At 49.2% G+C, this 57,142-nt stretch carries 54 protein-coding genes (1 of these 54 running past the window's edge); 35 read left to right on the top strand and 19 right to left on the bottom strand.

All coding sequences use genetic code 11. From position 1 onward, the window contains the following. Positions 1-232, top strand: the 3' portion of a protein-coding gene (locus ACZ5ZV_RS02670) for an ABC1 kinase family protein (RefSeq protein ID WP_464119898.1). The gene continues 1,370 nt to the left of window position 1, outside the view; 232 of the gene's 1,602 nt are visible here — the last part of the coding sequence; its start codon lies beyond the left edge, outside the window; the stop codon is at positions 230-232. A 12-nt stretch (positions 233-244) separates the two neighbouring features. Beyond that, positions 245-1,015: a LysR family transcriptional regulator gene (locus ACZ5ZV_RS02665; protein WP_464119897.1), complete on the top strand. Its 771-nt coding sequence runs from the start codon at positions 245-247 to the stop codon at positions 1,013-1,015. A 61-nt stretch (positions 1,016-1,076) separates the two neighbouring features. On the opposite strand, the gene ACZ5ZV_RS02660 is transcribed toward ACZ5ZV_RS02665, so the two are convergent. Together ACZ5ZV_RS02660 and ACZ5ZV_RS02655 are read right to left on the bottom strand one after the other, a co-directional pair. Beyond that, a complete protein-coding gene (locus tag ACZ5ZV_RS02660) occupies positions 1,077-1,922 on the bottom strand; it encodes an IS3 family transposase (RefSeq protein WP_464117088.1) in 846 nt (281 codons plus the stop codon). Further along, complete coding sequence (locus ACZ5ZV_RS02655; protein WP_464117089.1) at positions 1,919-2,323, bottom strand: transposase; 405 nt, start codon at positions 2,321-2,323, stop codon at positions 1,919-1,921. Before ACZ5ZV_RS02655 ends, ACZ5ZV_RS02660 begins: the two co-directional genes overlap by 4 nt. Positions 2,324-2,553: 230 nt before the next feature. Between ACZ5ZV_RS02655 and ACZ5ZV_RS02650 the strand changes: the two genes are divergently transcribed. The 10 genes from ACZ5ZV_RS02650 to ACZ5ZV_RS02605 are packed head-to-tail and all read left to right on the top strand — an operon-like array spanning position 2,554 to position 12,760. Then, a complete protein-coding gene (locus ACZ5ZV_RS02650) occupies positions 2,554-3,234 on the top strand; it encodes a MotA/TolQ/ExbB proton channel family protein (RefSeq protein WP_464119896.1) in 681 nt (226 codons plus the stop codon). Next, complete coding sequence (locus ACZ5ZV_RS02645; RefSeq protein ID WP_464119895.1) at positions 3,231-3,680, top strand: ExbD/TolR family protein; 450 nt, start codon at positions 3,231-3,233, stop codon at positions 3,678-3,680. Before ACZ5ZV_RS02650 ends, ACZ5ZV_RS02645 begins: the two co-directional genes overlap by 4 nt. A gap of 5 nt (positions 3,681-3,685) precedes the next feature. Then, the gene (locus tag ACZ5ZV_RS02640; protein WP_464119894.1) at positions 3,686-4,183 is read left to right on the top strand and encodes an ExbD/TolR family protein; all 498 of its coding nucleotides are present in this window, start codon (positions 3,686-3,688) and stop codon (positions 4,181-4,183) included. Next, the gene (locus ACZ5ZV_RS02635) at positions 4,180-7,140 is read left to right on the top strand and encodes a tetratricopeptide repeat protein (RefSeq protein ID WP_464119893.1); all 2,961 of its coding nucleotides are present in this window, start codon (positions 4,180-4,182) and stop codon (positions 7,138-7,140) included. The genes ACZ5ZV_RS02640 and ACZ5ZV_RS02635 overlap by 4 nt, the downstream gene beginning before the upstream one ends. Then, positions 7,137-7,418, top strand: coding sequence for a hypothetical protein (locus ACZ5ZV_RS02630; RefSeq protein ID WP_262554450.1), 282 nt, complete (start codon positions 7,137-7,139; stop codon positions 7,416-7,418). The genes ACZ5ZV_RS02635 and ACZ5ZV_RS02630 overlap by 4 nt, the downstream gene beginning before the upstream one ends. 8 nt (positions 7,419-7,426) lie before the next feature. Then, positions 7,427-8,659 carry a TonB family protein gene (locus ACZ5ZV_RS02625; RefSeq protein WP_464119892.1) on the top strand — a complete coding sequence of 411 codons (1,233 nt, stop codon included), beginning with the start codon at positions 7,427-7,429 and terminating at the stop codon, positions 8,657-8,659. A gap of 12 nt (positions 8,660-8,671) precedes the next feature. After that, positions 8,672-9,688, top strand: a complete 1,017-nt coding sequence (locus tag ACZ5ZV_RS02620; protein ID WP_464119891.1) for a hypothetical protein — start codon at positions 8,672-8,674, stop codon at positions 9,686-9,688. Beyond that, positions 9,688-10,431 (top strand): outer membrane beta-barrel domain-containing protein, encoded by a 744-nt coding sequence (locus tag ACZ5ZV_RS02615; protein ID WP_464119890.1) that lies wholly within the window; start codon positions 9,688-9,690, stop codon positions 10,429-10,431. Before ACZ5ZV_RS02620 ends, ACZ5ZV_RS02615 begins: the two co-directional genes overlap by 1 nt. Continuing rightward, positions 10,428-11,495 (top strand): tetratricopeptide repeat protein, encoded by a 1,068-nt coding sequence (locus tag ACZ5ZV_RS02610; protein ID WP_464119889.1) that lies wholly within the window; start codon positions 10,428-10,430, stop codon positions 11,493-11,495. The genes ACZ5ZV_RS02615 and ACZ5ZV_RS02610 overlap by 4 nt, the downstream gene beginning before the upstream one ends. After that, positions 11,492-12,760, top strand: a complete 1,269-nt coding sequence (locus ACZ5ZV_RS02605; protein ID WP_464119888.1) for a hypothetical protein — start codon at positions 11,492-11,494, stop codon at positions 12,758-12,760. The genes ACZ5ZV_RS02610 and ACZ5ZV_RS02605 overlap by 4 nt, the downstream gene beginning before the upstream one ends. Here the strand turns inward: ACZ5ZV_RS02605 and ACZ5ZV_RS02600 are convergent. From ACZ5ZV_RS02600 to ACZ5ZV_RS02590, 3 genes are all read right to left on the bottom strand, one after another. Next, positions 12,744-13,895 (bottom strand): hypothetical protein, encoded by a 1,152-nt coding sequence (locus ACZ5ZV_RS02600; protein ID WP_464119887.1) that lies wholly within the window; start codon positions 13,893-13,895, stop codon positions 12,744-12,746. The genes ACZ5ZV_RS02605 and ACZ5ZV_RS02600 overlap by 17 nt on opposite strands. Before the next feature lie 155 nt (positions 13,896-14,050). Further along, positions 14,051-14,884: a flagellin N-terminal helical domain-containing protein gene (locus ACZ5ZV_RS02595; protein WP_464119886.1), complete on the bottom strand. Its 834-nt coding sequence runs from the start codon at positions 14,882-14,884 to the stop codon at positions 14,051-14,053. Between the two features lie 494 nt (positions 14,885-15,378). Then, on the bottom strand, positions 15,379-16,227 hold the full coding sequence (locus ACZ5ZV_RS02590; RefSeq protein WP_262554465.1) for a flagellin N-terminal helical domain-containing protein: 849 nt from the start codon (positions 16,225-16,227) through the stop codon (positions 15,379-15,381). A gap of 406 nt (positions 16,228-16,633) precedes the next feature. On the opposite strand from ACZ5ZV_RS02590, the gene ACZ5ZV_RS02585 reads away from it, so the two are divergent. Then, on the top strand, positions 16,634-17,950 hold the full coding sequence (locus ACZ5ZV_RS02585) for an HD domain-containing protein (protein ID WP_464119885.1): 1,317 nt from the start codon (positions 16,634-16,636) through the stop codon (positions 17,948-17,950). 15 nt (positions 17,951-17,965) lie between these two features. On the opposite strand, the gene ACZ5ZV_RS02580 is transcribed toward ACZ5ZV_RS02585, so the two are convergent. The 4 genes from ACZ5ZV_RS02580 to ACZ5ZV_RS02565 form a co-directional block, all read right to left on the bottom strand. Further along, complete coding sequence (locus ACZ5ZV_RS02580) at positions 17,966-18,340, bottom strand: hypothetical protein (protein ID WP_464119884.1); 375 nt, start codon at positions 18,338-18,340, stop codon at positions 17,966-17,968. Between the two features lie 7 nt (positions 18,341-18,347). Then, on the bottom strand, positions 18,348-19,100 hold the full coding sequence (locus tag ACZ5ZV_RS02575) for an SDR family oxidoreductase (RefSeq protein WP_464119883.1): 753 nt from the start codon (positions 19,098-19,100) through the stop codon (positions 18,348-18,350). Between the two features lie 72 nt (positions 19,101-19,172). Then, positions 19,173-20,354: an acetyl-CoA C-acetyltransferase gene (locus tag ACZ5ZV_RS02570; RefSeq protein ID WP_464119882.1), complete on the bottom strand. Its 1,182-nt coding sequence runs from the start codon at positions 20,352-20,354 to the stop codon at positions 19,173-19,175. A gap of 18 nt (positions 20,355-20,372) precedes the next feature. Beyond that, positions 20,373-20,921: a hypothetical protein gene (locus ACZ5ZV_RS02565; protein ID WP_464119881.1), complete on the bottom strand. Its 549-nt coding sequence runs from the start codon at positions 20,919-20,921 to the stop codon at positions 20,373-20,375. 341 nt (positions 20,922-21,262) lie between these two features. Between ACZ5ZV_RS02565 and ACZ5ZV_RS02560 the strand changes: the two genes are divergently transcribed. After that, positions 21,263-23,425: a hypothetical protein gene (locus tag ACZ5ZV_RS02560; RefSeq protein WP_464119880.1), complete on the top strand. Its 2,163-nt coding sequence runs from the start codon at positions 21,263-21,265 to the stop codon at positions 23,423-23,425. An 81-nt stretch (positions 23,426-23,506) separates the two neighbouring features. On the opposite strand, the gene ACZ5ZV_RS02555 is transcribed toward ACZ5ZV_RS02560, so the two are convergent. From ACZ5ZV_RS02555 to ACZ5ZV_RS02545, 3 genes are all read right to left on the bottom strand, one after another. After that, entirely contained in the window at positions 23,507-24,103 is a 597-nt protein-coding gene (locus tag ACZ5ZV_RS02555; protein ID WP_464119879.1) for a hypothetical protein, read from the bottom strand. A gap of 102 nt (positions 24,104-24,205) precedes the next feature. Next, on the bottom strand, positions 24,206-25,210 hold the full coding sequence (locus ACZ5ZV_RS02550; RefSeq protein ID WP_464119878.1) for a M23 family metallopeptidase: 1,005 nt from the start codon (positions 25,208-25,210) through the stop codon (positions 24,206-24,208). A gap of 23 nt (positions 25,211-25,233) precedes the next feature. After that, positions 25,234-25,959 carry a Stp1/IreP family PP2C-type Ser/Thr phosphatase gene (locus ACZ5ZV_RS02545; protein ID WP_464119877.1) on the bottom strand — a complete coding sequence of 242 codons (726 nt, stop codon included), beginning with the start codon at positions 25,957-25,959 and terminating at the stop codon, positions 25,234-25,236. A 134-nt stretch (positions 25,960-26,093) separates the two neighbouring features. On the opposite strand from ACZ5ZV_RS02545, the gene ACZ5ZV_RS02540 reads away from it, so the two are divergent. The 9 genes from ACZ5ZV_RS02540 to ACZ5ZV_RS02500 all read left to right on the top strand — a co-directional run bounded on the left by ACZ5ZV_RS02540 (position 26,094) and on the right by ACZ5ZV_RS02500 (position 36,474). Next, positions 26,094-27,044 (top strand): TonB family protein, encoded by a 951-nt coding sequence (locus ACZ5ZV_RS02540; RefSeq protein ID WP_464119876.1) that lies wholly within the window; start codon positions 26,094-26,096, stop codon positions 27,042-27,044. A gap of 84 nt (positions 27,045-27,128) precedes the next feature. After that, complete coding sequence (locus ACZ5ZV_RS02535; RefSeq protein WP_464119875.1) at positions 27,129-28,322, top strand: Bcr/CflA family multidrug efflux MFS transporter; 1,194 nt, start codon at positions 27,129-27,131, stop codon at positions 28,320-28,322. A 161-nt stretch (positions 28,323-28,483) separates the two neighbouring features. Beyond that, positions 28,484-30,097 carry a putative zinc-binding metallopeptidase gene (locus ACZ5ZV_RS02530; protein WP_464119874.1) on the top strand — a complete coding sequence of 538 codons (1,614 nt, stop codon included), beginning with the start codon at positions 28,484-28,486 and terminating at the stop codon, positions 30,095-30,097. Positions 30,098-30,222: 125 nt separating this feature from the next. After that, positions 30,223-30,390: a hypothetical protein gene (locus tag ACZ5ZV_RS02525; RefSeq protein ID WP_464119873.1), complete on the top strand. Its 168-nt coding sequence runs from the start codon at positions 30,223-30,225 to the stop codon at positions 30,388-30,390. Positions 30,391-30,643: 253 nt separating this feature from the next. Beyond that, positions 30,644-33,460, top strand: a complete 2,817-nt coding sequence (locus ACZ5ZV_RS02520) for a pyruvate dehydrogenase (RefSeq protein ID WP_464119872.1) — start codon at positions 30,644-30,646, stop codon at positions 33,458-33,460. 83 nt (positions 33,461-33,543) lie between these two features. After that, positions 33,544-34,314, top strand: coding sequence for a hypothetical protein (locus ACZ5ZV_RS02515; protein ID WP_464119871.1), 771 nt, complete (start codon positions 33,544-33,546; stop codon positions 34,312-34,314). 69 nt (positions 34,315-34,383) lie between these two features. Beyond that, positions 34,384-35,403, top strand: a complete 1,020-nt coding sequence (locus ACZ5ZV_RS02510) for a hypothetical protein (protein ID WP_464119870.1) — start codon at positions 34,384-34,386, stop codon at positions 35,401-35,403. A gap of 114 nt (positions 35,404-35,517) precedes the next feature. Beyond that, positions 35,518-35,937 (top strand): hypothetical protein, encoded by a 420-nt coding sequence (locus tag ACZ5ZV_RS02505; protein WP_464119869.1) that lies wholly within the window; start codon positions 35,518-35,520, stop codon positions 35,935-35,937. Positions 35,938-35,982: 45 nt separating this feature from the next. Beyond that, positions 35,983-36,474 (top strand): methylated-DNA--[protein]-cysteine S-methyltransferase, encoded by a 492-nt coding sequence (locus ACZ5ZV_RS02500; protein ID WP_464119868.1) that lies wholly within the window; start codon positions 35,983-35,985, stop codon positions 36,472-36,474. On the opposite strand, the gene ACZ5ZV_RS02495 is transcribed toward ACZ5ZV_RS02500, so the two are convergent. Continuing rightward, entirely contained in the window at positions 36,471-37,448 is a 978-nt protein-coding gene (locus ACZ5ZV_RS02495) for a hypothetical protein (protein ID WP_464119867.1), read from the bottom strand. The genes ACZ5ZV_RS02500 and ACZ5ZV_RS02495 overlap by 4 nt on opposite strands. 16 nt (positions 37,449-37,464) lie before the next feature. Here ACZ5ZV_RS02495 and ACZ5ZV_RS02490 point away from each other — a divergent pair, with 16 nt between their 5' ends. The 5 genes from ACZ5ZV_RS02490 to ACZ5ZV_RS02470 all read left to right on the top strand — a co-directional run bounded on the left by ACZ5ZV_RS02490 (position 37,465) and on the right by ACZ5ZV_RS02470 (position 44,209). Then, positions 37,465-38,115 (top strand): hypothetical protein, encoded by a 651-nt coding sequence (locus tag ACZ5ZV_RS02490; RefSeq protein WP_464119866.1) that lies wholly within the window; start codon positions 37,465-37,467, stop codon positions 38,113-38,115. A gap of 135 nt (positions 38,116-38,250) precedes the next feature. Beyond that, positions 38,251-38,907 (top strand): recA protein, encoded by a 657-nt coding sequence (locus ACZ5ZV_RS02485; RefSeq protein ID WP_464119865.1) that lies wholly within the window; start codon positions 38,251-38,253, stop codon positions 38,905-38,907. Beyond that, a complete protein-coding gene (locus ACZ5ZV_RS02480; RefSeq protein ID WP_464119864.1) occupies positions 38,855-40,177 on the top strand; it encodes a hypothetical protein in 1,323 nt (440 codons plus the stop codon). Before ACZ5ZV_RS02485 ends, ACZ5ZV_RS02480 begins: the two co-directional genes overlap by 53 nt. Next, positions 40,161-43,355 carry a DNA polymerase III subunit alpha gene (locus ACZ5ZV_RS02475; protein ID WP_464119863.1) on the top strand — a complete coding sequence of 1,065 codons (3,195 nt, stop codon included), beginning with the start codon at positions 40,161-40,163 and terminating at the stop codon, positions 43,353-43,355. Before ACZ5ZV_RS02480 ends, ACZ5ZV_RS02475 begins: the two co-directional genes overlap by 17 nt. Before the next feature lie 50 nt (positions 43,356-43,405). After that, positions 43,406-44,209, top strand: coding sequence for a hypothetical protein (locus ACZ5ZV_RS02470; protein ID WP_464119862.1), 804 nt, complete (start codon positions 43,406-43,408; stop codon positions 44,207-44,209). Positions 44,210-44,263: 54 nt separating this feature from the next. Here the strand turns inward: ACZ5ZV_RS02470 and ACZ5ZV_RS02465 are convergent, their stop codons facing one another. Further along, a complete protein-coding gene (locus tag ACZ5ZV_RS02465) occupies positions 44,264-45,316 on the bottom strand; it encodes a hypothetical protein (RefSeq protein WP_464119861.1) in 1,053 nt (350 codons plus the stop codon). 254 nt (positions 45,317-45,570) lie between these two features. Here ACZ5ZV_RS02465 and ACZ5ZV_RS02460 point away from each other — a divergent pair, with 254 nt between their 5' ends. Next, on the top strand, positions 45,571-46,629 hold the full coding sequence (locus ACZ5ZV_RS02460) for an OmpA family protein (protein ID WP_464119860.1): 1,059 nt from the start codon (positions 45,571-45,573) through the stop codon (positions 46,627-46,629). An 80-nt stretch (positions 46,630-46,709) separates the two neighbouring features. Here the strand turns inward: ACZ5ZV_RS02460 and ACZ5ZV_RS02455 are convergent, their stop codons facing one another. Next, a complete protein-coding gene (locus ACZ5ZV_RS02455) occupies positions 46,710-47,366 on the bottom strand; it encodes an O-methyltransferase (RefSeq protein ID WP_464119859.1) in 657 nt (218 codons plus the stop codon). Positions 47,367-47,481: 115 nt separating this feature from the next. On the opposite strand from ACZ5ZV_RS02455, the gene ACZ5ZV_RS02450 reads away from it, so the two are divergent. The 6 genes from ACZ5ZV_RS02450 to ACZ5ZV_RS02425 all read left to right on the top strand — a co-directional run bounded on the left by ACZ5ZV_RS02450 (position 47,482) and on the right by ACZ5ZV_RS02425 (position 53,007). Next, the gene (locus ACZ5ZV_RS02450; protein WP_464119858.1) at positions 47,482-48,006 is read left to right on the top strand and encodes an OmpA family protein; all 525 of its coding nucleotides are present in this window, start codon (positions 47,482-47,484) and stop codon (positions 48,004-48,006) included. A gap of 26 nt (positions 48,007-48,032) precedes the next feature. Beyond that, positions 48,033-48,695 (top strand): HAD family hydrolase, encoded by a 663-nt coding sequence (locus tag ACZ5ZV_RS02445; protein ID WP_464119857.1) that lies wholly within the window; start codon positions 48,033-48,035, stop codon positions 48,693-48,695. Between the two features lie 105 nt (positions 48,696-48,800). Further along, positions 48,801-49,793, top strand: coding sequence for an ABC transporter ATP-binding protein (locus ACZ5ZV_RS02440; protein ID WP_464119856.1), 993 nt, complete (start codon positions 48,801-48,803; stop codon positions 49,791-49,793). Then, positions 49,793-50,761: an ABC transporter ATP-binding protein gene (locus ACZ5ZV_RS02435; protein WP_464119855.1), complete on the top strand. Its 969-nt coding sequence runs from the start codon at positions 49,793-49,795 to the stop codon at positions 50,759-50,761. The genes ACZ5ZV_RS02440 and ACZ5ZV_RS02435 overlap by 1 nt, the downstream gene beginning before the upstream one ends. A gap of 50 nt (positions 50,762-50,811) precedes the next feature. Then, positions 50,812-51,663, top strand: a complete 852-nt coding sequence (locus tag ACZ5ZV_RS02430) for a PilZ domain-containing protein (protein ID WP_464119854.1) — start codon at positions 50,812-50,814, stop codon at positions 51,661-51,663. A gap of 213 nt (positions 51,664-51,876) precedes the next feature. Continuing rightward, on the top strand, positions 51,877-53,007 hold the full coding sequence (locus ACZ5ZV_RS02425) for a hypothetical protein (protein ID WP_464119853.1): 1,131 nt from the start codon (positions 51,877-51,879) through the stop codon (positions 53,005-53,007). 8 nt (positions 53,008-53,015) lie between these two features. Here ACZ5ZV_RS02425 and ACZ5ZV_RS02420 read toward each other — a convergent pair whose 3' ends face one another. The 4 genes from ACZ5ZV_RS02420 to trxB form a co-directional block, all read right to left on the bottom strand. Then, positions 53,016-54,758 carry a S8 family peptidase gene (locus tag ACZ5ZV_RS02420; protein WP_464119852.1) on the bottom strand — a complete coding sequence of 581 codons (1,743 nt, stop codon included), beginning with the start codon at positions 54,756-54,758 and terminating at the stop codon, positions 53,016-53,018. Beyond that, a complete protein-coding gene (locus ACZ5ZV_RS02415; protein ID WP_464119851.1) occupies positions 54,745-55,485 on the bottom strand; it encodes a hypothetical protein in 741 nt (246 codons plus the stop codon). Before ACZ5ZV_RS02415 ends, ACZ5ZV_RS02420 begins: the two co-directional genes overlap by 14 nt. A 177-nt stretch (positions 55,486-55,662) precedes the next feature. After that, positions 55,663-56,160 carry a response regulator gene (locus tag ACZ5ZV_RS02410; RefSeq protein ID WP_262554540.1) on the bottom strand — a complete coding sequence of 166 codons (498 nt, stop codon included), beginning with the start codon at positions 56,158-56,160 and terminating at the stop codon, positions 55,663-55,665. A 7-nt stretch (positions 56,161-56,167) separates the two neighbouring features. Continuing rightward, positions 56,168-57,112: a thioredoxin-disulfide reductase gene (gene trxB / locus ACZ5ZV_RS02405; RefSeq protein WP_464119850.1), complete on the bottom strand. Its 945-nt coding sequence runs from the start codon at positions 57,110-57,112 to the stop codon at positions 56,168-56,170. Between the last annotated feature and the right edge of the window lie 30 nt (positions 57,113-57,142).

The following is a 57,142-nucleotide window of genomic DNA, read 5'->3' as shown; positions in this document are numbered from 1 at the left end:
CTTCCGTCTGCATGTGGGTGAAATCAAAGAACTGAAAAGATCGGTGGAAAGCTCCTCGAATCTGCTGTTTTTGGCGGTGATCATTGCTGCATTGATTCTCAGTTCCTCGTTTATCTTTGTTCACCCTACCGGAAGTAACGTCATGGGCATGCCAACAATGAGCTTCATCGGCTATGTGATGGCGGCTTTACTGGGCATGCTGGCCTTTTTAAATTATATCAGAAAACCTTAATGCGGAGACTTGATGCAACAGTTGTATTATGAGCTGAGCGTACTGGCAAAAGCTGTGAACTTCAAAAATCTATCCGCAGCGGCCCTGCATGTGGGCATGAGCCAACCTCAGCTTTCCCGTATTATCGCAAAAATCGAGGACGAGCTGAAAATCGTTCTGCTGGATCGTTCGGCCAAAAGAAAATCCGGATGGACCAGCGTGGCCTTTCAGCTTTCAGAGATCTTTGAAAAGTCCATCCGTCGTTTGGAAACTGAATTGCAGGGTATTAGCAACAACCAGATGGTGGCAGAACTTCACATCGGGACCCTGGAGGGTCTTTCCGACTTTGCCCTGAACGCTTCTCGACTGTGTTTTGAAGAAGTGGGCGTTAAAAAGATCACCTTGGATATCTTCGATCTGAACGAACTGGAAGCCAATTTCCTTTCCGGAAATCTGGATCTGATCTTCACCTCCAAACAACCCGGTCGGCAGAAGTTTAAATATCTGATGGAGCTGGGATTCCAAAGACTGGAGTCGATTGAGACCTCCAGAAAGTTCAACGTGCTGAGCACCTTTGAATATGGAAGAGCCAACAAAAAGGAACTGGAACAGTTCCCTCACCTGTTTGTTTCAAATTCTTTGGCAATTCGTCGTTCCTGGTTTGAACTGAACGGCGGCACAGGGCACCTGCCCACCGAAGCCAAGCGTGGCCGCGCCAAAGACGCTGAGCCCGTTATGATGATCGGCTCAGAGCTGTTAAGCCCCATGCTATGGGAAAACATCACAGCCGCAATTGAAGAATAAAATTAAAGGCCGGGCAACTGATCTGTACCCCAAAAAGTGGACAGATAAATAAAAGGGTCCTCTAAGTGAAACCTCGGCATTCTGCCGGGGTTTTTCCTTTTAAGCCCCATTGGGGACGTTCGTTATTGTAGTAGTTAATATAACGGTCTATCTCTGCTACCAATTCCTCAAACGTATGGCAACTTTGAAGATCCACTTCATCTTTTAAATGACCAAAAAAACTTTCTATAGGCGCATTGTCCAGGCAGTTGCCTTTTCTGGACATGGACTGGGTGACACCCCACTTAGACAAAAGATCTCGATACGTCTTGGATGTATAGTGACACCCTTGGTCCGAATGCATGATCAAACTCTCTGGCTTTCGGCTGAATAGGTCTTCCAGGCCTCGAATCGCAACGTGTAGTCCAGCTCCAGGAGAAACCGTATAGTGGACGATATCTTTCACTGCCAAGTCTTTTACGGCTGACAGATAAGCCCTGTTTCCTTTGCCATAGTCTAAGTAGGTAATGTCTGTTGAATAAACTGTGTCTTTCTTTTCAACATTAAATTGCCTGCTTAGGATGTTCGGACTTACCCGGTGTTCCTCACCTGATGCCCAGCCTTGCTTGTACTTATTCTTACGTCGGATAGTCGCCTGAAGGCCGTACTTCTTCATTAACCGTCTAATTTTCTTCAGGTTCATGTTGATCCAGAAGTGGCGTTGCAAAAGCATCTTTATTGTCCTAGCGCCGGCTTTACCCCTTCTATACGCAAAAATGATTTGCACCCATTCCGCGTCTGTTGTGATGACCTGGGGAGATGCTCTTTGGGCAAACCAGTAGTAATAGCCACTGGTACTGACTTGAGCCTGAGCGCACAGCCTGCTGAGACATAGATCAGGCCGATGATTGACCGCCTTGCTAATCAACGCGAACTTTTCTTGTTTGCGTATTTTGCCTCCAAGGCGCGGAGCTTTTTTAGGAAGTCGTTCTCCGCGCGAAGATAAGCGATTTCATCTTCTGCTGATTTAAGCTTTTTTCCCTTGGGTCGACCTGTAGACTTAGAACCTCGGCGGTCTTTCTTTAATCCACCTTCTTGGGTAGACATCTTTTCCCAACGCTGAAGGCACTTCTTGGCATAATCCACACCAAATAAGGATAGGTTAATACCAGCATCTTTAAAAATTTGACTAGGAGTTTGTCCCTCTTCCCGAAGCCTTAAGGCCCTAACCTTAAATTCGGGGGTATAGGCAACATTGGACTGCGTTACCTTTAGAACATTCGGATTCTTCTCAAGATCTCGGCGATCTCTTTCGGACAGTGAGCCCATGATCTGCTTCCTTTTTATACGAAAATACCCCAAAAATGGGACAGGGTCTTTTATTTTCCTGTCCGAAATTTGGGGTACAGATCAAACCGGCCTTTTTCAATAGTGACGCCCTAAAACGTCACCTCCGTTAAATTAATGCACAGTCTGATCCTTTAAAGCCTCGTAATGAGACGCTGGGCTCTGGCACCCCCCTTGCTCTTAAGGGTTCGGATTCTTTTAACGGAGGACTTATGGAATTCCTATTGTCACTTGGTCGTGGTTTTACTTCTTCAGACGCTTTCTGGATGTGGGCTATCTTGGCTGCTCAAGTCGTGTCTGTAGCGATTATCGCTGAGCGCTCTATCGCTCTTTTCGTCAATCGCAAGATCAATCAAAAAGAGCTTTCTAAAGCGATCGCTGAAGATATTAAAAGCGGTAACTTGGACAAGGCTCTTCGTCGTTCCCTGCAATTGAGCGCCAAAGAGCCATTGGGTGTTGTTGCCTCTGCGGGTATTCAGGCCGCTATTGATATGGGTGGCAAAGAAGAAATCCAACTTAAGATGGATGAAATTCTTCTTGAGGAAAACACTCGTATTGAAAAGCGCATTGGCTTCTTGGCGATGTTTGCCAACGTGGCAACCCTGATCGGTCTATTGGGTACCATCACCGGTTTGATCCACTCTTTCGCGGGTATTGCCAACGCCAACCCGGTTGAAAAAGCGGCGATTCTTTCCAACGGTATCTCTTTGGCGATGAATACAACAGCTTACGGCCTGTTGGTTGCGGTTCCTGCTTTGATCATGTACGCGGTTCTGCAAAACCGTGCTTCCCGTTTGACGGAAGATCTGAACAAAGCCGCGTTGAACTTGTTCATCCAGTTGGGTTTCCACTACGCACCGGTATCTGACAAGAAAGAAAGATCTCTTGTATGAGCCACAAGAAAGAGTTGAACTTTGAAATCAATATCCTTCCTATTCTGGATATCCTTTCCGTCCTGATTTGTTTTCTGTTGTTGACGGCGGTGTTTGTTCAGATCGGGACTTTGGATACAAAGCAGGCCATTGGAGACAACTCCACAGCCGGCGCCAAAAATCCCCCTTCGTTGTGGGTGACGATGGCTGCTGACGGTGGCGTTCAACTCTCTTTGCGAGATGTTCCTAAAGCCAAAGTCCTTGAATCCCGCATTGGCAAATCCACCAAGGGCGTGAACTGGGAAGCTTTGGAAGGAAAACTCAAAGCGCTTCGCGATCAGTATCCAGATCTTAAAACAAGTGTTGTGCGTCCAGAAGCGAACACATCCTACGGTGATGTGATCCGCGTGATGGATCAACTTAAACAAAGTGCCTTTGAAGGCGTGGGCTTGTCCCCGCTGGGGTAGGAACTATGAAAAAGACATCCTTTTTGGAAACTTCCACAGCCAAACGCTCTCCAATGAAAGAAGCTCTTGCATTGGGTGGTGGCGGCAAAAAACAAAGCCCGCTTCGTCGTGATCTGGCTTTGGCGTTGCCGCTGACTTCACTGATCGATGCGTTTTCGATCATCGTGATTTATCTGCTGATTGGAACTCAAAATGGTGGCATGGAAACACAAATCCCATCCCGCATCAGTCTTCCAACCGCCAATCACAGTCAGGGTGTCGAAAAGGTGGCTCCGATTCTGCGCATCGAGAAGGGCAATTACTTCCTGGACGACAAACGAATTGCTGCGCGTGACCTGACAGACAAGCTGGCAGAAATCAAAAAGAACTCCGAGGAAAAAGACCTCGAGTTGATGATCCAGGCGGATACAGAAATGAAATACGCCGAGCTGGATCCTTTGATCAAAGCAGGCTCTCTGGCCGGTATCGAAAAACTTAAATTTGCTGTGGTGCCTGGAAAATGAAAAATCTAAGACGAATCACCATTCTCAGTGTTGTTTGCCTCGGAGTATTGAATGTTCGTCTTGCCCATGCTGACAAGATGAACTCGGGAACTCAGGACCTGGTTATCCAGAAGATGGAACGGGTCCTGTCTGCCATCGGCAAGGAAGATCCATCTTGGGTTCCCACCCAACAACGTTTGGCCGATCTTTTGGCTGAACGTGCCCGTGACCGCTTTATGACCGAAGTGGAGGCAAACTGCGACGGTTGCAAAGGCTCCAAAGCCGACCGTCAAAAAGCCATTGCCATTTACGAAGAGCTTCTTCGTCAGGTTCGTCTCAACGAACACGGTCCGATCCTGTTCCAATTGGCGCACTTGTATGAAATGGCCGGTCAAAATGACAATGCCATTCGCCTGTTTGAACAAATCATCAAAGAAGCCAAGGCCAAAAAGATCAATCCTTCCATCGTGTCCCGTTCTCACGCGGCCTTGGGTGATCTTCTTTTCCAAAAGAACAAATTCGCTGAAGCTCGAAAAAACTACGTGATTGCGCTTAAAGACGACAAATTGGAAAATCGTGCACTGGTCACCTACAATATGGCTTGGTGTGATTTCAACGAGGAAAAGCTTTCCTCGGCCATCGCGATCATGGAAAACCTGCTTAGAAACAAACACCTCATCACTCGCGACACCGAAGAGGGATCTAAGTATGATCCTGTCTTCCACGCCGATATCATGAGAGATCTGGCGACGTTCTACTCCCGTAAAGCCATCAATGACAAAGAAATCAATGAATTCGAGTCTCTGGCTCCTGCTCAAAACCGTAAAGAGCTGATGTTCCACTTTGCCTCTGAAGCCGACCGCCTGGGACAAAAGCAGGCGGCGCACAAAATTTTAAATCGTTACTTGGAACAACCGGATCTAACCAAAGAAGAACGCCTGGAGGCTTTCGTTCGCCTGGCGCAGGTCAACTACGACCGTGGACAGACCACTCAATCGACTCAAGACTTCGCCAAAGCTGCCGCAGCTTTCAAAAACACCGGCTGTGAAGAATCCAAATGCGAAGAACTGCAGAAAACCATGAAGCGTTATGTAACAGAACTTCACCGCTCCAAGAAATTGAAGCCGGATCAGGATCTTCTGAACGCTTACTTGATCTATAACAAGACCTTCCCTTCGGATATCGAGATGGCGAACCGTGGTTCCCAGATCGCCATGGATATGGCGAAATATCCATTGGCTATCCAGATTTATCGCAGCATCAGCGAAAGCCGTTCTTTCTCTGAAAAAGAGCGTGAAACAGCTTTGGCCAATGAAGTTTCCGCGGCAGAAAAGTCCCAGGACCTTAAACTGCGTCGTGAGGCCTATCTGCACTTCTTGAAATACTCTGATGACGATGCCAAATCTTTCGAAGTCCGCTATCAGCTGGCATATCTGAGCTATCAGGAAAAAAATCTGAAAGAAGCCGCCTTGGCATTCAACAAACTGGCGTTGGATAAAAAAGGCAATACCGATCTTCGTAAGAAGGCTGCGGATCTCTCCTTGGATGCCGCTGCTCAACTGAAAGATGAGGAAGTTCTGCAAGAGTGGGCCTGGGAATACTCTGAAAAGTTCCCTGCTCACAAAGTTGAATTTGCAACTCTGGCTCGCAAAGCCCTGATGAATCAGGTGGCTGCTGTTGCCAACAACCCCAAATCTTCCACTTCAGAACATTCAAAACTTCTTAAAAAAGTTCTGACGACAGACGTCTCTGGAGCGAAGGCCGACGAAAAGATCCTGTTTTATAACAACATCAGTGTTTTGGCTAAAAAGACTGGTGAAGACTCCACCTACGTTCAGGCGACCCTGGCACAGATTGCGATGCCTGAAGTTCCGGCTTCTCGCAAAGATGAATTGCGCGAACAATTGGCTGCTCACTATGAAAAGCATCTGGATTTCAAGAATGCTTACCGTATGGCATCCCAGGTTCAAAACTCCAAGATGTCCGAAAAAGAACGCGAGTTCCGCCTGGGCACCCTGGCGGATCTGGCTGATTTGAATCCGGAAAGGCACTACAAATCCGCCTTGAAGGCAGGCCTTAAAGGTGAGCGCGCTTTGGTGATGAGATCCCGTTTGGTTCTGTTGTCCTCCAACCCGGTCAAAGAACTTAAAGTGCAAGCCAAAGAGCTGAAGGCAAAACCAGATCTTCTGAATGAAACAGCCTTGCTGGTTTATGCGCGCACCCTGGACAAAAAGGGTTTGAAATCCGTGTTTGAGATGAAAGAGCTTCGTCGTAAATCAGCGGCTCAGTTCTTCCAGAAGCAGGACTTCTACAATAAAGTGGGCCAATTCCATCCAACGATTGCCCGTCACCAGTTGAACGCAAAGAATGATCGTACCGTGCAAAAATCCATTCAGGAACGCATGGGCCTGACAGCGAAAGCGGACAAACTTCTAAGCGAATCTGTGGCCCTGAAAGACATCACAGCCCAGCTGATCATGTTGAATATAGTGGCCTCTGAAAATGAGCGCCTGGTTCGTGATTTGGCGGCTTTACCAATGCCTAAAGGTCTGAGCCCGGCAGAGCAAAAGCAGTATGTTGATATCCTTAAAGGCCGTTCCAAGCCTTATCTGGTAAAGGCTAAAACAGCTCGTCAGAAAATGGATGAGCTGTGGGCAAGTTCTCCAGCTTTGGCGCAACTGGCGAATGAATACAAGATGGCTCGTCCGGAAATTCAGAAGCTTCTGCTGCGTGAAATGCAAATTCTGGAAGAACTGCCAGGCCGTGGTCGCATGAAAACCGCTGTAGCCGACGCTTTGGACAGTTCTTCATTCACGAGAAAAGATCTGGTTTCTGCACGTAAATCCGTGTCTGAAAACCCGTCCAATGTGCGTGACCTTGAAAACCTGAAATACCTAGAGACAAAAATGGGCCACCCTCTGATGCCGTCTTACCTGGAAGCCCGTTTAAATCAAATTCAGAGAGGAAAAAGCCTATGAAACAGGTGATTTTTCTGGCCCCCCTTTTGCTATCTCTACTAGCGGTACCAGCTTCTGCGTCTCAAAAGGCGACAGGAGCGAATAAGGTGAAAAAAGAGCAAAGCCATAGGCCCAAACTCGGCACCTCGTTCAAATTTGATGGCAGTGCCCTCAGAGGTAAGTACCAGAGTTCGTTGAACACCAAAGCAACCGTTGAGAATGACAAGCTTCTGGAGGATCTGCTGGGTGGTCGAAACCGGTTCGATGACAAAATCGACCAAGACGAGAAAAGAAACTAGGATTGAATATGAGTACTGCAAAGCTGTTAATTCTTGAAAATAGGTTGGGACAAAAGGTCCGCACCTTTGCCGTGGACTCTGAATCGCTGAATATCGTGTACTTGAAAGACAGTCGTCGTATCGAAGCGGTTTCCAACCTTCAAACTCTTGAATCCAACGAGATCGAATACCGTCTTTTGCAAACCATTGATCTTTCCCAGATGAACGAACAAGGCGTTGCCTTGGAAGGCCTGGGGCATCTGCGTCTGGCAGCCAATGGAGTGCCTGCAAACAGTCCGACCTATCAGCTTTCCGAAGACCAGGACGACGAGCAGCTGAAAGTGGTTCTGAAAAAGACCACCTTGGCGCATATCGCAGCCGTTCTGAGTCTGATGATGGGAACCTGGATCTGGGCTTCTTATTTCTCTAAAAAAGAAGAGCCTACTTTAGTGACGATCGTTCTTCCCAAAGAAGAGCCCGCTCAAAAAGTTCAGGAGCCTCGCGCCCACGTGAAGGTCTCTCAAACCAAAATCAAACAGACCAACAAAGTCTATAGACCCAAAGCCCAAGCCAAGCTGAAGACAAAACCCTACAAGGTGAACACAGCCAAAGCCAAAGACGTCAGCCGTATTGGTGCGTTGGCCGCTTTGGGTGGCACACCGAAAGGCACTCGTGGCTACGAGGGACTGGATAACAACTCTATGAAGGCCATCCGTTCTGCCGGCGTGGGCAGCGGCGGTGGCGGCGTCGGTTCCGCAGGCCGTGGTGGCATCAAAGGTTACCTTCCAGGTAACGGCCTGATCGCAGGTTCTGCCGGTGAAGGCAGCGGTCGTGCGCAAAGCGCGGGTGGCTACGGCACGAAAGGTGTTGGTGGTGGTCGCGCCGGTTACGGCAAGATCTCTTTGGTGGGTGGCACTTCGGCTGTCAGCTTGCCATTGGATGAAGAAGCCACTGTCGAAGGCGGTCTGGATCGTGACCAGATCATCGCGGTTATCAATAAAAACAAGGGTCAGATCATCTACTGTTATGAAAAGGGTCTTCAGGCACAGCCATCCATCGGTGGACGCGTGGCCGTGGACTTCGTGATCGGTCCGGCGGGAAGAATCACCACGGCGAAAGTGGCTCAGTCTTCCCTGGGATCTCGTATGGTTGAAAACTGCATGCTGCAGAGAATGAAATCATGGCAGTTCCCTCGCCCTGTTGGAAATGTAAATGTTGACGTTCTTTACCCATTTGAACTTATGCGCGTGAGCAGCCGCTAAGAGAGGTACAAAATGAACTTTCTGAAAACCACTATTCTGACCGTTCCAGTGACTTTGATCCTTGCCGGTTGCGGTGATTGGAAGAAGGATCCTGTACCAAATTCGACTCTTGAAACTTTGAGAAAACACTCTCAGGATGTGATCACTCACGGTCCCGACAAGCCTCGCGAAATCACCAACACTGTTGTGGTTGAAAAGCCCAAAGTCGTGGTGAAAGAAGAATCCACTGTTGACGAAAAGTTCATCGTGATCACTCCGGATGCACAAATGACCTTCAACGAAGGTCAGGAATCTTCTTTCAAAGTTTACGCACGTGTTCTTATTCCGGGCGTTCAGATCAAGCTGACAGCTCAAGGTCTGCCTGAAGGTGCGACACTGGAAGCTTCTGAAAAGGAAAAAGATCTTTATATTCTGAAATACAACCCGGCTCTTTACACTGTGGCATCCACGGCCAACATGAAAGCTGTGAATGTTAAATTCGTCGCTGAGGTTGTTTCAGCCACAAGCCAGAATGCTGACAAGCTCAAAGGCCTTGTGCGTGAAAAAGAAACGACTTTGTTCGTGTTCAAAAACCAGGAAGCTCCGTCTGAATTGAAAGTGGATGGACTGGGTTCTGAAGTGATGCAGGGCCTTGAAACTGTCTTTACCGTCACGGTGAAAGTACCAGGCATCGACGGCCGCAGCCAGCAGAAGCCACGTCTAGTTGTGAGCTATGATGGTGTCAGCTACACAGCCGGGAACGATTTCCTGGAGTTGGATGGCTCTCGTCACGTTATTGCTGATTCGAAACAAAAAGATCCTGAATACCTTGGGGACTCTCGCTGGAAGTTCAAGTTGGTCTTCGACACAAAGAAGATCGCTGTGCAACCGCAACTGGCGAAAGATGGGACATTCATGGTGAATGCTAATGGGGTGCGTGTTCGCCTTAGCTTTAAAGTTTATGGTCCAAATGGACTGTCAACTCCAGAATCCCTGACTCAGTTGAAAATTCGTTTTGCGCCTGAGCAGGCTTCCCAAGGAGCCCAATAATGAAAACAACACTTAAGCTTCTTTCTCTTTCCGTCATTGCCGCCGCCTTTATGGCGTCTCCAGCGATGGCGGCTGGTAAGGCCTCTGCGAAGAAGGCCACTTTGGCTGATGACATTGATTCCCTGGGTGGAAATCAGGAATTGATGGAAATGGCTCAAAACATCAAGTCCCAGACACGCACGCGCATCGTGCAGGACCGTATCGTTGAAAGACGCAACCGGGTTGAATTCGGCGTTTCTTACGGCAGCGTTTTCGGTGGTGACTCTTACGTAAAAACCCAGTCTTTGGGTCTGGCAGCTGATTATCATATCACTCCCCGCTGGTCTTTGGGCGTTCGCTACTATGATTACGGCAACAAACTGACCGACGAGGGTCAGCGTATCTTCGATCAAGCCAAAAAGAACTACGAAGCCGGCGGCCGCGCCTATGCGGTGGATATCGATTATCCGGAAAACGCTGCCATGGCCGTTGTGAACTGGTACCCGATTTACGGTAAAACCAGCTTCCTGGACATGGGTGTGACTCAGTTTGACCTTTACTTGTTGGCAGGTGGTGGTCAGATGACTCTTTCCAGCGGCACAACCAGCTTGATGACAGCTGGTGCTGGTGTGGGTGCCTGGATCACGAAACACATCTCAGCCCGCGCAGAGATGAGATATCAAACTTATAAAGATCAGCCTGTCACAGGCTCCAGAACTCTGGACACTGTTGTGGGCTCTTTGGGAATCGGATTCATTTTATGATCTCCCGTAGCTTGTTTTTTAAGAACATTCTTATCGCTTCTTTGCTAGGCACAGCGTCCGTCGCTGGCGCTGCAGAGACGCTTGTTCTAAAGAACTGGGGTCAGTCTTTTGAAAAAGCCCTCTCCGCCAAGGACAATGCCACAGCCTTAAAGCTTTTGGATTTCAAGACTCTGGAAAAAGAGATTCTGCCGAAGTGTGTGGATTGCTCAGGCAAAGAATCCATGAAAAAAGCCCGTTTGGCTTTTGCCAAGGGTCAGTTTGACGAGTCCTTGAAGCTTTACAACCAAATCCCCAAAGGCAGCGACTACTGGTTTGAAGCCGTCGAAGAAAAAGGCTGGGCATACTTCCGTAAAAATGATTCCGAAAAAGCTCTGGCACAAACCAAAACTCTGATCAGCCCGCAGTTTGGTGAGGTTGTTAATTCAGAGGCTTACTTCCTGCGTTCTCTGACTCAATTAAGAATCTGTGATTACAAAGGTGTCTTTGAAACTCACGAAGCCTTTAAGGAAAGACAAAGAAACCGTATCCTGGAAGTTCAAAAGCTGGCTGAAACCGGCATGAACGAATCCTTTGCCAAGGTTTTGTCCAAGACCGTGAACTTCCCACTGAAAGCCTCAGAAGTTGCGGAATCACTGCTGACACTGCCGGTTCTTTACTATAAGGATCTGGATCTTCAGAAGGAAATGCTGCGTTTCAAGGTTTCTGAAAAAGCATTGGAAATCCTGAAGGACCGCAACACTCAGCCCACTTTGCAGTCTCAAGTTGCCAAGATCCAGCAGGAAAGCTTTGCGAAACTTAAAAACCGCATGAAGCAGCTGGCAAAGACTGAGTCTGAAGCCAACTTCCGTATCGTTCAGAAGTTGAATTTGATCGAGGTTGAAGCCATTCAAAGAATTCATACCGACATGAAACTGGCCCAAGAGCTTTACTCAAAAGGTGACTTCCAAAAAACAGGTGAAGATCAACTGGTCTTCATGGATGACGGTCGTCCTTGGATTGATGAACTTGATAAGTACGACGTGGCAGCCAAAACCTGCCCGCAGAACATCAGGAGGAAAATGTGAAACAAGTCATTGCCCTTTGCATTTATGCTTCTGCTTTGATGCTGGTTGCGGCCTGCAGTCCGGAATCCAGCGGTATTATGGCGCAACAACCCGAAGTTCCACCGACTCCTGTGGAAATCCCTCAGTATGAACACGTTGAGGAACAGAAATTCACATGGATCACTGAGGATGGCGGTCAAAGCCAGTTGGACTTCAACCCGCAAGTGGACATCCTGTTCGTGACGGACAATTCTGAAAGTATGAAGTCGGCCCAGGAAAACCTGTTACGCAACTTGGATCGTTTTACCAACGGCATTAACAAGAATGCGATGATCGACTACCACATTGGTGTGATCACAACTTGGGACAGTTCTGAACGTTTCGCAAAAACAAAAAAGGACTCCTTCCAGATCGGCGAACTGCGCTACATCAAGGATTCCAAAGGTCAGTCCTACAACAAGCGTTATGTAACGAAGAAAGAAAAGAGCATTTTGTCCTCTTCTTTGAACGTGGGTGTTGCGCCTTACTCTCAGGGCGGTCCTGAAGACGAAGAATTCTTTGCTCCCCTGACGGCCGCTTTGGAAAAGTCGGGTCGTGGTGGTGTCAATGAAGGCTTCTTCCGCCCCGAAGCACAGCTGGTAGTGGTTTTCCTGACGGACGCTGATGAAATCAAAAACTCTCGTATCACAACGGAGCAAATGACTCGCACACTTTTGGATTTCAAAGGTGGCAAGGCGAACAAGCTGTCCGTTTATGGCGTTCTTGTGAAGGCCAATGACGCTGACGAATACAAGGACTGGGCTTTGCGTATTCATCCGAAATACAACCCTCAGTGCTTTGACATGACTCAGAAGACACCAAAAAACAACGGCACCTGCAAAGGTTTTGGTCCTGAAAAGCTGGAAGAACTGATTGTTCTGGCCAACGAGGAAAAAGGATCTCCAGAAACCATTAAGTCAAAATACATTGTCGGCATCGTGAACAAGAACTTCGGTGACGATCTGGCGCGTATCGGTTCTGATATCACCAAAAAAACTTTGGCGAAAGAGATCTTCCTGAGCCAGCGTCCACGTGTTGACAATGGCGTATTACAGGTTCGAGTTCGTTACGGCACGCCGGCAGAACTTAATGCGGGCCGTGGCCAGATCATCCCGAACAAAGTTGCGGGCGGTTGGGCTTATGATCCGGAAAACAACTCGGTCCGCCTGGGTGGCGACATCGAGTACAAGTATCAGGAAAATGCCCGCTTTGCGGTGGATTTGATTCCTCTTACTCTTGCGCAGTAATTCTGTTGATCAAGTCCGCCACCTCGGCGGACTCGTTGATCGTTCTTTGGCTGATTGCCACGTTTCGTCCGAAATATCCAAAAGCTCTGATCTGGTGAGTGTTCCACACTTCAGGGCTCATGTTGCCAAGATTGTATTTGGCGTTGGCATAGATTTCATGACTCCACAGTTGATCGACTTTAAGTTCCGGACGTTTATTCAAAACCCATTGAATAGCCGGTTGAGCCACGTGACAACTGACGCAGTCCATGTTTTCCGGGTTGAAATTCTTGGGATTTTCCACGCGGAAAGCAGCCCGCACCTCTTTACGAATCAACTCCTCTGTCCCCGGCTCATCCAGGCGGATGGATTCTCCAGCCAGGTTGCTGAAAGTATCCGGCCCTTTCGGTGAAGGAGCAATGCCCCCGCCCGCAAAGTGATCTTGAGGAACCGCCAGATTTATAAAGGACTGCGCCTTGCGATCTCCCAATCGAGGCACTGACAACATTTGCAACTTGCCACCCTCCGTGGGTTCGAAGCCCGCAAAGGCCCACATGTCAGCATTCCCCCGCAGCACCATGGCTGTCACACGCGTAAAGTTTTCGGCGCCAGCGTACTTCAGAATAATTTTATTAAATTCAGCAAAAGCCGGGGCCGCATCCCCTTGCTGTTTCCACGCCGGGTGCACCTGCAATGGCAGATAGGTCGTATTCACTGAGTGTTTCTTTTTCCACGCCGCCAGCTCTTTCAAAAGACCGTCAAACTCCCAGTCCTGCAGAACATAGAAACTGTGCAATGCTGCATCCACAGACTGGATTTCATCACGACGGGATAATTCTATCGGCTGCCACACAAGGCGAATCTGACGCTGGCAAGACTGAGGCGTTGGCAGAGGGAAGCAAGGATCAATACGAACACCCACCACACGCAAAGTGGTGTTGACCTCTTCACGGCTGCGATCGATAGCCAAGACCGGAATCTGATTTACAAAGGATAGGGGCAATAAAGCTCCACCGCGGGCGGGGCTTTCCAGCTTCAGCAAAGAATCTTCGCCCACTTTGTTCGGCAAAGGCATCAAATAAGAAACGTCATTCAAATCCCAGGCTGCCTGAGCCTGAAGCACCATACTGCAAAGAAAAGCCGCAATGAATTTCATAGACTTTGTTCGTGCCTTGCGGAAGGCCCCAATTCAACAATATTCGCATTACTCTGGGCGGCATTTGTCTAAATGAAAGTCCGTTGAAAACATGGGAACAGAAAATAAAAAAGGCGGCTCTTTTTTAAAGGAGCCGCCTTTTGCTTTTTAACTTATTAGCCCAAGAGCTTCAAAGCCAATTGTTGTGACTGGTTGGCCTGACCCAAAACGGAAACCCCGGCTTGCAACAAGATGTTATTTCTTGTCATCTCAGAGGTCTCTGCCGCCACGTCAGTGTCTCTGATTCGGGAGTTCGCCGCCGACAAGTTTTCATCAGCGATCAACAAGTTGTTGGATGTTGATTGCAGACGATTCTGTAAGGCACCGAAGTTCGCGCGAATCGCGTTCACCGATGTCAGGGCCTGATCGATGGTATCCAAGCTCAGCTGAGCTCCTTCCTTCGTCGCCACACTTTCTGCCGTCAATCCCAGGGCATCGATAGTGGCATTGGCCGCACCGGCATTAAAGCTGATGCGATCACGGAACGGGTCGTTGTTTACGCCGACCTGAATATCAATCATTCCACCAGTACCGTTGAGCAGCTCGTAACCGTTGAAAACCGTGGATTCCGTAATACGCTGGATCTCGGATTTCAGCTGTTGATACTCAACGTCCAAAAACTTTCTTTCAGTTTCACCAATAGTGTCAGAGGAAGCCTGTACACCCAACTCTCTCAAACGAATGAGCATATTGGAGACTTCATTCAAGCTGCCTTCCGCGACCTGCACAAGAGAAATACCGTCGTTGGCATTTCGGTTGGCCTGTCTTAAACCTCTGATTTGTCCTTTGAGGTTTTCGCTGATCGCAAGACCTGCAGCATCATCAGCAGCTTGATTGATTCTCATTCCAGAAGCCAATCTTGCCATTGATCTGTTTGCGTTGATGTTAGTCATGTACAGATTTTTTTGTGCATTCAACGCTGCCACATTGGTACCGATTCTTAATCCCATTCTATCCTCCGTGCTTCATAGTTCTTCCTCCGTGAAAATGTGCCATCCGTTGGCATAAGGCGCGATCCGTGCACCTGTAAAATTAATATTCGGAACTTGCGATACAGTTCCCTGCTTACTTTTCGGAAATAAATTACAACGGCTCGAGTCCAGTTTTTTTCTTTTCTTTTTTATTTTTGCTGAGGGAAAATTTTCTGAAAAATCGGTCACTGCAGAAGAGAAAAAGCAGCATCTAAAATTGACGGACAAGGTCACTCGCAACGGAGTCCTTTATCAAAAAAATCGGTCACACATTCAGAAACTGGATGCAGAATCCTGTTTCTTAAATCCACTCCCCGTCAGTCAAGATGTGACTGAAAAATGAGGCCGCCGTGAAAGACGGCCTCGGTCGCAGGAAACAGATCAAATTGTCAGCTCGTTTTACAGAGCTCGGGTCGTTACACTTGAGGGTGATCTTGATCAGTCAAGATCGGGAACCTAGGTCACTCCAAGGATTAACCCTGGAATGACTTGTTCAAGAGTCCAAGTGCTACGTTAGCTTGGGAATTTGCTTGTGCTAGGACGGAAGTACCGGCTTGCAACAAGATGTTGTTCTTGGTCATTTCAGATGTCTCTTCAGCCACATCCACGTCTCTGATACGAGAGTTCGCAGCTGACATGTTCTCTACAGACACTTGAATGTTTGAAACTGTAGATTGAAGACGATTCTGAATCGCACCAAAGTCTGCACGCATTGCGGAGACACTGACGATCGCCTGGTCAATCGCTGCCAAAGCGTTCTGAGCAGAAGCTTTGTCGGCAACAGAGGTCAGGTTCACACCCAAAGCGGCAGAGTTTGCGTCAGCTTTGGAAGCATCGAAAGAGATACGGTCGATTTCAGGATTATTTCTGGTACCAACTTGGAAGTCCAGGATGGAACCTACACCCGCCAACAACTGAGTTCCGTTGAACTCTGTGCCTTCGGAGATACGGTCGATCTCTGACACTAATTGATCGTATTCCACGTTCAGGAACTGTCTTTCTACAGGACCGATAGTATCGGAGGCTGCCTGTACGGACAATTCTCTTAGACGGATCAAGATCGAAGAGATCTCGTTCATGGAACCCTCGGCCACTTGAACCAGAGAGATACCGTCTTGAGCGTTTCGGGATGCTTGTTTCAGACCGCGAATCTGAGCTTTCAAATTCTCAGAGATCGCTAGGCCGGCGGCATCATCACCAGCTCTGTTGATGCGGAAACCGGAAGCGAGCTTTTCCATGCTCTTATCCAGACCGATCTTCGTCCCCCAGAGAACTCTCTGAGCATTCAACGAAGCACTGTTCGTATTAATTCTGAGACCCATGTTTCCTCCTCCTTGAAGATTTCCGAGCTTCGATCCTTGAAACTCGGTGCACCTACCGTGGTGCCCTTGGGCGATTCATTTCTTACCTTACTCATCGGAGTCCCCAGAAATTCCTAAAGTGATACGTCTCAATTTTTTACATTTCTGGCCCTAGGGCTTGTATCAGCCCGTGGCTGCAGATTCGCCCGTGGGAAATCTAACTATTGATTTTCAATGAACTTTTTTCATTTGATGTTGCCGCACCCAGCGCCATAAGAACCCTGTATCTAGCCCTAGGTCCTGTATCAAATAGGCATATATAGGCCTTGGGGCGAAGGTCCTTTATCTTTAATTGAAGCTGTTTGACATAGCCTGAGGAGACCCGCTAATTGAGTCTCATAGCAGTGCTGCCCCCAGAGGAGAAAAGATGGAAATTCGCGATCCTGTTCATGGCTCTATATACTACTCTGAACCTGAAGTGGCCGTGTTGGATACCGCCGAATATCAACGCCTGCGCGCGATCAAGCAGCTGGGTTATGCGGAATTCAGTTTTCCTGGTGCCACCCACAACCGCTACATTCACTCTGTCGGCGTGGGCCATCTGGCTGGCGAAACCTTCGATGCGATCTTCCGGGTTTATCCCTTTTCAAAACCTTCTGTGAAAACTCGCTTCCGCCAGGTGCTGCGCCTGGGGGCTTTGTTACATGACGTGGGACACGGCCCTTTGAGCCACACCACTGAACAGGTCATGCCACATCTGTCTGAGTTGAAGATTCAACTTTATAAAGAACAGGAACAGTACGGGGAAGAAGCCCACACGGTGATGAACCACAACCGCCGTGCCAATCACGAAGACTACACGATCAAATACGTTACGGACTCCGCAATCTCTGAAACCCTGCGCACCCAGTTCCCTGACATTCAGCCGATCCACGTGGCGTGCCTGATCGACAAGGCCCTGCACTGCCCGGATGATTTCTTCATCGACAACGGCGTCGATTTCCGTCCGATCCTAAGTCAGCTGGTTTCCAGTGAACTGGATGTGGACCGCATGGACTACCTGGAACGCGACAGTTATTTCTGCGGCACCAATTACGGCAAAATTGATCTGTCCTGGTTGATTCAGAACATGACCTTCCATCGCAAAGAAAACAAAATGTATCTGGGCCTGAACCGCCGTGCCCTTTATTCTTTCGATGACTTCCTGATTTCCCGTCATCACATGCACTTGATGGTTTATTGCCATCACAAAAGCATCATCTACGAGGAAATGCTGAACCGCTATCTGACGTCACCTGACTGTACGTTCGTTTTGCCAGGAGATATCAACGAGTACACCAAGTACAACGACTATCGCCTACACGAACATCTGTCTGGCGCCAACAACCCTTGGGCACAACGAATCGCCCAAAGAAAGCCGTTCAAGGTTTTGATCGAGCAACACAACACCGCTGAATCAGAAAGCCCGGAAGCCATCAAGAAGGCACTGGAAGCTGACGGTATTGAGGTCATCCGCACCAGTTCCAAGGCGCGTCTGTCCAAGTACCACACGGCCTCCCCGGAAGAGCGTGCGCTGCAGATTTACGTTGTGGATCAATATGACCGCTGGGCCCAGCCCTCCCCGATCAATCAGACCACCGAGATCTTCCAACGCTATGAAGGCGCTCGTATCATCGACCGCATCTATGTGGCACCGGAAAATCTAAGACAGGCAGAATTGATTCTGAAAGGTCTGAAACTCTAGGCGGAAAGATTCCGCCTAGCTTCGGAAAGCAAAGAACATTTTCAAAAGGACAATCGTGACAAAGGCCAGACCTAGCAACTTGGGGAAGGCCTTTTTCCATTTAGAGGGAAAATTGCGGATGACCTTCACGACCTCAAAGGGACCCACCTCTTGAACAGGGATGTGCTTTAACCCCTCAGGCACATCACCCAGGTAAACCAGATAGTTCACATCCTGACGACGGCAGTGATATAGGTACGCAGGACCGCGCTTGTAGATCGCCTGGACCTCGGAAATATCGAGCTCCAAAGGCGCCTTGTTCCAGCAGTCTTTCAAAGTGTAGTGGGGAATAAAATCCCACCACTGAAACATCACCGATGCCGGACGAATGATAAGCTTACCCTGCTGCATACCTCACCTAACTTAAAGAAATAACCTGACCGTTCACCGCAGCTCCGAACTGACTGACCAGATAAGTCACGGTGTTGGTGACCTTGTCAGGCTCAGTGATTCTAAGATGCGGTTCCTTCACCTTTAACGCCTCCACTGCTTCTTTGATGGATTTGGCTTCCGGGTGTTGGGCCAGAATATACTCTTCGGTCAGTCCCAATTTCAAGACATTCACGGTGATATTATGCTCTGCCACCTGTTTTGCCAAAGACTGCGCAAAGGGCACCAACGCCCCGCGAGCTCCGGCCAGAATAGGATCCGGATAAATTTCATTAAGCAGGTACAAAATTCTGCCGCGCTTGCGATTCTTCAAAAAATTCAGAACAGCATGAGTCAGCATCACAGAAGATTTAAAGTTGTGTTGAATCTCTTCATCCAGATAGTCAATACTGTCGCCAATTTTGTAGCGATTCTGTTTGTTGTACGTTTGTGCATCAATAAACAGATCCACGCTGCCAAAAGACTGCGCCGCTGTTCCCACCGCATCCTTGATATCGTCAGCGGTTTTCATAGCCGATTTCACCCCCAAAGCTCTGCCAAACTTTGGGTTGATTTCGCGCGCATCATTGATTTGATTGCAAAAACGCTGACTGGCCGTATTGTCGAAATCCAACAAAACACAGTCTGACCCCATTTGAGTCAGCCCCATCACCAGGCTTTGCACGGTTGTTGTAAAAGGACCGACGATCAATGCTGTACGTTCTCGAAGATTAAATTCCATGAAGAGAGTCTTTCACTAAAAGGGCGAATTAACAAAAACCCCGGCAACAGTCGTTCCGGGGTTGGCAAAGTTTTAGATTTTTTCGATGATGATCGCAATACCCTGACCGCCGCCAATACATGCAGAGCCCAGAGCGTACTTCCCACCGCGACGATGAAGCTCATAAACCAGATGATTCATGATACGAGTTCCTGAAGCCCCCAATGGATGACCCACAGCAATCGCACCGCCGTTCACGTTGGTTTTAGCCGGATCGAGTTTTAGTTCTTTTTCGACCGCAAGATATTGAGCAGCGAAAGCTTCATTCACTTCCACCAAATCCATTTGTTCCAACTTCAGGTTCGCTTTTTCCAAAGCCTTGCGAGCCGCCCCCGCAGGTCCAATACCCATGATCGTCGGATCACAACCTACAGAAGCATAACTGATAATGCGAGCCATCGGCTTCAGCCCCAGTTCTTTGGCCTTGGATTCGCTCATCAGAAGCGAACAGGCCGCACCGTCCACAATACCTGAGGCCGTCGCTGCCGTAACCTGACCGTCCTTTTTAAAGACCGGCTTCAAAGTCGCCAGCTTTTCAAGCGTTGAGTCCGGCTTTGGATGTTCGTCTTTTTCGACAACCACCGCGCCCTTGCGACCTTCGACAGTCACCGGACAGATTTCCTGCTTCATGAAGCCTTTTTCAACCGCTGCATTGAATCTTTGCTGGGATTGAATCGCATAAGCATCAGATTGCTCACGCGAGATGCCATACTTCACGGCCAGATTCTCTGCTGTGATTGCCATCGGCATTTTTGCATAAGCATCCGTCAACGCCGAGGTCATCAGATCTTCCAGCTCAAAGTTCCCCATGCGCATACCATCAAAGCGGACCTTGCGAGCAACATACGGAATCTGTGACATCTGCTCGACGCCACCGGCAAGAACGACAGAAGCTTCCCCACACTGGATCATTTGCACGGCATTGACCCAGGCCTGAAAACCGCTGCCACAAAGGCGATTGACAGCAAAGGCACCCACCGCCACTGGCACACCGGTCTTCAAACCGATATGACGAGGCAGGTAGGCGGCATCAGCACCTGACTGCACGACGTTTCCGAAGATCACATGATCGACTTTTTCAGGTGAAAGACCGGCTTGTTCCAGGGTTGCTTTGGCGGCAGCCACACCCAGATCCGTTGCTGAAACATCCTTTAGAGATCCGCCAAAGGCTCCAAAGGGAGTTCTTTTCCCAGAGATAAAAACAATATTTTCCATGAATTAAGGGTAGGACGCTTACCAGGACCAGGCAAGGCCAATCATCGACAAGCCCTGCTCTTTATTGGCTTTATGACTGACAATCAGATCTTTATTATCCAGGACTTTGTCTTTGAACTGAATATCTGTTTCAGAGGCCTTCGCATCGTAGTTGATAGCCGCCTTCAACCAGCCTGAGTATTCCATCTTCGCCAAAGCCTGAAAGGCTTCCACACGGAACGAAAATTTATGAACCACACCGTGCGGAGTTGTGGCCGGAACAACAACATCTGTCTTCAGCTTTTCCTGGGTTTCTTCCACGGCTCGGCCCAGAGCGCTGTTTTTCATAAATTCAGAATTAAACCATAGATTGAATCCGCGGTCGGCAATACGACTCATGACAGATCCGGTGCTTTCATCTTTTTTGATATCCAGGGGAATGATCTTGGCCACATCTTCTTTGGTGATCTTTGGTGTGACTTTATCCTCGGGAATCACCAGCGGCTTGGTGGTACGCAAGTCCACCTTGGCCCAGCAGGCTCCGGAGAAGGTCATCATAAAGAGAAGGCAGGAAACCAAAAGTCTCATACTTACCTCTTATACAAAGAGCGTTCCATGCAAAGTGACCCCAGTCCCTTTAAAATGGAGATAATAAGCAAATAACAGAGGATTCCCTGGAAAAACGTCAGGAGCCGTCCAGTGGCACTTCACTTGGCAATATATTGTCACCTCGACCATAGACTTGTTTCAAAGTGATGCAGCCTGCGCATTGAATTTGCATCGTTGCCACCTGAACTCGTGTGACTGCTTGGGAAGTTTAGAAGGAACTATGTGATTCTAAGTATTTAGACTCATAGGAGCCTGCGAAATGTCTCAGGATGGCACGCGAAAAAAGGTAAAGTGGCTAAAAGTTAAACACTGGAGACTTTATGAAATTCAAGAACGTTCAAAGAGGCGCACTGGCATTGGCGCTGACCGCGAGCTTCATTGTGCCCCCTCAGCAAGTGTGGGCCAGTTCAAGCGCAAGCATCTTTTCACTGAACCTGTTTGGTGACGATGATGACACTGGAGTGACGCCAACCAGCCCGACGATTCCAAAAACGAACACGGGATCTTCGACTTCCACACCTCCGAACCGTCCCAACACGTCGAACAATACACGTGTGACTTCTACAGGTTCGGCTCAGGGAAAAATGAATGCAGCCAAAGTTCCTGAAGCATACAGCTGTCCTTTGTTTGACAACCGCCCACATGCGGAACTGATCTCTGCCATTGATTCTTTGAACAAAGAAGTTCTGACGTCTCCGGAATGTACTGGCAGCCCTTCTGCCAAATCCATCGAAGACAACGGTAACGCCATCAAACAAAGCATCGCGGCTTTGCAACAGATCATGCAAACCCAGGATCCTGCTCAGGTGAACGTTAACAGTGTCGAACAAACTATGACAGCTGCTTTGACTGCCGTGGGAAATCTGGGTGACATCGTCAATAACAACAACTTCCTGAACTCCAAGTGCGGTCGTCAGACCATGTCCACGGGTAAAGTTCTTTTGGCTTTGAATGACGTGATCAACGGCCTGGCGCCTTATGCCTTGTTCGCCGTATCCATGAATGCCGCCCTGGCTCCGGCACTGCCGTTCGTTATCGGTGGTGTGGTTGCAACAAGTGGTATTTCTGCCGTTGCCAAAATGATCGATCAGAACACTTTGGATATGAGTAAAGCTGAACACCGCAAAGCGGTTCTTCAGAACACTTGTCAATTCACGAAGGTGGCCAAAAAGGTTCGTTTCATGCAGTTGGCTCAAAGTGGAAAAATCGAAAAGATCACCCAAGAGCTTGAAAAGAGCGTGGATCTTTATAACGCGAAATTCTCAAAACCTTCAGCTGAGCTTACAAATCTTCTGAACTATAAAAATTCTTCTGAGAAATACTTCGCAGCCGTAAACAATCAGCTGGCAAATGACCGTGCGGATGTTGAAACTGTCGAGGCTCAACTTAAAACAAACAACGACGATTTGATGGTTTGTACACTGGCAAACGAGCTGGTGAACTGGGCTTCCGACGGCAAGACCTTCCCGGCTTCTGCCTTCGTAAATCTGGATAAGGCCACAGTACAAAGTGATCGTACCCAGAAGCTTCAGGCTTTGACGCTGAAGACAGTGCATGCGAACTCGATGAAACGTGTTGCTGAATACGCAGCAAAGTCTGTTGAAGACGAAAGTGCCTTGAAACTTTGCGCTCAGAACGGCCGCTCCTGGATTCAGGCGATGCGCCAGGCTGTGAACGCCACTTCCGGTGTTGTGTCCCAAAGCAAAGTGGAGCTTGAAAGTTATCTTTCTAAGAGCGCGGACTACCGTCAATGGAAAGCTCAGTACACTTTGATCGAAACAGAAAAATTGACGATCAAACGTGTTGAAAAAGCGATGCAGGAGCTGGCTCAGGACAACTCCATCATCGACCGTTCTGAATTGGCCCAACGAATGGTCAATCTGAAAGCCGGTCTGTTTGGTTCTCGCAGCTCTTGGGGCTTCGGCAAGCCACCAGTTCTTGCTTGGATCAACCATACAAAGACTATGCATGACCAGGCTGTTGCCGCCTTCACAACCAACATGAGAGCGCTTCGTCAGGGTTCTTTCAGCATGACAGACTCTGGCCAGGGTAAAGGCATCAAAATTGTTATGGGCACAGTCTTCGATGACCCTGTCATGATGAAGAAAAGCAAAGAGATCAGCCAAGCCATGAGCAACTTCAATCTGAGACAGCTTCCAGTGGGTTCTCGTGAGAACGAACTGGTCTGTCAGCAACTTGAGTCAGCTTGGTTGGATTGGTCTGCTTCCATCGACCATATCGGTGCGATCCAGTTCTTCTGCGATATGATCGATCCGGTTTTGGATGTTAAGATGGATTCTGCTGTTGTGATTGCTTGCCGCGGTAACAAACAATTGGGCGGCCAAGGCTACCTGAAATCTGTCGTGGATCAGGCCAGAACGACTCTTGCGACCAAAGGTTTCCAGGCTGACGCCAACCTGGTTAGCAAAAAATTGAAGGAACTTCAGTGCCCAATGCCTGCAGTTTCTGTGATGAACCAATAATAAAGTTCCAGTACAAATGCCAAGACAAAGGGCTCCTCAACGGGAGCCCTTTTCTTTTTCGTATCTTCCCGCCAAATCCCATCAGGGAAAAATCGAAACCTTTTCCGTGTTCAACTGCGCCACATCCAGAATGTCCTGGCGACTTAAGCCCGCCTGCGAAGTGCGAATCACAATCTGCATTCCCGCGCGAACATAGTCCTGTAAATCAGTTTTCGACACAGCGGAATTCACATTCAAAATAAACGACTTCGCCGCAGCCATGGCCAACAAATCCAGCTTGCTCAGGCCCGCGCTGCCGGACAAAACCACAATCTGGACGCCGGCATTGAGCAAAGCCACCAGATTATCACGCGACAGGCGACTGCCATCCACGTACAAAACATAAGTTCCGGTTGCAGCCATATCCAACAAATCCTGATAAGAGTAACTGGTTTTGCTGACCGAAATTCCGATGTTCACATTGGGATTAGCCAGCATGGCCTGAAGGTCCGCCTTCCCCACAATACTGACCTGATTCTGGCAGTAAGTAATGCGTGAGACTTTGGCGATTTCAGCCACATCGCTCGCACTCATATTCGTGCCACTGTTTTGCGAAAGACATTCTGAAAATTGAGGAGGCAGAGCCGCCCCGGCTGATGCCACCAAAAGAAGAGAGGACAGAAACACCGTGAATTTCATAAACACCTCACCACTTCAGTTTAGTGCTTAAGAAAATTTTAGGCCCATAAATTTCAATGATATTTGCCAAACTTAAGAAGCGACCGGTCGCCCCGCCGGAGTCTATTCGTCGAGGATGTAGTTCAGAGGATCAACAGCCGTACCGTTGATGCGAACTTCGTAGTGCAGGTGAGGTCCAGTGGAGCGTCCGGTATTACCCACCGCCCCGACAACATCCCACTTGTTCACCCGCTGACCGGCCTGCACATAAATCTGTGACAAGTGTCCAAAGCGAGTCGTCACACCGTAACCATAGTCAATTGTGATCAGCTTTCCGTAGGACTCATCATAGCTGGCAAAAACCACAACACCATCTGCAGGAGCATACACCGGCGATCCCGGAGCTGCCGCAATATCAAGTCCCGCATGAAGGGCTGTTTTCCCGGTGAACGGAGAAATACGATAACCGAACCGTGAGGTGATCCAGCCCTTGGCCGGCTTCATATTCGGCGTGGAGTTCAACAAACTCTGCCTTTCGGACAAACTTTCCCAAAGATCGATAACACTTTGTTCTTTCAGCTGGGTTTCCTTCACAGCCTTATCGATACGCACGACCAAAGAGGCATAGTCCTTGTCGGCATTTTCATTGGCCAGCTCCCCGGCCTGATCATTCAAAGGCTTTTTATTGGCAAAAATCTGATCCTGCTCAACCAGCACATCGGCGTCTTCACGCTGTTCCATCGGTTCGTATTCTTCCACGGGCTGACCGGCAGAGGGCTTTGCGCCCATGGTCAACTTGGTGATACGGTCATCCGCTTCGACGTTGGTAATCAATTTCAGTTTGGTCGTGAAGGTCTTTACACGCTCCAGCGAATTTTCCAGGGCACTGACTTTACTTTCAACCACCTGGAACTGCTTGATGAGCTGGGCGTTTTCCGCTTTCAGGCGTTTATTTTCCATGGCCTGCAGAAGCAAACCGAAATAATCCACCAAACCCGCAGCGAAGATAATGATCACAATGGCAGAAATAAAGGAGATGGCTTTAAGCCAGGCAGCCGAGAGCACAAGCTTACGGGTTTTTCCCGTCTGATTGCTCACAATAAACAGCGTGACTTTCTTTTTATCCAAAACCTTAGCTCCTTAAAACAGACTTACTCGTGGAAATGCACCAGCATGACTGTGACGTTGTCATCTCCACCATTGGCCAAGGCTTGTTCTACACAGGCTTTAACAGCTTTGTCAGGTGTATTTTGATTCAAAATCTCAGAAATTCTTTTATCGTCCACCAGACCGGACAGACCATCGGAGCACATCAGGAAAATTTCCCCCGGGAAGATCTCTCGTTCAATGATATCCGGATAGACTTCGCGCTCATACCCCACGCTGCGTGTGATGACATTTCGCCCCACAAACTGACGAACCTGTTCCTCACTCATGACGCCGGCACGCAGTTGTTCATTGATAAGTGAATGATCTTCGGTGATCTGCCACAGATGGGGCCGCTTGAAAAGATAACAGCGTGAATCGCCCACATTTCCCACATACAGGTGTTTGCCGCGAATGTACGCCATCACCATTGTGGTTCCCATGCCCGCCAGTTCGGGGCGTTCATTGGCCGCTTTATCGAAGATGCGTTTGGAGGATTCTTCGTACGCCTGCAGGATCACTTCGCGTGGAGATTTTTTATGAGCATCAGGTTGAAGCATGATCTCCTCAACCGTCTCAACCGCCATGCTTGATGCCACTTCACCGCCGGAGTGTCCACCCATTCCATCCGCCACGATAAAGAGTCCCAGCTCTCGATTGATGAGGCAGGAATCCTGATTCGAATCACGACGAAGACCTTTATCTGTCAGATACCACGAGTCAAATTTCATAGTTGTATCATTTTCACCCACACCTGACAGAAGAGTCAAAGTCTGGCCCTAGACTTGGGTCGCAATCTTTGAGCCCGACTCACCATCAACTCAATATCAAGTGTCATAATACCGATAGAAAGGGGTGAGGTCTTATGAAGAAGTCACCGTCTTTCAGAAAGTATATTGTGCTCTCCCTGGCTCTCCACGCGATCGTGGGGGCGGGTTTCTACATCGCAGGACTTTTCAAACATGAAGCCCCTCTGAAAGAGACAGTCAGCATCGACTTTCTGACTCCAGACCAGCTTCAACAATTTGCCAAGGCCGAGCAGTTAGCTCAAAAGAAAGCCTTGCAGGTATCTGCGAACCAAGTCGTAGAACAGAGTGAGACTTCCGCCAATGAGGAAGAGGTCGACACGCGTTTTTTGAGCGCCAAAAACCAGAAGGTCGCAAAGCAAACCATTGCGGCAGAGCGCGGTCAGTTTCAGAATGTAAAAAAGGCCGAGCCCACCAAAAGTGGACCGAAGGGTGATGGTCGCCAGAAAACGGCCGCCAAGTCCGAAGAAGCCAAAAAGCAGATCGCCAAAGATCTTTTCAAAGGTTTTGATGCCAACGAAGCCATGGAAAGACAGAAGCTTGCTGAACAAAAAACTGGACTGGGCGAAGGACGTGGAACCGGCGAACAAAACACCGGTACTGGTTCTGAGACCAGTCAATCCAACGATTATGTGAAGGACGTCGACAGAGGTTTGGAGACCCTTTTGAACACCCGCGAGTTTAAGTACTACTCGTACTACAACCGCATTCGCAAGCAGCTGTCCCAGCACTGGGAAGGGCGCGTGCGCGAAAAGCTCAGTAAAATGTTCAAGGAAGGTCGATCCCCCGCTGCGACAAATCAGGATCGCATCACCAAGCTGATGATCGTTCTGAATGACAAGGGCACCTTGGTGCGCGTGCAGGTTCTAAGTGATTCCGGCGTGCGTGACCTGGATGATGCCGCGATTGAGGCCTTCCGTGCAGCAGCGCCATTCCCGAATCCTCCCAAAGGAATCATTGAAGGCGATGGTACTGTGAAGATCCGCTGGGATTTTGTTCTGGAAACCTAAGCGCTTTTCCTGAGGCCTCCTCACTAAGAGGCCTCGTCTGACTTCCTCCGTGCAAATCACAGCTCTTCCTGTTATGAAGAGCCCATGCACTCCTCCACTGCCAAGTACAATGTTCCCTTTGCCGCTCTGATTTTACTTCTGGCCAGCCTGACTGCCTTCGGTCCGCTATCGATTGATATGTACTTGCCCGCCTTCCCTGCGATTGCAGAAAATCTGGGTGTGCCTCTATCGTCCGTGCAGCTTTCCCTGGCTTCTTTCTTTGTGGGACTGGCCACCGGTCAAATCTTCTATGGTCCGCTGACGGATCGCTATGGGCGCAAGAAACCTTTATATGTCGGGCTGAGCATTTATGCCCTGGCATCGGTTGTGTGTGCGTTCACCAAAAACGTTGAAATGCTGATTCTGTTCCGCTTTCTTCAGGCCCTGGGATCTTGCTCGGGCGTGGTGATTTCGCGCGCGATCGTGCGGGATTTGTTTTCTCATCAGGAAACCGCGAAAGTGTTTTCCCTGCTGATGCTGGTGATGGGTGCGGCTCCAATTCTGGCGCCGGTTCTGGGTGGACAGATCAGTGAGCTCTTCGGCTGGCGCATGATCTTCGCCCTTCTGGCGGTTCTGAGCACTTTGTGCATCATTCTAATCGCCACCTTCCTGCCCGAGACACATCATGCTGATCAACGGGTGCATATTAAAGATTCATGGAAAGTGTATGGCAGCATCCTGAAAGACCGTAATTTTATGGGTTACGCTTTGGCGGGCGGCGCCGCCCAGGCCGGAATGTTTGCCTATATCACCGGGTCTTCGTTTGTCTTTATCAATCACTTCGGCATTCCGGCAAAAAGCTTCGGCTGGGTGTTTGGGTCCAATGCCGTGGGTTTGATTCTGTGTTCGCAGATCAACACCCGTCTGCTCAAACGCCTGAGCTATGATGCCATTCTGGAAAAGATCTTTATGGTCCTGGCTGTGCTCGGAGTTTTTCTGGCAACCGCCGGCATCCTTAACTGGGGCTTCTGGGGCATCATGATTCCTCTGTTCTTATTTATCGCAAGTCTGGGAATGACCTTTCCCAACTCCACAGCAGGTGCCATGGCCACGCAAAAGAAAAGTGCGGGAAGTGCCTCGGCCCTGTTGGGAACTTTGCAGTATGGAATTGCCGCTCTTTCCTCGGCCGCCGTCAGCCGTTTACATAATGGCACAACCATGCCGATGTGTGTGCTGATGGGTTGTTTTGGTGTGCTGGCCTTGATTCTTCATCGCGTGATCATCAAAAGAGCTCTTTAAAAAAACATCCCTTAAAAATTATCGAACACAGGAAAAACGTCAGAGATCGTCACCTCAAGACGACTTTGACAATGTCTTCCATCCCAAGTACCGCCTATTACTTAATAAAGGGCACGATAGCTGCTTTATAAAAGCAGTGACCTCTATTAAGGAGTCTCAGAATGAGAACGCTGTCGCTGCCGGGATTGCTAAATAAAATCAGACTTTGTTCACTTTGGGGCGGGGCTTTTTTGAGCCTGCTATCGTCAGCACCGGCACTTGCTGCTTCTGAGCACTTTGCCGGCGGGGCCCATGAAGTGCAAAACGCTCCATGCCGTTATCCGGTTTTGACGAAGGCCTCGGACCTGGAAAAGTACTTTCAAAACAAAGAACGCCAGTCCGAAAAAAGTAATTTCGAAGTATTGGGCTTTAAATTTGTTAATGACAGCTCTTTTTACGTAAAACACTTTAAAGACCTGATCGAGCCTTCCGAGAACACCGCCTACGATGAGCAAGATCCCCGCATCGAAATCGCGAGAAAAAAATGCCAGTCAGTTCGGTGTGCCCTGGCAACGATCATGGGAAAGCCGGAGTCTCTAAAAGCTCTTTATCTTTTGGATAAATACCGCCTGAATGTCGCGCCCATGAAATACTTTGGGGCCGGCTATTTCAAAGACAGGGATCTCGATATTATTCTTGAGGCCATGGCGCTGGTGCCCCCGCACTTGCTGCCCCTTTCAGATATCAAACAGCTGACTCATTCCGGTCCCAAGACCAAACAGGAAGAACGTGTCTATGCGGATTCTTCCATGCAGTTTTACGATTTTTGGGATACGGAATCCGCGGACATGAAGAAGTATCTGCTGTTTCATGAAATTGCCCACAACTGGTCCGACGTGGTAGCCACAGATCTGGATGAATCCCCAGAATGGATGAAAATCACCGGTTGGGAAAAGATCACGTCCTTTATGACGGTGGACTGGAAGCATCCTCATCGTGGGGACTTTAATTACAAGCAATGGGTTTCCCAGTACGCCAGCATCAACTCGTGGGAGGACTTCGCTGAAGCTGTTTCAGCTTATCGCTTCAACCCTGAAAAGCTGTTGAAAGCCAGTCCCGCCCGCTATCAATTCATAAAGAATAAAATCTTCGGCAACATTGACTTCCGCACTGGCAAGAATTGCCAGCTGGACAGTCAGTCGCAAGCTATCGCCCAGTTGGAACAGCAGGCCCTGCAGGCATTGGATCGCAAGATCAATATTTACAACGAAATCACGACTGAGATCGAAACGATTTCTTTACGCGGCGGCATCGCCAAGTCCTGCGGAATCGAGCTTAAGAATACCATCCTGAACAAAGCCGGGGCTGTTTCTCAATTCAATGCCTGCTTCAAAGAAATGATGACAAAGAATCTTGCGGATTCCTTCAATTGGATGACATTGGATCGCCAAGCAGGTTCAACCCGCGTTCAATTTAAAAAGGCCAAACGGGATTTCATCAGTCAATGGCTGGAAACCACGTTTGTAACACAGAAAATGAAATCCATCCGCTGGTCCCCCACAAAGGAGTTGAACTGCTCTTCCTTTGCCAAGAACTACAAAGCCGTGTTTGCACTGGATTTGGAAGCCCCGAATTTGGCAAACAAGGACGTCCATGCCGTGAAACAAGAGCTGGCACCCGCAATTGGCTATTGGATTTGTGCGGATTCAAAAAACAAACGTGCCAGAACTTCGACAATCGACAGAAACAGTTTCGATTTTTTGAAGAAGTGGCTGTATTCCCGTTTGAATCTTTAAATTCCCGAGGCAACTTGCCCCCACCCTGGAGGCGGTCTGCCCCTGCGACCGGCTGATTGTCGCTTTTATTCCAGCCAAGCAGACACGACACTTGCACCGTTGGAGTTTCTAAAAAAGGAGACCCCATGAAACACCATCCAGCAAAGCCACCCATCACCAAGCCCACACAGAAACCAAGTCCTCCAATTCACAAACCCAGTGGCCATCAAGGCACCGCCAGACCGGATACGGGCCGCGTGAAAAGAACCCCCGAGGGAACCATAGAGGAAAGCCCCGAAGAGCAAGCCCCCTAGGCTTAGAAGTCGGTTATAGTTTCTAAATTTCCCTATAAAAACAGTGCTCTATGTGATTTGAGCGGTGCGTCCCAGAGAGAGCCTTTTTCCCTCTGAAAACAGGCTTAAAATGTGGTCCTCTAAGCAACTCTTCCAAAGCCCCCTGTAAATAGAGCCAGAACTCTTGCTGCGGGGCTTAAACCCATGGACTCCTACAGTGTAGAGTGCTAGGTTGCAGACGCTATAAAAGACTGAAAAAACTTAGGAGAACCACGTGGATAACTCTACTCTAAAAAACACAAAACCTGAGGTTCTGGACTCCATCGCAAGACGCGCCCACTACCTGGCAACCCAGATGATCTGGCAAGCCAATCATCGCACTGACAAAGAAAAAGGCGATCCAAAAATCGGTGGTCACCCAGCAGGTTCCGCAAGCTCCCTGCACATCATGGGTGCGTTGCACTTGCTGGTGAAATCTGGTTTCGACCACATTGCCAACAAGCCTCACGCTTCACCAACTGATCACGCTTACAACTATCTTTTGGACAATCTTCTGAAAAGCGATCTTTCCAAACTTTCTTTGGAAGAAGCCAATCAGGCAATGCACGGCTTGCGTAAGTTCTCCAATGGCGACGAATACGTCTTCCAATCTTACCACTCTGCTTACGATCCGGATCAGCACAACTTCTTCCCTTCGGGCTCCGTGGGTATTCCTCCTGTTGAAGCCGGTTACATGGCCCTGGCTTACCGCTATGCTCATGAACACGGTTATGAAGTTCCTAAAGACGCTCACTTCTGGGCTGTTTGCGGTGACTCTGAATTCCGTGAAGGTTCCATGTATGAAGCGGTTCCTGACTTCGCTGAGCGCGAGATCGGCAACCTGACTTGGATTCTGGATTACAACCGCCAATCTTTGGATGGTCACCGTCTGGTGAACAACGCCATCCTGGGCGGTACGGATGCAGACCGTGTTGAAAGAACTATGGCAGCCAACGGCTGGGAAGTGATCCAGGTTCGTCACGGTGCCAAGCGTGAAGCTTTGTTCGCGAAAAAAGACGGTGAAACGTTCAAGACCTTCCTTGAAAAAGAACTGACGGACTATGATCTTCAGGCTTTGTTGCTGGTTCATGATCCGAAACTTTTGAAAGAAAGCCTGATCAAGGACTTCCCGACTTTGAAAAAGTTCCTGACTCCTATTGCAGATCAGGACATCTACGAAGCACTTCGCGACTTCGGCGGACACGACATGATGTCTCTTGCCAAAGCGATGATGAAGTCCAAGGAATCCAAACGCAAACCAACCATCATCATTGCCCACACGCTGAAAGGCTGGGGATTGAAAGCGGCTGCGCAACAAGGTAACCACTCTTCTCTTCCACACGAAGACGAAGTGGAAGAACTGCGCGCAAAACAGGGCATCACAGGTGACACTCTCTATGCACGCTTTGACGAAAAGTCTGCTGAAGGCAAGTTCCTGGCGGCTCGTGGTGAGAAAATCTACGCAGACATCAAGGCTCAAAACGCCCTGAAAGCAAAAAATCAGGAATTCTTCCTGAAAAAGCTGACTGAGTTCGGCGAGATCCCGTCTTCTTTGGAAATCAACACGAAGATGACAAGTTATCCGCACACCCAGTGGATGTTGGGGCAGTTGACTGCTAAACTGACTCGTATTTCCAATACCTCTTTGAATGAGTCTGAACTTAAAGCGGGGCAAAAAGCTCTGACCGACAATGAAAAACCGTTCAAACTGCCGGGTGAACTGTTCATCTCCATGGCTCCGGACGTGGGAACTTCCACGAACTTGAATCCAGCGATGGATGGTAAGATCTTTGGTGCCCAGGAAGTTCAGGATATCGAAGCTGAATTGGGTGTTAAAGACGACAAGCTTCCTGACCTGGTCCCTGGTGAAGATGTTACGGACCGCTTCCTGCGCTTTGAAATCGCAGAAGGCAACGTGATGTCTTGCGTGGGTGCATTCGGTAAAATGCGCGACATCGTGGGCGTGCCAATCATCCCACTGATGACTGTGTATGACTTCTTCCTGAAACGTGCTTTGGATCAATATTTCTATAACTTGTACTGGAAGTCCTCTTTCATCTGCGTGGGAACTCCATCGGGTGTGACTCTGTCGCCTGAAGGTGCTCAGCACGGCTGGAAGTCCGACATTCAGATTCCAAATCAGATCACGTGGGAGCCATACTTCTGCCAGGAACTTGACTGGATCATGGTGGATGCAATTCGCAGACACGTGATGAATGACAATGCCGGCAGATCCGGTGTGGTGTTGCGTCTTGTGACTCGTGGCGCGGAACAAAAAGATTTCGTGAAGTATCTTTCCAAACAAGCTCGTTTCAAAGTGGGCTTGGAAGGCAAGCTGGCTCGTGCGGAATTCCCGATTGCAGGCGCAGCCAACGAAGAAGAAGTTTCCGCAATGAGCGAAGCAGAAATGTTCGCTGTTGTTCGTGAAGAGGTTCTTAAAGGTGCTTACTTCCTGATTGATTACCGTGGTTACGCGGGCTATGAACCGGGCGACAACGTGATCAACATCTTTGCTATGGGTGCCCTGGTGGCAGAAGCCATCAAAGCTTCTGAGGCCCTTCTGGCTCGTGGTATTTATGCGAACGTGATCGTGGTGACTTCATCTGATCTTTTGACAGGCATCCAGGCTCACGAAAATGATTACCACTACCTGCGCAACGAACTGGGCATCAATGCAGATCTTTACCTGAAAAAGGCGGAAGAAATCTCTACTGGTGATTTGATCACTGTGGCTGGTCGCCGCGTTCCTGTTGTCAGCGTTCACGATGGTGAAGCAGGTCTGTTGGATAACTTGGGCTCTATCATTGGTGTTCGTCAGGAATGTCTTGCGGTTCGCAAACACTCCAAGTGCGGTCGCCCGTCTGAGATCTACAAGTACCACCATTTGGACGACGCTTCTATCGTTGAAGCCTGCGGAAAAGTCCTTTCTGAAACCGCTCTTGAAAAAGTCATGGTTTCAGAACAAGCTTTGGGCGAGGCCAATCAGGCTTCCACCAAGGCTGCTCACTGGACTGATTTGTGGCCATCTGCAACCCACAGCCAAAAGCACTAACGCGCTTTCGCGCAGGAGTGCGGCGGGCACTACGCGCTTGGCGCAGGAAGTGCAGCGGGTGAGCCCCGCGGAACTGGACTTAGATGAACTACTCTGACTTAGCTCAGCAAGAACTCCCCTTTGATGGGGAGTTCTTTTTAGCTCGCGAGAAGAAGTTTGAAGAACTGATCTTCTTCGTTCATTTCTTCGAAGGCAGCAAAAAGCATCTTCTTCGTCATATCAAGCTCGTGAACTCCTGGGGCTTTGATGCCTTTGTCTTTCAACTTCAGGGTGACCATAAAGACCTTCGCTCTTTAAAGCTTCCGATCAGCGCCAAGGGCAGATTTGGTCTTAAACATATCTATGCCGATCAGATCGAATCCCTGTTGAATCTGATCCCGGGCAAAAAGATCATCTTCTCTTTTTCCAACCCCTCGGCATCGGCCATTGAAGCCATGGCCCGCAGAAGTTGCAGCGATACTGTGGCTTTGGTCTGTGACAGTGGCCCCTCAGGAAGATTCCTGCCATCCGCCTACAACCTGTACACACACGAATACAAAATTCGACCCTTGCCACTAAGACTGGCGCTGACTCCGGTCCTGGGCCTGAGCTGGAGTCCGTTCCTGCACAAGGACCTTCACAAGGATCTGGCCAAGTTCCCGGCAGGATTCCGTATTTTGTCGATTCGCGGATGGAAAGACCTGTTGATCCCACCAGAGCATATTGATGCCGTCTTTGAGCCCCACACACAGCTTGATTGGAGCAAGCTGTCCTTACCAGAGGCCGGTCATCTGACAGGGCTTCGTGACTTTAAGACCGACTATGCCCCAACACTGGAGAAGTTCCTGAAACGCGTGGCCCATCCTTGCTCTTGAACAAGACAAAGGAATTTAACTAGGCGTTCGCATGTTCTGTTTTCTATTCTGGTCCCTCATGGAGGGACTATGGCAAATGGAATCCGTCTTCAGATTGTTTTAGTTGCTGGCCTTCTTCTGGGCCTCTCATCCACCGCTTCAGCCTTCGGCTGGGGTCGCAGCTCCGGCTACCTCTACGAAAAGCTGTTCAACAACATGGGGGAGCGCTATCTTTCCCTGCTGGAGGACAAAGCCACTGACAATCCTGCCAATCTGACTCCCGAGAAACGTTCCATTTGTTTAAAACGCTATAGTGGAATTCTTAGCGACGGCGTTCTGGATATCCGTATCGCCCTGGGATACTTCGATTGGACCACCGGAAGCAACGTCGGCTATTCCGGAAGAAGTTACGGTCTGAGCCCCTCCATGGACATCGGTGCCTTTGAGGCCCTGAAAGAACTTCTGACTTCGCGCTGTAGTGGCAATGCCCGATTCTGCGGATTCCAACAAAGCTCCGAAAGCTCTTCTGTCTTTGGGCGCGAGGTGATAATCCAAGGGCGCCGAATCAAGGCTCGTGTGGAAATCCGCTTTTCCTCGCAGTCCGAGCTTCTTTCTGACAATCTTGGGAAGTATCGGGAACAGCAACGCCAAAGAACCCAATATATGGAAAACTACTTCAGTAAGGCCCTGAAGGAAGCCGATGCTGTTTTCTATTTCGGACATTCCCGCAATGGCGGCGGACCTGATTTTGCGCCTCCGGTCTTTATTGGCAGCTCCAACAAACTTGACTATGCCGGTTACTACAAAGCCCAACGCCCCGGATTTAAGAAGATGCTCAATGCGCTGTCGTCAGGTCCCAAACAAACAGCCGTCCTGGGTTTGATGTCGTGCGCCTCCCGCGATCACTTCCTGTCACGCACACGTTCCATCGCACCCAATACGGGTATTATCACCTCGATGGATGTCCTGAACGTTGATGAAGTTTATACAGCGATGATTGGTGGAGTCGATGCCCTGTTGCGCGGACAGTGCCAGCACAGCTTCTATCAATCCATACGCATGACAAACAACAATCAAAAGTTCATCACCATGGATGGAATGTTTGAATAAACTTTGATTCCTCCAGTTCTTTGTCCTGCCTGCATTTACAAATCTGCAAACCTCCGGTTCCAGGCATTCAGAGACATCTGAATGCCGTATACTGAATCTATCCAAGGAGGAGATATGAGTCGGCTGGAACACCTGCCCCATCCAAGTCGTTTGCCATCCTTAAATCACCACACGCTGGCCTTTTTCGCCAATCCCGAAGACGTCCGCAGAGCCGCGTCTGCCCTGATTAACATCGGCTTCAGCGAGGCTGATATTAATATCTTCGAAGGTGATGAAGGGGTTGAAGCGATTGATATAGATGCCACCCATTCTGATCTGGTCAGCAAATACTTCCGCAAGTTTGTGAAGTTTTCTGACGCAGCCGAGTGGCACTTCTTGGCAGAAGCGGATGATGAGCTTCGACGGGGGCATGTCCTTTTCTGCGTGGTCACCATGAACGAAGAGGAACGGGATAAAGTCGTCCCGATATTAAAGCGCTTTCATGCCTATGACATCCGCTATTGCAGCGGACTTTACGTCGAGGAGGTTGTCTAAGGGCTTCTTCTGCGATAGATCTGTCAGTTCACAGATGAGGTGAACATGGCTGACTTGGAGTTTCATATTTATAAAGTTCCTTCTGAATTTGGCGAATGGCTGGCCGCCTTTGAACAGGATGAATTGATTTTCCTGGGTAGCTATAATGCCGGAAAAAAACGGGTCGAAGGTGATCTGGCTGAGTTCTTTAAAACTCATTATGCTTTTAAGGTCGGCTCCTTCATCCCCGCGAAGTGGAGCCAAGGGAACTTCTGGAAGAAAAAGCACAGAATCAAACTTCAGGGTACGGACTTTCAAATGAAAGTGTGGCTGGAGCTCTTGAAGATTCCCGCGGGCAAGACAATCACTTATTCCGAACTGGCGAAAAAACTCCGCCGTCCCTCTGCCGTCCGGGCTGTGGCCTCTGCGGTGGGGAAGAATCCCATCAGCTATTGGATTCCCTGCCACCGCGTGGTGGGTAAGAATGGCAACATTCTGAAATATCACTGGGGTCCGGAGGTAAAAGAATATCTGCTGAAAGTGGAAGGCGCTCTTTAGAACTGTAGATCCAGAATCATAGTCATCCCGGGGATGCCACGATAGTTGTCTTCAGCACTAAAACCCAGCCCCGGGATCAGCTGGTAGGACAGGATGTTCTTGTAAATGGTCTGACTCCAAGAAGTGGAAAAGCTAAAGCCGGTCATGCGATAACTGGGTTTGTTTTCTGAGATGACAAAGAAGTTGTAGGAGATATTGGCGGTTTTGTTAAACCACTGTCCCAAAGCCACACCGTTCGTGACCGTATAAAGATGTGTTCGGTCTTCATAGTCCCCTTCGTTGATGAACGTCAGGGTGAAAATCTTTGTTAACAGGAAGTTAAAGTTAAATGCCTGGAAGACCCCGGTTCCCTTGTCCGCATCAGCGTAAAACTGCAACTTCGGATTGACCCGATAGTTTTCACCGCGCTCAGCGACACTTTCAAAGGTCAAAGAATTTGAAATTTTGAAAGACCCGGCAAAACTCACGTGAGGCTGAAAGGATGTTCGAACCTCGCCCAACTTTTGGAAGAAGCCCAAGGTCGCTCCATAGTCCCGCTCACGCGGCGTCTGACGAAGATAGGTCTGACTGACCCCACGCTCTTTGGTTTCATCATAACTGGTGAACGTGATCATCCAGTATTCTTCAACGTTGGGCAGACGCAGATTCAGGTTGAAACTGGTGGCATCAGAATAGTGATCTTTTTCATTATAATAAAAGGCTGATGAGACCGTCGCCGATGTCGGATTTCTTTTTCTGGTGTACTGCCGACCGGCCAGAAATAAATCCAAACCTTCGGCCACCCCGTCAAACCACTCTGAAATGGCTTTATTGCCACTGATGAAGGATTCTTCGATGCTTTCTGCCGGGGTTTGTTTGGTCCCAGGTGCGGTGGAGCTGACAAGCTTTTGAGCCCACGCCCCAGAACTGGTTCCCAGAACAAGCAGGATGGAAACAAACGTCTTTAAAGATGTTGATGCTTTTTCCTCTTTCACGTTTTAGTCTCCAAACATGAATTATTTTAGACTGATCCTTTGCTTTCTGTCGCTGAGTATCTCACTTCTTACTGCAAAAACAGCCTTGGCTTATATTCCACAGCGGGGAAATGTCTATGCGGCTTTGGGTCCTTATATTTTTAAAACCAATTATGAAGGCTACAAGTCCGATGAAAACTCACTGAATTCCACAGGACTTTCACTGGTCGCCAATGGGGATGTTTCCGACAAAGGCAGTCTTGAAATTGCGGCCATCTATATGAACAAACTCTTTTTCCGCGAGGACGACAGCAAATACGTCGTCGAAAAAACCCAGGTGATGCATATTACGTTGGGGTATCGTCGTTGGTGGAGTCCGTCTTTCTCAAGCTCTCTCTCTGTTTACACTTCCTACCCTATGGGCAACATCACGGTTCTTCACAATGACTTCAGCGTCGCGGATGACATGGGGACGACGGCGCGCTCTTCTTCTGAAACAGGTTTGGATCTGGCACTGCAAGGAGAGCTTTGGAGCAGTGGCCGATATGCGATTGTGGCAGAGGGACGCTATTCTTACTCTTTAACGAAGAAGTCCCACGAGTTCGCGGACCAATATGGAGGATCTATCGGGCTTCGGTACTTCATTCAAAGTCGTGTCGCCGCCCCCAAAGAACTGCGCCAACCCTAACGGAAGGCCTGTTTAATTAAATTAAGTTATTGTTTTTTATGTGTTTTATTAAAACACTAACTTTAGTCCATATTTGAAATACGCCCTTTACTTACATATAATTTACATAGTAATTTATATGTAAATGGAGAGCATATGAGCACCCTGGCCCTTCCCGAATTAGCCAACATTCCTTTTGTCTCTGCCGAGCACTTGCAGCCACCGGCGGGACTTCCCACCGGAGTCCGCCTGCTGGATGATTTTCTGCTGTGGAAAGGGTTCCCGCAAGGGGATCTGAGTCTGTTGCAAGGGGCTCCCGGCACTGGCGCCACGTCTTTGTGGATCCGCCTTGTGCAAGGGGTGCATTCTCAAAATAAGTGGGCGGCTTGGGTGAACGGCGACACGCAATTGTTCCCTGCGCATCTGAACAACTATCAAATCAATCTGAAAAAACTTCTGGTGGTGAAAGAGCCCAAAGATCAGGAACAGTTATTCTGGCTGCTGCAAGAGCTGATCACCAGTTCCCTGTTTGAAGTCATCGGCTGCAACCTGAAAGAAATGTTTTTAAAGAATCATCAGTTGCAGAAACTCAAACGTCTGTGCCGCCTGCACAAAGTGGCTCTGGTTTTTGTAAATCAGAAAGTCAGCAAGTTTGTGAATCCTCTTTTTAGCCTGATGATTCACTTTCAGCGCGACTTTATCACCATTCAGCGCGCCCTTCACCGTCCAACACCGTTTAATCTGGCTGGGAGTATGATCCATGCGAACTTTATGCATCAATTTAAAAACACCGCAAGAAAGCTCCTCAGCTGAGGCGTTTTTACTGCTAAGCCCCCGGGTTCAATTCCGCTTCCCGCATTTTATCTTCGTGGATATCGCCTCAACCCAGCACCTTCTGGGAGGCGAGCGCGGCTGCCTGGAGAAAGCGCTGGAGATTGCCGGGAAATTTTCCCCTGACGCCTCGGCCGCTATTGCAGACACGGCTCCGGCAGCCCAGATGCTGGCCAAGTGGCGGCCTTCGCACATCACCTTGCGCGGGAAGGAACAGGAAAGCTTCAAAGGCCTTGGCTTGGATGCCCTGAAAGACCTGGAAGGCTTGTCCCCCTGGGCGCAGAAAAAGCCGGTGGAGCACATGATCGCCTTTTTCCACACCCTGGGTGTGCATGGTCTGGAAGATGTTTTAAATTTCCGTCTGAATTCACTGCGCGAACGCTGGGGGGATTTTGGTGTTTTACTTTGGAATCGTCTGCATTCTCAGGACTCTCAAGTCATTTCACCTCTTGTGCCTCGCGACCCTCTTGTGGGCTATGGCTACCTGGATGATCCCATAGGCTCTGCGCCCTTGCTGATGGCGCGCCTGAAAGTGCACTTGGATGTTTTATTTGCGCGCTTGCTGGGATTGGCCCGCCATGCCCAGCGCCTGGATGTGGTTCTGCACTGTGAATATTCTGACAAACGCTACAATCTGTCGATTGAGCCGGTCAGTCCCACGCGGGATCAGAATCTTTTCGAGGATCTGCTGTTCAAAAAATTAGAACAACAGGTCCTGGAAAATCCCATTCGGGAATTTGAAATCTCCCTGTTCGACGTGCCGGAAAAAATTCAGCAGCTGGATTTCTTCGAGCCCCGCGACAACACCGAGGATCGCTGGCGTCGTCTGATCAGCTTTGCCAAACAGGCCCAGTGTGAAATGGGTTTTCTGCAAATGGAGGCCAGTCATTTTCCGGAGCAAAGTTTCCGCCTGGTCACCGACTGGCCGGAAGACTTCAGTCCGCGCGATCTGGTGGAAAGACAGGATGAGGCCTTACAAATCAAATCCGTTTACGCCAAAGCCCTGGCTGAAAGCCCCCGTCCATCGCTTTTATTGGAAAAGCCGCAGGCTTTGTCTGCGGCAGAAGTGCAAAAGCTTCGTTTTGTGTCTTCTTTACCCAGCGAAAGAATCGAATCGGCGTGGTGGCAGATTTCAGTTCAGGATTTAAAAAACCGAGATTATTACTTTGCGCTCTCGCACCAAGGTCAGCTTCTGTGGGTTTTCAAAGATCGCATAAATTCACAGGTCTACTTGCATGGGTACTTTGACTAATAAATCTTTGATCACCTCTCAGAACTCCCGCCTGCCGGCCCAACCCCGGCCGCGCGCCAAAGGATTCGTCGAACTTCTGGGACGCAGTAATTTTTCATTTCTGCAAGGGGCTTCCAGTCCTGAAGAAATGGTGTCTCAGGCCGTGGAGTTTGGCTATGACGGGATGGCACTGTGTGATCTGAATGGATTGTACGGTGTGGTCCGTGGTTTTCAGACCATCCAGTCGCCGTCTTTGTTCACCGCTTCGCCCCAGGTAAAAGAAAACTTTCGTTATTTGATCGGCTCTGAACTCACTTTGACGGATGAAAGCTCCGTGGTGTTAATCCCGATGAACAAGCAGGGTTATTCGCATTTGTGTGAAATCCTGACGTTGGGAAAACGTCAGGCAGCCAAAGGATTTTCCAAGCTCAGCCTGGAGCAGATTGAAAAATACAATCAAGGGCTTTTGTGTCTGGCCATCCCGCCCTGGACTGAGGAACGCTATGAGCGTCTGGAGAAGATTTTCGACAACCGTCTGTATCTACCTCTATGGCGGGATCTGACCTGGGAATCTCAGGAGTTTTGTCGGCAGGGATTTGCGCTGGAAGAAAAATATCAGGCTCGTTTGTTTGTCAGTCAGCGCCCGTTTATGCACAGCCCGGAACGCAAGCCCTTGTTTGATGTTCTGACCTGCACCCTTCATCACACCACACTGGCAGAGGCCAAAAACAAACTGATTCAAAACTCTGAACGATGCTTAAAAAGCCTCGAGGATATTTCCTGGCTGTGGCAGGACCGGTTGGATCTTGTGGAGAAGACTGTGGAGATCTCGGCACGTGTGACGTTTTCTTTAAACGAGATCCGTTACCGCTATCCCGCATCCAGCTTGCCTTTGGGGATGACGCCCACAGAACACATGCGCCATCTGACCCTGAAGGGGGCGCAATGGCGCTATCCCGAAGGCATTCCTGAAAAGGCCTTAAAGCAGATCGAATACGAACTGGCTTTGATCAAAGATCTACAGTACGAGGATTATTTTCTGACCCTAAAAGAGATCTGCGATTTTGCCTCGAAAAAAGGGATTCTTTATCAGGGCCGCGGCTCTGCCGCCAACTCAGTGGTGTGCTTTTGTCTGGGGCTGACTGCGATTGATCCTGTAAAAATGGATCTGCTGTTTGAACGATTCCTTTCACGCGAACGGCGCGAACCTCCGGACATTGATATCGACTTTGAACACAGTCGTCGCGAAGAAGTGATTCAGCATATCTACGAAAAATACAATGAACGTCACGCCGCCATGGTGTGCACGGTGATTCGCTATCGCTCGCGCATGGCGATTCGTGAAACCGCCAAGGTGTTTGGCATGCCTCTGCCCAAGATCAATGCCATGATCAAATTCATGGGCCGTGATGGCATGAGACGTCTGCTGGATCCCGCCGTAGCGGCGGATTTCGGCATGGAGCCGGGCGAATGGAAGATGTTTATGACCTTGGCTCAGCAACTGCATGGCTTCCCCCGCCATCTGGGCATTCATACCGGCGGTTTTCTGATCACCCAGGATCCCATCACCGAAATGGTGCCGGTGGAAAAAGCCACCATGGATGGCCGCTATGTCATTCAGTGGAACAAAGACGATGTGGATTTTCTGCGTCTGATGAAAATCGATGTTTTAAGTCTGGGAATGCTGACCTGCCTGCGCAAGTGCTTTGATCTTTTGCGCGATGTAAAAGGGAAAAACTACAGTCTGGCCACTCTTCCCGCCGATGACAAACCCACTTACGATATGATCTGCCGGGCCGACACTGTCGGTGTTTTTCAGATCGAATCCCGCGCACAGATGAACACGCTTCCCCGCATGCAGCCGCGAAGCTTTTATGATCTGGTGATTGAAATCGCCCTGATCCGCCCGGGTCCTTTGCAAGGGGGCATGGTGCATCCGTTTTTAAAACTGCGCCAGAATCGCCCCAAAGAAATCAAGTACGCACATCCCGCACTGAAACCCATCTTGGAAAAAACGATGGGTATTCCCATCTTTCAAGAGCAAGTGATGAAGATGGTGGTGGCTGTCGCCGACTTCACCCCGGGTGAAGCCGATGAACTGCGCCGGGTGATGTCCTCGGCCTGGAAACGTAAAGCCACCATGGGAGGCATTGAACAACGCCTGCGCGAAGGGTTTGCCCGTCATGGGATTTCTTCTGAATACGCCGATCAAATCTATAAAACCATCGAAGGCTTTGCCAACTATGGCTTCCCCGAAAGTCATTCGGCCAGTTTTGCCCTTTTAACCTACGCCAGTTGTTATCTGAAGTGCCACTACCCAGATGTGTTTGCTTGCGGGCTTTTAAACAGTCAGCCCATGGGCTTTTATGCTCCCCGCACGATCATCGCCGAGGCCCAGCGCAATGGCGTGGTCGTGGCGCCGCTGGATGTGCAGCGTTCAGATTATGACTACACTATCGAAAAAGGCGAAAGCAGCGATGTCCTGCGCGTGGGCTTAAGATCCATCTATGGAATTCCTGAAACCCTGCTTCGTCGGATTGAAGACAGTCGAAAAAATGAAGGTCCTTACGTAGATCTGGCGGACTTTATCCGCCGCACTCAACTTCCACGCAGTGTGCTTTTGAAACTTGCCGCCGCCGGAGCCTTTGAATGCTTTAACAGCAATGTGCGAGAGCTGATCTGGACTCTGGAATCCCTGAGCCTGGATCAGCAGAGTTTTTTATGGGGACACCCCAAAGAGCAGTTCGAACTGGGTGATGACGAAGACGAACCCGAACATCTGCCGTTTGAATCCAACTGGGATCGCTTGCGCCGCGAATATGACAGCAAGGGATACTCCGTCAATTCACATCCGATGTCCGTGCTCAGAACTTATCTGCAAAACAAAAGCAAGGTCTTGCGGGAAAAACGCTTTGTGCCTTATTTCCACTCTGAGGATCTGAAACACATGAAAACAAAAAACAAAGTTCGGGTCGCCGGTCTGGTCGCCATCACCCAGCGCCCACCGACTGCCAAGGGCATGTGTTTCATCACACTGGAGGACGAGTTCGGCTTTATGAACATCGTTATTCATCCTGAGATTTATCAGAAGGACCGCACCACCATTTACACCCGCTCGCTGCTTGAAATCCACGGTCAGGTTGAAAAAGTGGGCGCCATCACCAATATCCGCGCCGAACGCATTCTGCCGCTGGGATAGAGCCCTGAAAGTGCTTTTCAAGTCCGATCCCCGGGTGTTATGGTGCCGGCATGATCCGCGAAGCCATTGAAATGATTTTCACTCCTGCCACTCCTCTTGCCAAGAAATACGGGTTCTTGTACCACTCGATTTCTTTGAAACACCGCTATGAACGCTGTGAAAAAGTCTGGCTGCCGCATTTGAAGAACTGTCAGGACATCTTTCTGCAAAGTCTTCAGGATCTGCCACAGAAGAAATCCGTGGTGGTGCTGGGCAGTGCCCACCTGCATGAAATCCCTTTGCACCTGCTGATGAACAATTTTGAATCTGTCACTCTGGTGGATGTCGTGCATCCGCTGAAACATCATTGGGCTGCGAAAAGAAATCCGCGTCTGAAGCTTGTCACCATGGATCTGGGCGGTTCCTTGGCCGAACTGGAAAAACTCAAATCCCTGCAGGATCTGAAAGACCTGATTCAGAATCTTTCACAAAAAGAACTTTTCCATTTTGAAGCCGATCTGATTGTGTCCGGGAACCTGCTTTCGCAACTGGCTTTACTTCCGATGGAAGCCCTGGAAAAATTCACCAAGACAAATCTGACCCTGGCTGAAAAAGACGAGATCTGCACTGCCTATGGCGAAATTCACCTTAAGAATCTGCGTGCCTGCCAGGGGAAAAAGCTGGTTTACAGCGATCGCGCCGTCACCTATCGCGACCCGGAGGGCAAGATCACCTACACCGGATCTTACCCGGTGCACTTTGAGGGCTTCACAAAAATAAAAGACTGGAACTGGATGCTGGCCCCCTTGAAAGAGGCCTCTAAAGACTACTCCATAGAAATGAAAGTCGAAGCCTACACCTCTAACAAGCTGTAACGACCAGCACGTCGACGACGCAGCAGCGCCGCTAAAAGCTGATTTTACAGCTTGTTAGCAGCGAGGGCCGCTTGAGCAGGACAAATTGATGCCGGATTCATCCAGCTTAAAGAAGTTCTGGATGCGCTCCTCTTCGGCCTTGCCATCCAGGCACAGGCTGCGGAAGGCTTTTTTCACCTTGGCTTTTTTTACCTCGATGTCTTCTTCGTTTTTCAAAAGTGCATTAAGCACTTTATAGCCCCACAGATCCGCCTGAACCTGATCCACTTGCAAAGAGCTATCTGCGTCCTGACTTAAAGAGCCTCCAGACAAACAAGCCACTGCTTTATCATCTGGCTTGGCTCCGCGCAGTTTCATTTGCACGGCCATTTCACGGGTCAAATCAAAGACCAGGCTCAGAATACGGTCTTCCTTTTCCATCCCGGCATTTCTCATCAAACGGCCCGGACAAATCGCAATCACTCCATTGGGGCCACCCCCGGGAACAATCGACATAGACGCATTTCTTCCGCCGTCCAAACCGCAGGTTTCCTTCAGCTTGGCGACAACCTGATCTTTAAAGGTAAAATGATTGGTCAAAGTTTCAGTGACAGAAAACACCAGTGACGTGTTGATGATGCTAAACAGAAGACGTTTGTCTTCCTCCGAGACTCCCTGCTCTTTCTCAACAACTCCGATCAAAGCTGTGCGCGCGATTTCCGCGGCCTCTGTCACATCGGCATCGTACTTATAAAAGACCTGATATTCTTCATCCGCCCGTTTCAGAAGCTCTGAATCCAGATTCAGGTTTTTCTTTTCTTCATCCAACGCCGCGAAGCTTGCCGGCATTCCGTCGAAGTTTTCGCTCAAGCCGTGGGCTTTCTTTAAGGCGTTCAAAGCATTTTTGGCCAGTTCGGCCTGCGCTTTAGTTCCGATATTGGTCAAACTCTCGCAGATAACCGCCGCGGGCTTATCGCACATGCTGACCGTCTTTCCTGCAGGAGCAGTCTGCTCAGCTTTGGCTTTAAAGCCTTCTTTGTTTTTGTACTTCCTGGCATATTCGGAATCGCTCTGGGCACAAGCGGCCAACCCCAAGCTCACAGCAAAAACAAGACTGAGTTTTTTCATAACTGCTCCTTCTCTATTCACATGAAGACAAAAAAATGTCACTTCCATGTGTGAAAGCGGCCCCAGCGGGGCTCATCACTTCAAGGAGAGGAAAAGCAAATGCAGGGCCAGAGGCTTGTCTCAGAATGATTCAGCATCAAAAAGACTGTTCCCTTTGAATTTGCAACCATTTCATTTATAGCCCTTTGTTGCACTCATTGACAGGTCCCCCGGTCGCGCAGATAAACGAACCTCCAAATAAAGGGGTTTTTTATATGAAGTCCACTATCGTGCTGGCAAGCTTGCTGACACTTTCTCTGAACAGCTATGCTGACCAAAACATCAACTCAAATAGCCTGGAATTTTCCAAAGAAGCTGTTGAAATGGCGCCCCAAGGCCTTTTGCCATTCATTGGTTTCGGTGGTGGTTACACTGGCAACAATGACAATATTCCTGTTGAAGGAACTCCAGTTTCTTTGAAAGTCCTTGGCTCTTACTACATGGCTCAACCTTATGTGTTTGACGCCGGGTTTGGCATTTCCAATCAGCAGTTCTCTCAATCTGCTGCCAAAGACACAGCAGTCACCGGTTCCAGTCTTGAATTGGCTGCTCGATATCGCTTCGCAAATAAATGGCAGGCTGGTCTGGTTGCAAATCATCTTTTCGAAATGGGCTCCTCCTATGCGGCCTCTCAAGGTGACGCACAGTTTGTCGGTCTTCAGGCTTTGAAAGAGTTCTCTATCGCAAAAGGCTGGCTGGCTCGTGTCGGTGGTCGCGCCATGACTGAAACCAACAACACAGGCGAGATGGTTAACATGTACATGATCGACCTTCAGTTGGGCTGGAATCCGCATGCTCAGGCGACAACTGTGAAAGCTACTGCTGCTGCTCCGAAGGCGCAAACCGCACCTGTAGCCAAAGCTATCGAAGTGAAACCAACTTCTGCTTTGGATTACATCAACTATGCTTCATTCGAAAATGGCAACAGCATCTTCTTCCCAGAGGCAAGCTACACCATTGATGCAAAGAACCAAGCTCAATTGAAAAAACTGGCAAGCCTGCTGAAACAGAACAAAAATCTTTTCAGCAAAGTGGAGGTTCACGGATATGCAGACATCTCCGGACCGGAAGCGCTAAACCAGTCACTTTCAGAAAAAAGAGCGGAACAAGTCAAAGCTCAACTGATCAAAGGTGGTCTGAATAAAGAGACTATCGTGGCTTTGGGTAAAGGCTCCAGTCAGTCCAAGGAAATTCTGGCTCAGGACCGCAAAGTGGAACTTCTGTTCACAGGCGTAAAAGACGAAAAAGCTCTGCAAAAGGCTTTGGCTCTTTAATATACAAAGGTTCCCGTTTATTTTTGAGGTCCACAATGCATCTTACGCAGAGAGGACCCCAAAAGAGCCGGGAACCTTTTTTACTTTTTAATGGCTACAAAAAGGCCTTCATACGTCGGCACAATTGCCGAATCAAAAAGTGCGGAATCAGACAATCGCTTGTTGAAGTCCTTCATGATATTGATTTGTTTGTCAGAGAATCTTTGCGTGGGTTCTCCCCACACACCACCGGACAAAAAGATATTGTCCGCCAGAATCAATCCTCCAGAACGCAGATTTTTTTCCGCCCAGGTCAGATAGTCAATGTACGCCGCTTTGTTGCCGTCGATAAAAACGCCATCAAACGGGCCTTCACTGGAAAGTTTTTCCAGCTCCGCGCGGGCATCACCCATCACCAGGTGAATTTTCTTTTTGCTTTGGTCCAATTTCGCAAAGGCCTGCGCGGCATAGTCGCCGTGACGTGGTTCCTTTTCCAGGGTCCACAAAGTGCCACCTTCAGGCAAAGCTTCAAAAATATATTGTGCTGACAACCCCGTCAGGGTTCCGATCTCAACAAATTTGCGACAACCATGCAGACGGATCAACGTGCCGATCAACTGTGCTTCAGCAGGGTTGATACTGATGCGGCCCAAGTTCAGTTCATCAGCGAACTGGCGGGACAGTTTTTTAGGCTCTGACTCTTCAGCGAGAAGAGACAGCATGTATTCTTCTTTGTTGGTTAGCACGGATTCACGCATATCTTATCCTCGCATATTCCTGCGGTGAAGTTAACAGGAAGTTAATTTGCCCGTCTTACCTGACAGCGCATAGCCTTTTCTGGATACACACTTTACCCATTGACGGAGGTTTTTCATGCGTTTTCAATCCACGACTGTGAAAGTTGTAACATCCCTGGCTCTGCTACTGGCTCTGGGGGCTTGTGCCAATAAATCCAAAAAAGACAACGAGAACATGGTCAGCTCCCAACGCTCCTCTGATCGCGGTCCCCAGTCCGCTTTATCCGGTGCAGCCGGAGATCTCAGCAAAAGCACCAAGTTCTCAACTCTTTCCCAGAACATCCGATTTCACGTCGGCAGCTCCGAGCTGACCGCCTCCAGCCGCCGGGCCCTGAACGAGATCGCTTCAGAAATGAAAAAGACTTCAGGTTCGTACGAAAAAATCCGCATTGCCGGTCTGGCTGATCCACAGGGTGATACGGCTCGCAATCAAAGACTTTCTGAAGAACGTGCCGAACGCGTGCGCGAGTATCTGATCTCCAAAGGTGTGCCGGACTCAAAACTGGAAACCATCGGCAAAGGGGCTGTGGCTCGAGACACTCTGGGCACCGCCTCACAAAGAGCCCGCGACCGTCGTGTGGACTTTGAGATTGTCGAATAAACATAAAGTCGGCAAGATAGAGGGTTATGAATCCTCTTCTTGTCTTTGATCTTGATGGCACTTTGATTGACTCAGCTCCGGATATTATCACGGCCGTCAATCGCACTCTGGCAAATCACTCTAAACCCATCTTAAGTGATGCCACTATTATTTCTCATATCGGCGAGGGGATTAAAAAACTCATCGCCGATTTATTTAAGAACGACAATCTGGATCCCGGCGACATGATTGGTCTTGAGATGGAATTCCTGCGCACCTATGAAGAGGAAATGCTGAACAAAACCCGCATTTACCCTGGGGTTGAAAACTTCCTGAGTCAGTATCAAGGCCCGATCGCCATTATCACCAATAAAAACGAAGAGCCCGCCAAGGCCATCATCAATCACCTGGGACTGAACCGCTTTCCCTGGGTCAACATCTTCGGAGCCGACACCCTGGAGGAGAGAAAGCCCAGTCCTCTACCTCTGCGCACCATGATGAAGCTGGCTGGGCGCCTTCCCTCCGACACCCTGATGATCGGAGACGGAACACCGGATATGCTTTCTGCCCAACGAGCCGGCGTGGGGTCCATCGCCATCGGGTTCGGCTATACGGACCCACATATTCTTAAAAAATATGAGCCCTTGGCGGTTCTGGATCACTATCAGGATCTGTCGGCGTTACTGGCTAAAATCACCCAAGAGGCTTGACGCATCTTTGCCGTAAAAAATAACCATGCACCCTTTGTGGGCTTGCCTCAGGGCGGCGTGGACTATATAAGGTGAAAGCTTTTTGATAATGGGGGGTTGTCTCCGGTGAACGACATTCTTTTAGAAGTTCAAAATCTTAAGACGCGCTTTAAAACTGACGAAGGCACTTTTCTCGCGGTAGATGACGTTTCCTTTAACGTCAAAAAAGGCCAAACTCTTGGAATCGTTGGGGAATCTGGGTGCGGAAAGTCCGTAACCTCTCTTTCTATTATGCGTCTTGTCCAGAAGCCTGGAAATATTGAATCCGGCAAGGTCCTATTTAAGGGCCAAAACCTTCTGGAGCTGTCCGACGACCGCATGAGACAAATTCGCGGTAACGAAATCGCGATGATCTTCCAGGAACCGATGACTTCCCTGAACCCGGTTTACACCGTGGGCGATCAGATTGAAGAAGCCATCCTTTTGCACCAAAAAAACCTGACCAAAACTCAGGCTCGTGAACGCGCGATCGACATGCTTCGCATCGTGGGCATTCCAGCACCTGAAAAACGCTTCCATGAATTCCCGCACCAACTTTCTGGCGGTATGAGACAGCGTGTGATGATTGCCATGGCGATTTCCTGCAATCCGGAACTGCTGATTGCTGACGAACCAACAACGGCGTTGGACGTGACCATTCAGGCTCAGATTCTGGATCTGATGCGCAAACTGCAAAAAGACTTCAATGCCGGCATGATCCTGATCACTCACGATCTGGGTGTTGTGGCAGAAATGTGTAACGAAGTGGCCGTGATGTATGCGGGCCGCGTGGTTGAATTCGGAACCGTGGAAGACATCTTCTATCGCCCGAAACATCCGTACACTCGTGGTTTGCTGGATTCCATTCCGCACTTCGAAACAGGACACAAGCTGGAGCAACTGAAGACCATCAAAGGCATGGTTCCAAGTCTTTACAATCTTCCGAAGGGCTGCCGCTTTGCGGATCGTTGTCCTTATGCTCAAGATGACTGTCGTCAGTCTTATCCATCCACTGAAAATCTTCGCGGCATCCATAAGGTCGCTTGTTTCCACCCCTTGTCTGACGAGGTCACGAAATAATGAGCACTCCTCTGTTGAAAGTTGAAAACCTGGTAAAAAGCTTCCCGATTCACGGTGGTATCTTCAACCGCGAAGTGGCCAGTGTAAAAGCAGTTCAGGGCGTATCCTTTGAAATCAACAAAGGCGAAACATTGGGTCTGGTGGGTGAATCCGGTTGCGGTAAGTCCACTTTGGGTCGCTGCCTGATGCGCCTGCACGACACCACCTCTGGAAAGATCATCTATAACGGCAAAGACATCACTCACATCCAGGGCGAAGAACTTCGCGAGATGCGCCGTAAGATTCAGATCATCTTCCAGGATCCGTTTGCTTCTTTGAATCCACGCATGACCATCGGGGCGATTCTTGAAGAGCCTCTGATTATTCATAATCTTTACGCCACTGCGAAAGAGCGTCAGGATCGTATTCATGAACTGATCGACCTGGTGGGCTTGCGCCGTGAACACCTGAATCGTTATCCGCACGAGTTTTCCGGCGGTCAACGTCAGCGCGTGGGTATCGCTCGCGCTTTGGCGGTGAATCCGGAACTGATCGTCTGTGACGAGCCGGTTTCCGCTTTGGACGTTTCCATTCAGGCACAAGTGATCAACCTGTTGATGGAGCTTCAACAGAAGTTGGGCCTGACCTATATCTTTATCGCGCACGATCTGAAAGTGGTTGAACACGTTTCCACTCGTGTTGCCGTGATGTATCTGGGTAAAGTGGTTGAAATGGCGGATTCTGAAGAGCTTTATAAGAATCCGAAACATCCCTATACCAAAGCCCTGATGTCTGCGATTCCGGTACCGGATCCACGCAAAAAAGAAGAGCGTATCATTTTGACTGGCGACGTTCCGTCCCCGATCAACCCGCCTTCTGGCTGTCATTTCCACCCTCGTTGCCCTATGGCGATCGACGATTGCAAGACTATCGTCCCGGCTCTGGAAGCAAAGGCAAAAGATCACGTCGCTTCGTGCATCCGAGTGTAAAGAAGTAACTCATTCTCTCCGATAACTCCTTAGTACACACTGAGGAGTTCATGAAGACGCAGGGGAAAATCTGGATTATCTATGATGCCGAAACCAAAACGCAGACGAAGCCTATGTCTGTGGTTCAGGCGCAAGTGACGATTCTCTCCATCGCGGTCCAAGATCACACCAAATTTTTCCTGTGGACTCCCGGCTGGGAAGGCTGGCTTTCCATCAAGGACTTCCTCGAATCCGATCAGACCTACTTCGTGATTGTTCAGCCGCCCAAGCCAGGTGAAATGCCGGGCTTGCCAGTTGAAGAGCACACTTTGACCGCCACCAAAAATGCTCCTGCCACCAAGGGTGACAGTCAGTACACTCAAGTGGTGGTCGGCGATATGCCATTAAAGCACCGCGAGGTCGGCGGCTATCACGCCAAAGATTTCAACGGTGATGATTTGGATTTAAACAAGATCAAAAAAGACAAATCCGAAATGCCCAAGCCGAAAAAAGCGGCTCAGGCTGAAGAACCTGTGACCCCGGTGGCCGCTGCGAAGGCGGAACCAAAAGGCTCAGACCGTCGCCGCGACCCCCGTCACAACTTCAAAATCGAAGTGGTGTTGGTTTCCAAAGTGCGCTCATTCAGAACGTACTCCAAAGATATCTCTTTAAGTGGAACCATGCTGGAGGATGAAATCCCCAGAGACTTCCTGAACAAACCATTTGATCTGATCATCGTGAATCCTTTCGAACCGGATCCCGCCAAAGCCCGACTGCTTTTCAGAGCGAAGATTGTGGGTGACCTGACTGACCCGCGCCGTCTGATGTTCATTGAGCAGGACGTGGCGATGACGTTGCGTCTGGATGCTTTGCTGAAAGCTTACGTCGCCTATCAGGATCAGGTTCGTAAGAACGCCGGATAAAAATCCCTCTCCAGAAACCTGTTGCTCTCTCGACCTTCGTCGCATTCCTTGCAGAAGCTTTTTGTTCATTTCTTATATGAAAACAAATCAATTCAGAGGCTTTATTGCATTAAAGTATCTTAACGATGCCTTTAGGCTAGTTTTCCTCAGAAACAATCAAGGACTCTTAACAATAACCGATATCTTATTTTGAGAACTCGGCAAGGAGAGCCTATGGGTCAATTCAGATACGTTGTTGCAATTGGTGTCGCGGCAAATCTGCTTACCGCCTGTCAACCAGAGGTCGAAGAAGCTGCCAAACCCCGCTATTTGTACGTAGCCAGTGGGCTCTGTTATTCGGGAACCGGCAACACAACTTACTCTGCGACCACGGCTTCGAATGTGATCTTTCGCGTGAACCTGGAAACGGCTCAGTATGAAGGGCGCATTGCTGATTTCACAACAGGTTTTGATGCTCCGGGAACAACACCCGTGGGGATTGCTGACTATGATTCAGAACATTTACTGGTTCTGCTGGAACATACAGGCCAGCGCCGAATTGAGCTGATCAAAAAAGCTCTTTCTGGAGAAAGACAGACCTACTATAACAACACTTCCGCAACGGCTCCCATAGGGGCCTTGCAATCAGCCGGCCGATATATTCTTAAAGCGTTGGATGGGTTGCTAATCAGTCGATCCACTGCCATCGAAAAGCTGGACACCGGCAAAGCCCGCGAAAGTGGAACAGGAACCAATGCGTGGGTTCAGGCGCCGGGCGGCTCTTGCAGCGCCTCCATCACAAACATCACCTCACTGGCCACCTACCCAACAAGCTCCAATACGCTGGGCTACAATATCATCTATACGCATTCACAGAACGCTTCCAGCACCAACAATCGCATTGGAATTATCAATGGCCAAACAGGATGGAATGGAACCTCAGGGTGCCTTGCCAGCCAGGCTGCACCGGTCTTAACTGCATACCCGACTTCATCCGTTTATATGCAGGATTCCGGTCGCGTTGTGGTCAGTTATGCAGGAATCTCGGGTTCCATGCTGAATTCGATATATTCATATGACGTCGATGAAACGGCCAACACCATCAGCGATGAAGTGAATGGCTATGAAGTTCCCAGTGTTATCTATGGCGCCTCTGCCATGACTTATGATAAATCGACCAAAAGTCTTTATGTTGCCACCGGCGGGGCTATCACCAATAATTTCACGACCGGCAATATTCCGTATAACATTGAGAAATTCACCTTTAACAGCACAACCAAAGAATTCACACGCGTAGGTTCCACATCCTTTTATCCGGGGAATCTGGAAACTCGCTGTATTTCATCAATGTTTATTGGAAACTGAATTCGCCCCTACGGAGCACCGATAATATTCACGCCCCAACTGGTCAGCGTGCCGGTGATGTCATTGCTGCCACCATCATAAACCTTCAAAGTCCAGGTTCCGTTGGATCTTTCGTGGAAGAAGGCATTGCTCAGGAAAATTTCATTATTGTATCCGGAAATCCCCGTCAGCGAATTGCGCATATTAATGATCATACTTTTAGTGCCCGAAGGGGAAAACAACTCAACCCCCAGATCTGCGATATTGTTATGAGCAATTGTAAACTGAACCTGAACCGCTTCGATGCGCAGATTGTCGGACACCGACACCGTACTGGACAATCCCGTGGAACTGTATTCGGGGATTGCATTGGGGTTAGGACTGGAGTTTGTCACAAATCCTGTGGCCGTCTGCGCCGCCGTATAAGGTGAACTATAACTTCGTGCCAACGCCACCGCCGCATCCACATTCACGCGGCCGAACCCAAACCAGTTTTGAAATTTAAAGCCCGCCGCATTCGTCACCCAGGCATTTTCCCAGACAGCCCCCGTCGGCAGACGCACGTTCTTGGAGGAATCCCCGGGATAACTGTAAAAAGGATGTCTGGCAATGGCCGACATGTTGGGACTGACTGGAACCGCTGTTTTGGCCAGAATGTATTTTACATCTCTCCAGGTCAAAGCCGGGTTGGCTTCCAAAATCAGGGCCACGGCACCGGCCAGAACAGGCGCTGCTGCGGAAGTACCGTTGAATGTCGTCGTGTAATTGCAGTTGCTGTTACCGTTGCTGCCACGCTCGAACTCAATCTTCCCGGAAATCAGGGTCTGGGCATATCCGGCACTGCACCCGCTTCGATCCGTTGTGATCATCGCCGGATAGTCATCGCCAAATTCTCCTCCAAAAGAGGAAATCCAAAGATTTGCCCCCGGGGAAGAATAAGAAGCAATTTCTCCCATAGAGTTCAAAGCCCCCGTCATGATCGTGTACGGCATGTTGTTATCCGGATCAAAGTTCGCATTGCCGATACAGTAGACGCTTTCTGAGTTGTGGCACTTCACAATAAAATCGTTGCCCGCTGATTTGACATAGATGGAACCCTTACCCGCTCGCCCATTGACAACACCGGTAAGAAGTCCGCTTCCCCAAACAGCCACCACTTCAGGAAGATTGTTCTGGGTGTTCCCCCAGCTCATGTTGTAAATGTCATGACCACCGGAAACCTGCTGACCAATGCGCGCGTTGGTCTGGGATACATTCTTGGAAAGAAGGTTGTACGAAATGAGCTTGGCTTTGTAAGCCACACCCTTCGTCCCCACACCATTCCCACCCACAGCAGCGATCAGCCCCGCGACGGCAGTTCCATGGTTGTCATCAGAGGAATAAGGTGCCGCATTATTTGCCCCCGTCGGCGTCGACTGATGGTAGTCAATCGAGGCGCCATATAAAAAGTTACTTTTAAGATCTTCGTGACTGTCCTGAACGCCATCATCAGACACAACAATCTTCAAACCTGAACCGGAAAGACCCGACGTCCAAGTCTGAAGCATATCCAGATCAAATCCGACCACCCCGCTCCCAGAAGAGGCAAAGACAGACTGCCCGGTGTTGTTGATGTGCCAGGCATAACCCAGGAAAGGATCATCGCCCTCTTTAATATCGGCAACAACCGCATCGAACCCCTGCTTTGAGCAGTTGGTGAAAAGCAGGCTGATGACGGCACCAACCATCATCAATGGCAGAAAGATTTTTACTTTTCCTTTAAAACTTTTCATACTGCCTGCTTAGAATTTCCAAACGTACATCACTGATTCCGGGCTCACTGCCCAGGCGATCCTTCAAAGAAAACAGGTCATAAGGTTGCTGCGCCGATGTGACAAAGTAAACGCGCATCTCGGGCAGTTGACTGACAACTTTCAGATCAAAAGCGCGCAGCAAAGGCTCAATCTCGACTCCTTCACGCAAGGTGATCTCAATACTTCCCGTCACCACTCCGGCCAGACTTTTACGCTCATTGAAAACAACCATGGGTTGTGCATTGGAATAATTTCTTTCATCCACCCGCAAGCCCTCTTGAGGGACCAGATAAAAGCCGCTGACTTCAGCCATCGCATCCTGCCGTGGACCGGCTGACATCGGATAGGCCGTCATTCCCTCCCACACCTTCCACGCGGTTTCTGACAGCATGGAAGACTGAGCCAACCGGCGAGACGTGGGACTAATTCTTTGAGGGGAGGCTTTAGCCTCAGGTAAACGCAAACGGCGGGCTTCGGCTGCTGTGTTGTCACCATGGGAAGGGATATCTGTCACTTGGGTTTTATCCAACGGCTTTGTGCTCAGGGCGATTTCCTCTTCGCTTTGTGGATCTGAGGATTCCACCACAGCCATGGCTTCCTTCACAGATTCTGCGAAAGTTGGCTCCTGATCTTTCTTAAAGAACAAGCCCAGCGCCATCAGGCCGGCGGCAACAACAATGAAGATATACGTGCTTTTACGTGTCATGGGTCCTTATTATTCTAACTTTAAAAAGCAGCTTCGATCACTATTTTCTGCAAGAACCATTGGGAAAGTATGGAGACACGGTGAAATCCCAAACTGAGACAGAACTTTGGTCCATAAAAAAAGCCCTGCTGTTTCCGGCAGGGCTTTTTGGATATGAGAGATTGAAAATTGGAGGATCTAAGGGTTCAGCTTTAAAAGGGTTTCCACGGTCTTTTTCAGCTTCTCGACATCAAAGGGCTTCTTGATATAGTCGTCGGCTCCAAGCTCGAAAGCTTTCTTCATGTCCTCTTCGGAAGCTTTTCCAGAGACAAACACCAAAGGAATCTTTTTCAGGTCGCGATGGTCTTTCAGCAGTTGCGCCAGCTCAAAGCCGTTCACCCAAGGAAGACCCACGTCCATCAGAATCAAATCCACCGGATGATCATCAAGCACCGTGGAAAGCTCCGTTCCGTCAGCAGCCAGCTTGGTCACATAGCCTTCGCTTTCCAGAATTCTTTTCATCGCCAAACGCATTGTCTCGTCATCTTCGATAACCAGAATGATTTTGGGGTCGAGCTTTTTCTTCGCTTCACGGAACTGATCCAAAGGCACCACTTCCTGGGAAGCGATGCGCGCCTTGGTCATTTTCTCGATCTTTTCGATCAGATCCTTGGTGTTGATTCTTTTATCCTTCATACATTCCTTAGTGAGACTCTTGAGCTTCCAGCCATCTTTCTGCATCGATTGCAGCCATACAGCCCGTACCCGCCGCTGTGATCGCCTGGCGATACACATGATCTTGCACGTCTCCGGCCGCAAAGACACCTGGAATGTTAGTATACGTGGTATTAGGCTGGGTGATCAAATAGCCTGTCTCATTCATATCCAACATTCCCTTGAAAAGGTCTGTATTGGGCTTATGGCCAATGGCCAGGAATAGACCTGTGATTGGAAGTTCTTTGACAGCGCCGTCAACAGTGCTTTTGATTTTTGCGCCGGTCATGCTTTTGCCATCACCCAGAACTTCAACCACTTCTGTGTTGTACAGAACCTCGATCTTTGGATTCTTCAATGCACGGTCCACCATGATCTTAGAAGCACGGAAATGATCGCGTCTGTGAATCAGATAAACCTTAGAAGCAAAACGAGTCAGGAACTGAGCTTCTTCCATAGCCGTATCACCACCACCCACAACACCGATTTCCTGGTTACGGAAGAAAGCGCCGTCACAAGTTGCACACGCGGACACCCCGCGGTTGGCATAAGTCTTTTCAGAAGGCAGCCCCAGATACTTCGCGCTGGCCCCTGTGGAGATGATAATGGATTTTGCCAGATGCAGCTTATCCCCGATCCAAACCTTGAATGGACGCTGGGAAAAATCCACTTTCGTCACATTGCGGGTGATAAAGCGCGTGCCAAATCTTTCCGCCTGCTTTCTCATGACTGTGATCAAATCAGGACCCGTGATTCCATGCTCGAAGCCAGGGAAGTTTTCAACCTCCGTCGTGGTCATCAACTGACCACCAGCCTCTTCACCCTCGATCATCAAGGGATTCAGATTCGCACGGGATGTATAGATAGCGGAAGTCAGCCCCGCAGGACCAGATCCGATGATAATGACATTTTCTACTTTTTGATCTTCAGTCATAGATTACCTCACAAATAGGGTCGGAAATTA

The sequence above is a fragment of the Bdellovibrio sp. HAGR004 genome, assembly GCF_055397015.1.
The sequence above is the reverse complement of the archived record's forward strand: the minus strand, read 5'-3'. Positions and strand labels throughout refer to the sequence as shown.

Bases quoted from the DNA above. Each gene is read 5' to 3' on its own strand.
- ACZ5ZV_RS02650 (WP_464119896.1), top strand. From the start codon at position 2,554: ATGGAATTCCTATTGTCACTTGGTCGTGGTTTTACTTCTTCAGACGCT.
- ACZ5ZV_RS02435 (WP_464119855.1), top strand. From the start codon at position 49,793: ATGAGCACTCCTCTGTTGAAAGTTGAAAACCTGGTAAAAAGCTTCCCG.
- ACZ5ZV_RS02525 (WP_464119873.1), top strand. From the start codon at position 30,223: ATGAAACACCATCCAGCAAAGCCACCCATCACCAAGCCCACACAGAAA.
- ACZ5ZV_RS02565 (WP_464119881.1), bottom strand. From the start codon at position 20,921: ATGAGACTTTTGGTTTCCTGCCTTCTCTTTATGATGACCTTCTCCGGA.
- ACZ5ZV_RS02635 (WP_464119893.1), top strand. From the start codon at position 4,180: ATGAAAAATCTAAGACGAATCACCATTCTCAGTGTTGTTTGCCTCGGA.
- ACZ5ZV_RS02410 (WP_262554540.1), bottom strand. From the start codon at position 56,160: ATGAAGGATAAAAGAATCAACACCAAGGATCTGATCGAAAAGATCGAG.
- ACZ5ZV_RS02555 (WP_464119879.1), bottom strand. From the start codon at position 24,103: ATGAAATTCACGGTGTTTCTGTCCTCTCTTCTTTTGGTGGCATCAGCC.
- ACZ5ZV_RS02465 (WP_464119861.1), bottom strand. From the start codon at position 45,316: ATGAAAAAACTCAGTCTTGTTTTTGCTGTGAGCTTGGGGTTGGCCGCT.
- ACZ5ZV_RS02460 (WP_464119860.1), top strand. From the start codon at position 45,571: ATGAAGTCCACTATCGTGCTGGCAAGCTTGCTGACACTTTCTCTGAAC.
- ACZ5ZV_RS02450 (WP_464119858.1), top strand. From the start codon at position 47,482: ATGCGTTTTCAATCCACGACTGTGAAAGTTGTAACATCCCTGGCTCTG.
- ACZ5ZV_RS02475 (WP_464119863.1), top strand. From the start codon at position 40,161: ATGGGTACTTTGACTAATAAATCTTTGATCACCTCTCAGAACTCCCGC.
- ACZ5ZV_RS02530 (WP_464119874.1), top strand. From the start codon at position 28,484: ATGAGAACGCTGTCGCTGCCGGGATTGCTAAATAAAATCAGACTTTGT.
- ACZ5ZV_RS02490 (WP_464119866.1), top strand. From the start codon at position 37,465: ATGAATTATTTTAGACTGATCCTTTGCTTTCTGTCGCTGAGTATCTCA.
- ACZ5ZV_RS02640 (WP_464119894.1), top strand. From the start codon at position 3,686: ATGAAAAAGACATCCTTTTTGGAAACTTCCACAGCCAAACGCTCTCCA.
- ACZ5ZV_RS02430 (WP_464119854.1), top strand. From the start codon at position 50,812: ATGAAGACGCAGGGGAAAATCTGGATTATCTATGATGCCGAAACCAAA.
- ACZ5ZV_RS02560 (WP_464119880.1), top strand. From the start codon at position 21,263: ATGAAATTCAAGAACGTTCAAAGAGGCGCACTGGCATTGGCGCTGACC.
- ACZ5ZV_RS02510 (WP_464119870.1), top strand. From the start codon at position 34,384: ATGGCAAATGGAATCCGTCTTCAGATTGTTTTAGTTGCTGGCCTTCTT.
- ACZ5ZV_RS02535 (WP_464119875.1), top strand. From the start codon at position 27,129: ATGCACTCCTCCACTGCCAAGTACAATGTTCCCTTTGCCGCTCTGATT.
- ACZ5ZV_RS02470 (WP_464119862.1), top strand. From the start codon at position 43,406: ATGATCCGCGAAGCCATTGAAATGATTTTCACTCCTGCCACTCCTCTT.
- ACZ5ZV_RS02515 (WP_464119871.1), top strand. From the start codon at position 33,544: ATGAACTACTCTGACTTAGCTCAGCAAGAACTCCCCTTTGATGGGGAG.
- ACZ5ZV_RS02445 (WP_464119857.1), top strand. From the start codon at position 48,033: ATGAATCCTCTTCTTGTCTTTGATCTTGATGGCACTTTGATTGACTCA.
- ACZ5ZV_RS02455 (WP_464119859.1), bottom strand. From the start codon at position 47,366: ATGCGTGAATCCGTGCTAACCAACAAAGAAGAATACATGCTGTCTCTT.
- ACZ5ZV_RS02585 (WP_464119885.1), top strand. From the start codon at position 16,634: ATGGAAATTCGCGATCCTGTTCATGGCTCTATATACTACTCTGAACCT.
- ACZ5ZV_RS02485 (WP_464119865.1), top strand. From the start codon at position 38,251: ATGAGCACCCTGGCCCTTCCCGAATTAGCCAACATTCCTTTTGTCTCT.
- ACZ5ZV_RS02590 (WP_262554465.1), bottom strand. From the start codon at position 16,227: ATGGGTCTCAGAATTAATACGAACAGTGCTTCGTTGAATGCTCAGAGA.
- ACZ5ZV_RS02415 (WP_464119851.1), bottom strand. From the start codon at position 55,485: ATGACACGTAAAAGCACGTATATCTTCATTGTTGTTGCCGCCGGCCTG.
- ACZ5ZV_RS02595 (WP_464119886.1), bottom strand. From the start codon at position 14,884: ATGGGATTAAGAATCGGTACCAATGTGGCAGCGTTGAATGCACAAAAA.
- ACZ5ZV_RS02630 (WP_262554450.1), top strand. From the start codon at position 7,137: ATGAAACAGGTGATTTTTCTGGCCCCCCTTTTGCTATCTCTACTAGCG.
- ACZ5ZV_RS02500 (WP_464119868.1), top strand. From the start codon at position 35,983: ATGGCTGACTTGGAGTTTCATATTTATAAAGTTCCTTCTGAATTTGGC.
- ACZ5ZV_RS02505 (WP_464119869.1), top strand. From the start codon at position 35,518: ATGAGTCGGCTGGAACACCTGCCCCATCCAAGTCGTTTGCCATCCTTA.
- ACZ5ZV_RS02600 (WP_464119887.1), bottom strand. From the start codon at position 13,895: ATGAAATTCATTGCGGCTTTTCTTTGCAGTATGGTGCTTCAGGCTCAG.
- ACZ5ZV_RS02570 (WP_464119882.1), bottom strand. From the start codon at position 20,354: ATGGAAAATATTGTTTTTATCTCTGGGAAAAGAACTCCCTTTGGAGCC.
- ACZ5ZV_RS02480 (WP_464119864.1), top strand. From the start codon at position 38,855: ATGCGAACTTTATGCATCAATTTAAAAACACCGCAAGAAAGCTCCTCA.
- ACZ5ZV_RS02580 (WP_464119884.1), bottom strand. From the start codon at position 18,340: ATGCAGCAGGGTAAGCTTATCATTCGTCCGGCATCGGTGATGTTTCAG.
- ACZ5ZV_RS02665 (WP_464119897.1), top strand. From the start codon at position 245: ATGCAACAGTTGTATTATGAGCTGAGCGTACTGGCAAAAGCTGTGAAC.
- trxB (WP_464119850.1), bottom strand. From the start codon at position 57,112: ATGACTGAAGATCAAAAAGTAGAAAATGTCATTATCATCGGATCTGGT.
- ACZ5ZV_RS02545 (WP_464119877.1), bottom strand. From the start codon at position 25,959: ATGAAATTTGACTCGTGGTATCTGACAGATAAAGGTCTTCGTCGTGAT.
- ACZ5ZV_RS02575 (WP_464119883.1), bottom strand. From the start codon at position 19,100: ATGGAATTTAATCTTCGAGAACGTACAGCATTGATCGTCGGTCCTTTT.
- ACZ5ZV_RS02615 (WP_464119890.1), top strand. From the start codon at position 9,688: ATGAAAACAACACTTAAGCTTCTTTCTCTTTCCGTCATTGCCGCCGCC.
- ACZ5ZV_RS02425 (WP_464119853.1), top strand. From the start codon at position 51,877: ATGGGTCAATTCAGATACGTTGTTGCAATTGGTGTCGCGGCAAATCTG.
- ACZ5ZV_RS02625 (WP_464119892.1), top strand. From the start codon at position 7,427: ATGAGTACTGCAAAGCTGTTAATTCTTGAAAATAGGTTGGGACAAAAG.
- ACZ5ZV_RS02540 (WP_464119876.1), top strand. From the start codon at position 26,094: ATGAAGAAGTCACCGTCTTTCAGAAAGTATATTGTGCTCTCCCTGGCT.
- ACZ5ZV_RS02610 (WP_464119889.1), top strand. From the start codon at position 10,428: ATGATCTCCCGTAGCTTGTTTTTTAAGAACATTCTTATCGCTTCTTTG.
- ACZ5ZV_RS02645 (WP_464119895.1), top strand. From the start codon at position 3,231: ATGAGCCACAAGAAAGAGTTGAACTTTGAAATCAATATCCTTCCTATT.
- ACZ5ZV_RS02420 (WP_464119852.1), bottom strand. From the start codon at position 54,758: ATGAAAAGTTTTAAAGGAAAAGTAAAAATCTTTCTGCCATTGATGATG.
- ACZ5ZV_RS02655 (WP_464117089.1), bottom strand. From the start codon at position 2,323: ATGGGCTCACTGTCCGAAAGAGATCGCCGAGATCTTGAGAAGAATCCG.
- ACZ5ZV_RS02620 (WP_464119891.1), top strand. From the start codon at position 8,672: ATGAACTTTCTGAAAACCACTATTCTGACCGTTCCAGTGACTTTGATC.